The sequence below is a fragment of the Lentzea terrae genome (assembly GCF_003265345.1).
Taxonomy (GTDB): Bacteria; Actinomycetota; Actinomycetes; order Mycobacteriales; family Pseudonocardiaceae; genus Lentzea; species Lentzea terrae.
The window spans coordinates 60,679-118,349 of record NZ_QFWW01000024.1 but is presented as its reverse complement, the minus strand read 5'-3'; the positions used below and the strand labels follow the sequence as shown (position 1 = coordinate 118,349).

53 protein-coding genes (1 of these 53 running past the window's edge) are annotated in these 57,671 nt (G+C 67.7%); 28 read left to right on the top strand and 25 right to left on the bottom strand.

All coding sequences use genetic code 11. The annotated features are described in order from the left end of the window. From DI276_RS30175 to DI276_RS30165, 3 genes are all read left to right on the top strand, one after another. A protein-coding gene (locus tag DI276_RS30175) for an endo-beta-N-acetylglucosaminidase (RefSeq protein ID WP_157985033.1) crosses the window boundary here: on the top strand, positions 1–108 show its 3' end. It extends 1,821 nt beyond the left edge of the window; the window shows 108 of its 1,929 coding nt (coding positions 1,822–1,929); its start codon lies off the left edge, out of view; it ends in the stop codon at positions 106–108. Positions 109–325: 217 nt separating this feature from the next. After that, entirely contained in the window at positions 326–1,162 is an 837-nt protein-coding gene (locus tag DI276_RS30170; RefSeq protein WP_112269515.1) for a DUF1996 domain-containing protein, read from the top strand. Continuing rightward, a complete protein-coding gene (locus DI276_RS30165) occupies positions 1,159–1,605 on the top strand; it encodes a hypothetical protein (protein WP_112269513.1) in 447 nt (148 codons plus the stop codon). The genes DI276_RS30170 and DI276_RS30165 overlap by 4 nt, the downstream gene beginning before the upstream one ends. Here DI276_RS30165 and DI276_RS30160 read toward each other — a convergent pair whose 3' ends face one another. The 3 genes from DI276_RS30160 to DI276_RS30150 are packed head-to-tail and all read right to left on the bottom strand — an operon-like array spanning position 1,606 to position 3,502. Next, on the bottom strand, positions 1,606–2,265 hold the full coding sequence (locus DI276_RS30160; RefSeq protein WP_112269511.1) for a hypothetical protein: 660 nt from the start codon (positions 2,263–2,265) through the stop codon (positions 1,606–1,608). Beyond that, the gene (locus DI276_RS30155) at positions 2,262–3,137 is read right to left on the bottom strand and encodes an ATP-binding cassette domain-containing protein (RefSeq protein WP_112269509.1); all 876 of its coding nucleotides are present in this window, start codon (positions 3,135–3,137) and stop codon (positions 2,262–2,264) included. Before DI276_RS30155 ends, DI276_RS30160 begins: the two co-directional genes overlap by 4 nt. Beyond that, the gene (locus tag DI276_RS30150) at positions 3,137–3,502 is read right to left on the bottom strand and encodes a GntR family transcriptional regulator (protein ID WP_112269507.1); all 366 of its coding nucleotides are present in this window, start codon (positions 3,500–3,502) and stop codon (positions 3,137–3,139) included. Before DI276_RS30150 ends, DI276_RS30155 begins: the two co-directional genes overlap by 1 nt. A gap of 63 nt (positions 3,503–3,565) precedes the next feature. Here DI276_RS30150 and DI276_RS30145 point away from each other — a divergent pair, with 63 nt between their 5' ends. Both DI276_RS30145 and DI276_RS30140 read left to right on the top strand, forming a co-directional pair. Continuing rightward, the gene (locus DI276_RS30145) at positions 3,566–4,384 is read left to right on the top strand and encodes a DMT family protein (protein ID WP_157985032.1); all 819 of its coding nucleotides are present in this window, start codon (positions 3,566–3,568) and stop codon (positions 4,382–4,384) included. Continuing rightward, positions 4,381–5,061: an SDR family oxidoreductase gene (locus DI276_RS30140; RefSeq protein WP_112269503.1), complete on the top strand. Its 681-nt coding sequence runs from the start codon at positions 4,381–4,383 to the stop codon at positions 5,059–5,061. Before DI276_RS30145 ends, DI276_RS30140 begins: the two co-directional genes overlap by 4 nt. Here the strand turns inward: DI276_RS30140 and DI276_RS30135 are convergent. From DI276_RS30135 to DI276_RS30105, 7 genes are all read right to left on the bottom strand, one after another. Continuing rightward, positions 5,046–6,299, bottom strand: a complete 1,254-nt coding sequence (locus tag DI276_RS30135; RefSeq protein ID WP_112269501.1) for a lysine N(6)-hydroxylase/L-ornithine N(5)-oxygenase family protein — start codon at positions 6,297–6,299, stop codon at positions 5,046–5,048. The two genes, DI276_RS30140 and DI276_RS30135, sit on opposite strands and share 16 nt — an antisense overlap. Positions 6,300–6,535: 236 nt before the next feature. Beyond that, entirely contained in the window at positions 6,536–7,516 is a 981-nt protein-coding gene (locus DI276_RS30130) for an ABC transporter ATP-binding protein (RefSeq protein ID WP_112269499.1), read from the bottom strand. After that, positions 7,513–8,331, bottom strand: a complete 819-nt coding sequence (locus tag DI276_RS30125) for an ABC transporter permease (RefSeq protein WP_232837020.1) — start codon at positions 8,329–8,331, stop codon at positions 7,513–7,515. The genes DI276_RS30130 and DI276_RS30125 overlap by 4 nt, the downstream gene beginning before the upstream one ends. A 5-nt stretch (positions 8,332–8,336) precedes the next feature. Continuing rightward, entirely contained in the window at positions 8,337–9,317 is a 981-nt protein-coding gene (locus DI276_RS30120) for an ABC transporter permease (RefSeq protein ID WP_112269498.1), read from the bottom strand. Beyond that, on the bottom strand, positions 9,314–10,234 hold the full coding sequence (locus DI276_RS30115; RefSeq protein WP_112269496.1) for an ABC transporter ATP-binding protein: 921 nt from the start codon (positions 10,232–10,234) through the stop codon (positions 9,314–9,316). The genes DI276_RS30120 and DI276_RS30115 overlap by 4 nt, the downstream gene beginning before the upstream one ends. Next, entirely contained in the window at positions 10,234–11,874 is a 1,641-nt protein-coding gene (locus DI276_RS30110) for an ABC transporter substrate-binding protein (RefSeq protein ID WP_112269494.1), read from the bottom strand. Before DI276_RS30110 ends, DI276_RS30115 begins: the two co-directional genes overlap by 1 nt. 106 nt (positions 11,875–11,980) lie before the next feature. Further along, a complete protein-coding gene (locus DI276_RS30105; RefSeq protein WP_112269492.1) occupies positions 11,981–12,976 on the bottom strand; it encodes a LacI family DNA-binding transcriptional regulator in 996 nt (331 codons plus the stop codon). A 210-nt stretch (positions 12,977–13,186) separates the two neighbouring features. On the opposite strand from DI276_RS30105, the gene DI276_RS52480 reads away from it, so the two are divergent. Then, positions 13,187–13,726, top strand: coding sequence for an MOSC domain-containing protein (locus tag DI276_RS52480; protein ID WP_232837018.1), 540 nt, complete (start codon positions 13,187–13,189; stop codon positions 13,724–13,726). Here the strand turns inward: DI276_RS52480 and DI276_RS30095 are convergent. Beyond that, positions 13,723–14,457, bottom strand: a complete 735-nt coding sequence (locus DI276_RS30095) for an alpha/beta fold hydrolase (RefSeq protein ID WP_112269487.1) — start codon at positions 14,455–14,457, stop codon at positions 13,723–13,725. The genes DI276_RS52480 and DI276_RS30095 overlap by 4 nt on opposite strands. 226 nt (positions 14,458–14,683) lie before the next feature. Between DI276_RS30095 and DI276_RS30090 the strand changes: the two genes are divergently transcribed. From DI276_RS30090 to DI276_RS30080, 3 genes are all read left to right on the top strand, one after another. After that, entirely contained in the window at positions 14,684–15,616 is a 933-nt protein-coding gene (locus DI276_RS30090) for an anti-sigma factor RsbA family regulatory protein (RefSeq protein WP_232837017.1), read from the top strand. A gap of 61 nt (positions 15,617–15,677) precedes the next feature. Further along, positions 15,678–16,976 (top strand): wax ester/triacylglycerol synthase family O-acyltransferase, encoded by a 1,299-nt coding sequence (locus DI276_RS30085; RefSeq protein WP_112269485.1) that lies wholly within the window; start codon positions 15,678–15,680, stop codon positions 16,974–16,976. Between the two features lie 22 nt (positions 16,977–16,998). Continuing rightward, positions 16,999–17,664, top strand: coding sequence for an HAD family hydrolase (locus DI276_RS30080; RefSeq protein WP_112269483.1), 666 nt, complete (start codon positions 16,999–17,001; stop codon positions 17,662–17,664). Positions 17,665–17,734: 70 nt separating this feature from the next. Here DI276_RS30080 and DI276_RS30075 read toward each other — a convergent pair whose 3' ends face one another. From DI276_RS30075 to DI276_RS30060, 4 genes are all read right to left on the bottom strand, one after another. Further along, on the bottom strand, positions 17,735–19,006 hold the full coding sequence (locus DI276_RS30075) for a serine/threonine-protein kinase (protein ID WP_112269480.1): 1,272 nt from the start codon (positions 19,004–19,006) through the stop codon (positions 17,735–17,737). A 69-nt stretch (positions 19,007–19,075) separates the two neighbouring features. Beyond that, on the bottom strand, positions 19,076–20,308 hold the full coding sequence (locus DI276_RS30070; protein WP_157985031.1) for an ATP-grasp domain-containing protein: 1,233 nt from the start codon (positions 20,306–20,308) through the stop codon (positions 19,076–19,078). Between the two features lie 98 nt (positions 20,309–20,406). Next, positions 20,407–21,024 carry a ScbR family autoregulator-binding transcription factor gene (locus DI276_RS30065; protein WP_112269476.1) on the bottom strand — a complete coding sequence of 206 codons (618 nt, stop codon included), beginning with the start codon at positions 21,022–21,024 and terminating at the stop codon, positions 20,407–20,409. After that, a complete protein-coding gene (locus tag DI276_RS30060; RefSeq protein ID WP_112269474.1) occupies positions 21,021–21,431 on the bottom strand; it encodes a nuclear transport factor 2 family protein in 411 nt (136 codons plus the stop codon). Before DI276_RS30060 ends, DI276_RS30065 begins: the two co-directional genes overlap by 4 nt. 254 nt (positions 21,432–21,685) lie before the next feature. On the opposite strand from DI276_RS30060, the gene DI276_RS30055 reads away from it, so the two are divergent. From DI276_RS30055 to DI276_RS30040, 4 genes are all read left to right on the top strand, one after another. Next, positions 21,686–21,994, top strand: coding sequence for a helix-turn-helix transcriptional regulator (locus DI276_RS30055; protein ID WP_332874717.1), 309 nt, complete (start codon positions 21,686–21,688; stop codon positions 21,992–21,994). Positions 21,995–22,165: 171 nt separating this feature from the next. Beyond that, positions 22,166–22,693 (top strand): lamin tail domain-containing protein, encoded by a 528-nt coding sequence (locus DI276_RS53485; RefSeq protein WP_157985030.1) that lies wholly within the window; start codon positions 22,166–22,168, stop codon positions 22,691–22,693. A gap of 128 nt (positions 22,694–22,821) precedes the next feature. Then, a complete protein-coding gene (locus DI276_RS30045; protein WP_112269470.1) occupies positions 22,822–23,457 on the top strand; it encodes a lamin tail domain-containing protein in 636 nt (211 codons plus the stop codon). 181 nt (positions 23,458–23,638) lie between these two features. Then, positions 23,639–27,373, top strand: a complete 3,735-nt coding sequence (locus tag DI276_RS30040) for a S8 family serine peptidase (protein ID WP_232837016.1) — start codon at positions 23,639–23,641, stop codon at positions 27,371–27,373. On the opposite strand, the gene DI276_RS30035 is transcribed toward DI276_RS30040, so the two are convergent. Then, positions 27,367–28,332: a helix-turn-helix domain-containing protein gene (locus DI276_RS30035; RefSeq protein WP_232837015.1), complete on the bottom strand. Its 966-nt coding sequence runs from the start codon at positions 28,330–28,332 to the stop codon at positions 27,367–27,369. The genes DI276_RS30040 and DI276_RS30035 overlap by 7 nt on opposite strands. A 153-nt stretch (positions 28,333–28,485) precedes the next feature. Between DI276_RS30035 and DI276_RS30030 the strand changes: the two genes are divergently transcribed. Genes DI276_RS30030 through DI276_RS30005 form a run of 6 tightly spaced genes read left to right on the top strand, consistent with a single transcriptional unit; the run spans position 28,486 to position 36,663 of the window. Next, on the top strand, positions 28,486–29,910 hold the full coding sequence (locus DI276_RS30030; protein WP_198680991.1) for a glycosyl hydrolase family 28 protein: 1,425 nt from the start codon (positions 28,486–28,488) through the stop codon (positions 29,908–29,910). An 11-nt stretch (positions 29,911–29,921) separates the two neighbouring features. Beyond that, the gene (locus tag DI276_RS30025; RefSeq protein WP_112269462.1) at positions 29,922–31,310 is read left to right on the top strand and encodes a glycoside hydrolase family 28 protein; all 1,389 of its coding nucleotides are present in this window, start codon (positions 29,922–29,924) and stop codon (positions 31,308–31,310) included. After that, complete coding sequence (locus tag DI276_RS30020; protein ID WP_112269460.1) at positions 31,307–33,685, top strand: TIM-barrel domain-containing protein; 2,379 nt, start codon at positions 31,307–31,309, stop codon at positions 33,683–33,685. The genes DI276_RS30025 and DI276_RS30020 overlap by 4 nt, the downstream gene beginning before the upstream one ends. A gap of 40 nt (positions 33,686–33,725) precedes the next feature. Beyond that, positions 33,726–34,778 carry a TetR/AcrR family transcriptional regulator gene (locus DI276_RS30015; protein WP_112269975.1) on the top strand — a complete coding sequence of 351 codons (1,053 nt, stop codon included), beginning with the start codon at positions 33,726–33,728 and terminating at the stop codon, positions 34,776–34,778. Further along, a complete protein-coding gene (locus DI276_RS30010; protein WP_112269458.1) occupies positions 34,775–35,377 on the top strand; it encodes a transcriptional regulator in 603 nt (200 codons plus the stop codon). Before DI276_RS30015 ends, DI276_RS30010 begins: the two co-directional genes overlap by 4 nt. Further along, positions 35,374–36,663 carry a PEP/pyruvate-binding domain-containing protein gene (locus tag DI276_RS30005; RefSeq protein ID WP_112269456.1) on the top strand — a complete coding sequence of 430 codons (1,290 nt, stop codon included), beginning with the start codon at positions 35,374–35,376 and terminating at the stop codon, positions 36,661–36,663. The genes DI276_RS30010 and DI276_RS30005 overlap by 4 nt, the downstream gene beginning before the upstream one ends. Here the strand turns inward: DI276_RS30005 and DI276_RS30000 are convergent. Next, positions 36,660–37,205, bottom strand: coding sequence for a histidine phosphatase family protein (locus tag DI276_RS30000; protein WP_112269454.1), 546 nt, complete (start codon positions 37,203–37,205; stop codon positions 36,660–36,662). The two genes, DI276_RS30005 and DI276_RS30000, sit on opposite strands and share 4 nt — an antisense overlap. A 110-nt stretch (positions 37,206–37,315) precedes the next feature. Here DI276_RS30000 and DI276_RS29995 point away from each other — a divergent pair, with 110 nt between their 5' ends. After that, positions 37,316–38,128 (top strand): intradiol ring-cleavage dioxygenase, encoded by an 813-nt coding sequence (locus DI276_RS29995; protein ID WP_112269973.1) that lies wholly within the window; start codon positions 37,316–37,318, stop codon positions 38,126–38,128. On the opposite strand, the gene DI276_RS29990 is transcribed toward DI276_RS29995, so the two are convergent. Continuing rightward, positions 38,125–39,387 carry a PucR family transcriptional regulator ligand-binding domain-containing protein gene (locus DI276_RS29990; RefSeq protein WP_112269452.1) on the bottom strand — a complete coding sequence of 421 codons (1,263 nt, stop codon included), beginning with the start codon at positions 39,385–39,387 and terminating at the stop codon, positions 38,125–38,127. The two genes, DI276_RS29995 and DI276_RS29990, sit on opposite strands and share 4 nt — an antisense overlap. 81 nt (positions 39,388–39,468) lie before the next feature. Between DI276_RS29990 and gabT the strand changes: the two genes are divergently transcribed. From gabT to DI276_RS29965, 5 genes are all read left to right on the top strand, one after another. After that, complete coding sequence (gene gabT, locus DI276_RS29985) at positions 39,469–40,752, top strand: 4-aminobutyrate--2-oxoglutarate transaminase (protein ID WP_112269450.1); 1,284 nt, start codon at positions 39,469–39,471, stop codon at positions 40,750–40,752. After that, on the top strand, positions 40,647–42,059 hold the full coding sequence (locus tag DI276_RS29980) for an aldehyde dehydrogenase family protein (protein WP_408610590.1): 1,413 nt from the start codon (positions 40,647–40,649) through the stop codon (positions 42,057–42,059). Before gabT ends, DI276_RS29980 begins: the two co-directional genes overlap by 106 nt. Before the next feature lie 54 nt (positions 42,060–42,113). After that, a complete protein-coding gene (locus tag DI276_RS29975) occupies positions 42,114–43,076 on the top strand; it encodes a LacI family DNA-binding transcriptional regulator (RefSeq protein ID WP_112269446.1) in 963 nt (320 codons plus the stop codon). A 524-nt stretch (positions 43,077–43,600) separates the two neighbouring features. Beyond that, complete coding sequence (locus tag DI276_RS29970) at positions 43,601–44,116, top strand: CAP family protein (protein ID WP_157985029.1); 516 nt, start codon at positions 43,601–43,603, stop codon at positions 44,114–44,116. Positions 44,117–44,702: 586 nt separating this feature from the next. Next, on the top strand, positions 44,703–46,109 hold the full coding sequence (locus DI276_RS29965; RefSeq protein ID WP_198680990.1) for an amino acid permease: 1,407 nt from the start codon (positions 44,703–44,705) through the stop codon (positions 46,107–46,109). On the opposite strand, the gene DI276_RS29960 is transcribed toward DI276_RS29965, so the two are convergent. Genes DI276_RS29960 through DI276_RS29950 form a run of 3 tightly spaced genes read right to left on the bottom strand, consistent with a single transcriptional unit; the run spans position 46,063 to position 51,696 of the window. Beyond that, positions 46,063–48,066 carry an NPCBM/NEW2 domain-containing protein gene (locus tag DI276_RS29960; protein ID WP_232837014.1) on the bottom strand — a complete coding sequence of 668 codons (2,004 nt, stop codon included), beginning with the start codon at positions 48,064–48,066 and terminating at the stop codon, positions 46,063–46,065. The two genes, DI276_RS29965 and DI276_RS29960, sit on opposite strands and share 47 nt — an antisense overlap. Then, positions 48,063–48,845, bottom strand: a complete 783-nt coding sequence (locus tag DI276_RS29955) for a hypothetical protein (protein ID WP_112269440.1) — start codon at positions 48,843–48,845, stop codon at positions 48,063–48,065. Before DI276_RS29955 ends, DI276_RS29960 begins: the two co-directional genes overlap by 4 nt. A 46-nt stretch (positions 48,846–48,891) precedes the next feature. Beyond that, complete coding sequence (locus DI276_RS29950; protein ID WP_112269437.1) at positions 48,892–51,696, bottom strand: glycosyl hydrolase family 95 catalytic domain-containing protein; 2,805 nt, start codon at positions 51,694–51,696, stop codon at positions 48,892–48,894. A 148-nt stretch (positions 51,697–51,844) separates the two neighbouring features. Between DI276_RS29950 and map the strand changes: the two genes are divergently transcribed. Together map and DI276_RS29940 are read left to right on the top strand one after the other, a co-directional pair. After that, entirely contained in the window at positions 51,845–52,612 is a 768-nt protein-coding gene (gene map, locus DI276_RS29945) for a type I methionyl aminopeptidase (RefSeq protein WP_112269435.1), read from the top strand. 112 nt (positions 52,613–52,724) lie between these two features. Then, the gene (locus DI276_RS29940; RefSeq protein WP_232837013.1) at positions 52,725–53,873 is read left to right on the top strand and encodes a cytochrome P450; all 1,149 of its coding nucleotides are present in this window, start codon (positions 52,725–52,727) and stop codon (positions 53,871–53,873) included. Between the two features lie 159 nt (positions 53,874–54,032). Here DI276_RS29940 and DI276_RS29935 read toward each other — a convergent pair whose 3' ends face one another. The 3 genes from DI276_RS29935 to DI276_RS29925 form a co-directional block, all read right to left on the bottom strand. After that, positions 54,033–54,290 (bottom strand): helix-turn-helix domain-containing protein, encoded by a 258-nt coding sequence (locus tag DI276_RS29935; protein ID WP_112269430.1) that lies wholly within the window; start codon positions 54,288–54,290, stop codon positions 54,033–54,035. 269 nt (positions 54,291–54,559) lie between these two features. Beyond that, on the bottom strand, positions 54,560–55,186 hold the full coding sequence (locus tag DI276_RS29930) for a UdgX family uracil-DNA binding protein (protein WP_112269428.1): 627 nt from the start codon (positions 55,184–55,186) through the stop codon (positions 54,560–54,562). Further along, the gene (locus DI276_RS29925) at positions 55,164–55,343 is read right to left on the bottom strand and encodes a CsbD family protein (protein WP_030473283.1); all 180 of its coding nucleotides are present in this window, start codon (positions 55,341–55,343) and stop codon (positions 55,164–55,166) included. Before DI276_RS29925 ends, DI276_RS29930 begins: the two co-directional genes overlap by 23 nt. A 217-nt stretch (positions 55,344–55,560) precedes the next feature. Here DI276_RS29925 and DI276_RS29920 point away from each other — a divergent pair, with 217 nt between their 5' ends. After that, the gene (locus DI276_RS29920; protein WP_112269426.1) at positions 55,561–55,905 is read left to right on the top strand and encodes an ANTAR domain-containing protein; all 345 of its coding nucleotides are present in this window, start codon (positions 55,561–55,563) and stop codon (positions 55,903–55,905) included. On the opposite strand, the gene treZ is transcribed toward DI276_RS29920, so the two are convergent. Continuing rightward, complete coding sequence (gene treZ / locus DI276_RS29915; RefSeq protein ID WP_112269424.1) at positions 55,824–57,497, bottom strand: malto-oligosyltrehalose trehalohydrolase; 1,674 nt, start codon at positions 57,495–57,497, stop codon at positions 55,824–55,826. The genes DI276_RS29920 and treZ overlap by 82 nt on opposite strands. Between the last annotated feature and the right edge of the window lie 174 nt (positions 57,498–57,671).

Below are 57,671 nucleotides of genomic sequence, written 5' to 3'. Positions count from 1 at the left end.
GCGATCCCGTTGACCGCCGGCGAGACCGCGAGCATCGAGGTCGAGGCCGTCAGCGAGGCGTTCGACGTCTCACCGCCCGCACGCCTCTCGCTCACCGGAACACCCTGACGTAGTCCGGCACCACGGCAGCTGCTTCCCCGGCCCTGGCTGGCCGGGGAGTGGCCGCCCTGCGGCGTCAAGAAAAACCGGGACTTCTGAACATTTCTTGCGGATTGACGACCCATCAGGGCCTGGGCCATCCTTGATTCTGCGTGAGAGCGCTCTCCCACCCTGCAAACGGCCCGCCCTGCTCGCCGCGGGCCTCACAGCGGAGAGGAAAGCTTCAATGAGGAAGCCCGCCTTACCCATCGCCTCCGTCATCGTCCTGATGGCCGCCGCGCTCAGCGTTCCCGGTGCGGCCCAAGGAGAACCCGTCCGGGTCGCCGAGTTCGTCGCGGACTGCGGACTGAGCCACCGCCTCGCGGACGACCCGATCGTCCTGCCGAACCTGGCCGGTGCCTCGCACTTCCACGACTTCTTCGGCAACCACTCGACCAACGCCCGTTCGACCCAGCAGTCGCTGGAGGGCCAGACCGGCAACTGCAACCCGGCCGCGGACATCTCCTCGTACTGGGTGCCGACCATGTACCGGAACAACACCGCGATCGCCCCGACCGGCATCACCTTCTACTACCTCGGCGAAGGGGTGAACAACCCGGCGGCGATCCAGCCGACGCCGTACGGCCTGAAGATCGTGGCGGGCAACGCGAAGGCCACCGGCGACGCCGACAGCATCGCGCGCTGGTCGTGCCTGCACGCGGGCCACGTGAACCCGTCGAAGAACTTCGTGGAGTGCCCGGCCGGCACGATGCTGGAGACGTACCTGGACTTCCCGCAGTGCTGGGACGGCCGCAACCTCGACTCGGCCGACCACAAGTCGCACATGACCTACCCCGTCGCGGGTGGCTGCCCGTCGAGCCACCCGGTTTCGGTGCCGAAACTGCGGATGGTCCTGCGGTATCCGGTCAACGGCAGCACGGCAGGGCTTCGGCTCTCGTCCGGCACCGGGCAGACCATGCACGGCGACTTCTTCAACGTGTGGCCGCGCGCCGAGATGGAACGCCGCGTCCGCAACTGCCTCAACGTGGTGCTGAAGTGCGACCACGCCGGCAACCACGGATGACGGCGCTCCTGCTGGCAGGCCTGCTGCTTCCGGCCTGCCAGCAGGAACCTCCTCCCCCGCCCCAGAACAGTTACGGCGCAACGGAGCGAGCGTTCGTCGAGCTCGCGATCGCCACCGACGAGCAGGCGCTCAAACTCGTCGAGCTGGACGACAACCCGGCACTGATCGAAAACCGCAAGACGGAGCTCGCGGAGCTGAGGAAGCTGCTCGACGCGCCGTACGTGAACCACCACGCCGGCCACGACATGCCCGGCATGCCAACGGATGCGGAGATCCAGCTCGCGTCGACCAGCCCGGACGCGCTGAAGCAGTTCGTGCACGCGCATCTCACCGAGTCGCTGGACGTCCTGCGCTCGGCCGGCGCGGCGATCACCCACCCGCCCACCGCAGAGGTGGTCGACCTGATGGAACGTCACCGCGCCGCGGAACTGGCCGCGGGCTGATCAGGTCGACCGCACGCGAACCGGAAGGTCTCGCGCGATGGCCCACGTCGCGACCATCGCGACGGCCCACGCGCCCAGTGACACGAGGTGCCAGCCGTCGCCGAGCAGGGTCGGCGCGTTCCTGATGAACGGCAGGTCCCCGGTGCCGGGCATCGTGATGCCCGGCACGACCGCCAGCGCCAGCCCGAAGGGCAGCACGAGTGCCGCGCCGTACCCCCAGCGGCCGAACGCCGCGGCGAGGAGCATGCCGACCCCGCACCACACCAGGAACATCAGGAAGTACGCGAGCACCGACCCGTACGGATGCGACCGCCAGTCCATCAGGTCGTAGACGCCGCCTTCGACGAGGAACCCGAGCCACGCCAACAGCGCCATCGCGAGCGCGAAAACCACGCTGAACCCGGTCGCCGCGCCCAGGAACTCGCGGCGGGTGCGGCCGTGCGCGATCGCGATCGGCAACACGTTGTGGATCGCGTACACGCCCACCCAAAGCACGAACCAGCGCGCGATCTGCACGGTGACGAGCATCCACCCGCTGAACACGATGTCGGCGAACACCGAGAGGGTGAACTCGGCCGCGAGAACCGCCAGGAACACGCAGGCGGCGACGATCGCGCCGTACAACACCAACGTGGTGGTCAGGTGCCGGAAGATCTTCACCGCTTGCCTCCGACCGGCTCGGTGAGGTGGACGAACAGGTCCTGCAACGCGATCGGGCCGAGCTCCAGCCCGAGCTGCCGTGCGCGGACGAGCCCGGAGTCGTCGAGCTGACCGAAGACCATCGCGGACTTCGTGCGCCCCAACGACTTCTCGCTCAACACGGTCAGTCCCGCGGTGAACTCGTCGACGTCCGCGGCGTTCCCGGTGATCTCGGTGCCGCGCGACCGCAGCACGTCCGCCTCCTCCTGCAGCACCAGCCGCCCGCTGTCGATGATCACGAGCTCCTCCAGCAACGAGGCCAGCTCCTCGATCAGGTGCGTCGAGATGATGATCGTGCGCGGGTGCGCCATGAAGTCGCTGAGCAGCGCGTCGTAGAACGCGTACCTGGTCGGCGTGTCCATGCCGAGGTGCGACTCGTCGAGCATGGTCAGCGGCGACCGGCTGGCGAGCCCGATCACCACGCCCAGCGCCGACCGCTGCCCCAGCGACAGCTCGCCGACCTTCTTCTTCAGCGGAATCTTGAACAGCTCGGTGAGCTCGAGCGCGTACGGGTTGTCCCACGTGTCCCGCCACGCCGCGCCGTACTCGAGCACGTGCGCGACCTTGTCGCCCTTGTCCGCGGCATCAGCGGCGTGGCGCACCAGGCACACCTGACGCATCGCGGCGGCGTTCTCGAAGACCGGCTCACCGTCGAGCTGAACGGAACCGATCGGCCTGCGATACCCGGCGAGCGCCGACATCAGGCTGGTCTTGCCCGAACCGTTGCGCCCGAGCAGCCCGTAGATCTTGTTGCCCGACAACGAGAAGCTCATGTCGTCGACCGCCGTGACGGACCCGTAGCGCACCGTCAGGCCCTGCACGTCAACGCGCATCACACGTCCCCGTTCTGATGCTGCTCGATGCGGCGGATGACGTCGGCGAGCGGAATGCCGATGGCGCGTGCCTCCACGACCATCGGGTCCACGACCTCACCGAAGAAGGTCTCCCGCCCCTGTGCCCGCAGCATGTCGCGAGCCTCCGTGCTCACGAACATCCCGATCCCCCTCTTCTTGTAGAGCACCTTCTCGTCCACCAACTGCTGAAAGGCCTTCGCCGCGGTCGCCGGGTTGATCCGGTAGTAGGCCGCGTACTGGTTGGTCGACATGACCTGCTCGTCCGCCTTCAACGTCCCGCTGAGCACATCCGCCTTGATCCGGTCGGCGATCTGGCGGTAGATCGGGCTCCGGTCGTCGAACATCACTACTTCCTTGGTTCGTTACTCATGTAATGAACCATAGCAGTGTCGGCGTACGATTGGCACGTGGTCGGCCTCGCGATCCTGTGCGCGGTGCTCGCCGCCGGGTGCAGCGCGCTCGGCGCGCTGCTGCAACACGCCGGCATCCGCGAGCTCCCCGGCCTGAAACTGACCTCGGCCCACCGCCTGGTCACGTCCCGCCGCTGGGTCTACGGCTTCCTGATCCTGTTCGCGTGCGCGGTTCTGCAGGTCATCGCCCTGACCCTGGCCCCGGTCTCGGTGGTCGCCCCGCTGAACGCACTGGCCATCCCGATCATCGCCGTCGCCAGAGCCCACAAGCTCACCGGGCTTCTCGCAGTCGCCGTCCTGGTGGCCACCGCCGGCATCGTCGTCTTCGTGACCATCACCGCGGGCGAGGCCATAGCCGCCGACATCTCCCCGAAAGTCGCGCTACAAGCAGGCCAACTGGTCACCGCGGGCGTCCTCGTCTGCACCGTCGTGGCCACGTTCCAAACCGGCACGATCCGCTCGCTGGCCCTGGCCATCGGCGCCGGCATCCTGTACGGCCTGGTAGCCGTCCTGGTACGCGACGTGACCACAGCCCTGCCGCGCATCGAGTGGATCTCCCTGGCCGGCCTGGCCCTGGCCTTCCTGGTGGGAGCGTGGTTCATCCAGCTCGGCTACGCGGCAGGCCCACCAGACCTGGTGGTGGCCGGCCAAACCGTGGTCAACCCGATCGTCGCCGCCTGGATCGGCATCAAACTCGTGGGCGAAGGCACCGGCATGAGCGCCCTCACCCAAGCAGGCCTGATCATCAGCGCCATCGCCGCCGTGACCGGCACCGTCGTGCTGGCCCACTACCACCGTGTCAGGGTGGAAGCATGACCTTCGTGGTAACCGGCGGCGCCGGCAGCTTGGGCCGACACGTGGTAACAGCCCTACCAGGAGCCAAGCCCGTCTCCCGCGCCACCGGCACAGACCTGTTGCGCGGCACCGGCTTGGGCGCCCTACGAGCAGACGTGGTGGTGCACTGCGCAACGTCGTTCCGCCACGAAGTCACGATGGCTCGCACCGTACTGGCCGCCAAACCAGCGCACCTCGTCTACATCTCGATCGTCGGCTGCGACCGAGTCCCACTCCCCTACTACAAGCAAAAACTCGCAGCCGAACGCCTGATCGCCAACTCCGGCACTCCCTACACGATCCTGCGCGCCACCCAGTTCCACTCGTTGCTGCGCAAGATGTTCGACAACCTCTCCAAGCTGCCGCTGATGCTCGTCCCGGCCTTCGCCTTCCAACCGATCGACGAGGCCGAGGTAGCCCTGGAACTGGCGACGCTAGCCCAAGCCGCACCTTCAGAACTCGCACCGGAGATGGGCGGCCCAGAAATCCGCGAGGCCACCGACCTGGCCCGAATCTACTTGGCCGCCACCGGAAAACGGCGCACACTGCTGCCGTTGAAGGCGCCAGGCGCGACCTACCGCGCATACCGAGCAGGCGGCAACCTCACCCCGAACCACCCGGTCGGCAAGCGAACCTTCGAGGACTACCTCACCGCATAGCTCTCGTGCGTCGCGCGACTCTCCACCCGAGGCCGCCGCAACACCGACTCCAAGATCTCCCCAGCCCGCACCGCCGTGTTCGACAACAACGACGACGTGATCCCGTGCGTGTGCTCAGTACCGCCCTGCAAATAGATCCCGCCCCGCACCGACGCGTCCGTGACGACCCGATAATCCCGCGTGACCTTCAACCGCCCCAACGCATCCCGCTCACAACGCCCAGCCAGCTCGCCAAGCACCCCGACCGGATCAGCGGGCCGATACCCGGTCGCATAAACGATCACGTCCGCGTCAACCGGCAGCTGCCCACCATCAGCCATCGACTCGATCACGCACTTCCCGTCCACGTTCACATCCACGAGCCGAGACGTGTTGTGCAGCAACAACCTCTGCCGCCCAACCACCTTCTCCCGGTACACCCTCCGATACAACTCTTCGATCAGATCCCCGTCCACCACGCCATAATTCGTGTTGGCGTGGTATCCCATCAGCCGCTGCTTGACCTCTTCCGGCGCCTCGTAATACTCGTCCACCGCCGCCGGGTCAAAGATCCGATTCACGAACGAGCTGTCATCAGCCGGGCTGTACCCGTACCGCGCGAACACCCCGTGCACCTCAGCCCGCGGGAACCGCTCGTGGAAGAACGCGACCACCTCAGCCGCACTCTGCCCAGCCCCCACCACAACCACCTGGCGCGGATCCTCCAAGCCCCCCACCCGGTTGAGCAGGTCCTTGTTGTGCCAAATCCGCTCCCCAGCCACCACCCCGTCAGGCAAGTTCGCCTCGAGCCCAGTAGCCAGCACCACGTTGCGCGCCTTCACGGCCTCGTCGCCAACAACAACCTCAAACCCGTCACCGTCCGCACGCACCGCCGACACCTCGGCCTGATACCGCACGTGGTGCGCCACCCGCTCCGCCGCCCACTCGAAGTAATCGTGGAACTCCTTGCGCAGCGGAAACAGGTTCTTGTGGTTGACAAAGTCAACCAACCGCCCACGATCCCTCAGATAACACAGGAAGCTGAACTCGCTAGCGGGGTTGCGCAGCGTGACCAAATCCTTGAGGAACGACACCTGCATGGTCGCGTCCTCGAGCAACATCCCCCGATGCCACCCGAACCGAGCCTGCCGCTCGAAGAACCGTGCCCGAACAGGCACCGCCTGCTCCTCAACCGCGATGGCAAGAGCGAGGTTCGACGGCCCGAAGCCGATTCCGGCCAGGTCCAACACCGGTTCCATCGCGGTCCTCTCGTGGCACTCCCAGCGTCAAACCACCCTAACTTAGCTAAGGCATACCTTAGCTAGTGCATTTGGACGTGATCTACGCCGCTGGCCCACGCTTGAGTCCAGCCCAAGCGCAACCGGCGATGGCGCAGCCGAGGCGTTTGAACGCTTGAAACGCGGTGCGGGCGGGTCCCCGTCACGAGGCGCGCCTGATCGTTTGCCACGCCGGAGACCCGCCCAGACCGCACCACCTACAAAACCGGCGCGTCCGCCGGAACGGCGGCACCCACATCCTCCAACCAGCAAGCCACCCGCCGCCCAGAAACATCCGAAAGCACCGGCATCCGCTCCCCACAAACATCCATCGCAGATGGACACCGCGGATGGAACGGACACCCAGCAGGCATGGACCGCAGGTCAGGCGGCGCCCCAGGAATCCCGCGCAACTCCCGCCGAGCCCCCCGCAACGCCGGAAACGACGACAACAACCCCTGGCTGTACGGATGCCGAGCATCCCGATAGATCGACGAAGCCGGCGCCTCCTCCACAACCCGCCCGCCGTACATGATCGCGATCCGATCAGAAAACTCGACCAGCAGCGAAATGTCATGCGTGATGAAGACGACCGAGAACCCCAAAGTCTCCCGCAGCCGCATCATCTGCCCGAGGATCTGCCGCTGCACCACCACATCCAACGCAGTAGTCGGCTCATCCATGATGACGATCTCAGGCTCCAACGCCAGCGCCATAGCGATCATCACCCGCTGCCGCATCCCCCCAGACAACTGATGCGGGTAGAACGACAGCCGATCAACCGGAATCCCCACCAACGACAACAGCTCCCGGCCACGATCCGCCCGCGAAGCCCGCGACATCGCAGGCCGATGCGCCCGCAACACATCGTCGATCTGCGAACCAACCGAGATCACCGGGTTCAGAGCGTTCATCGCCCCCTGGAACACGATCGCGATCTCGTTCCACCGCAACGCCTGCAACTCACGCGAGCTCAACCCCAACAGGTCCCGCCCCTTGAACAGCACGGACCCGGACGACACAAGCCCAGGCTGCTGCAGCAGCCGGGTAGCGGCATAGGCCAAAGTGGACTTACCGCTACCGCTCTCCCCTGCCAACCCGAGCACCGAGCCAGCCTCCAGCGACAAAGACACGTCGTGCACGGCCCGCAGTGAGCCGTAATCCACCGACAGCGAGCGGATCTCCAGCACCGGGCTCATGCGCGCACCTTCCGCAGCCGAGGATTCGCGTACTCGTCGATCCCGAAGTTGATCAAAGCAAGCGCAGTGCCCAGCAAAGCAATGCAAAGGCCGGCGGGAACGAACCACCACCACGCGCCCTGGCCGAGTGCCTGGTTGCTCTGCGCCCAGAACAGGATCGTGCCCCAGTTCCAGGTCGACAGCGACACGACGCCGACGAACGACAGCGTGATCTGCAGCATCACCGCGAAGATCACCGTGCCGACGAAACCAGAGGCGATCACGGCCGTCAGGTTGGGCAGCACCTCGAACACGATGATCCGCCAGGTGCGCTCGCCGGAGGCCCGCGCGGCCTCCACGAAGTCGCGGCGCCGCAACGACATCGTCTGCGCGCGCAGCACACGGGCGCCCCACGCCCACGCGGTCAGCGAGATCACCGCGGCGATCAGCACGGTGTCCGCCGACGGCAGCATCGACGCCACGATGATGATCAGCGGCAATGCCGGGATCACCAGGAAGACGTTGGACAGCATGGACAACGCCTCGTCGGCCGCGCCGCCGAGGAACCCGGCGGTCACCCCGACCAGGATCGACAGGAACGTCGCCAGCACACCGCAGACGAGCCCGACGACCATCACCCCGCGAGTGCCCACGAGCACCTGCGAGAAGATGTCCTGCCCGGTCATGGTCGTGCCGAACCAGTGCGCGCCAGAGGGTGGCGACAACAGGTCGTCGCCCATCGCCGACGGGTCGTACGGCGCGATCCACTCGCCGACCACCGCGATCAACGTGAAGAAGCCCAGGATCCCCAGGCCCAACCGAGTCTTGAAGTTCACCGGGATCAGCCCTCCCGCCGCGTGCGCGGGTCGAGCAGCAGGTAGCCGACGTCCGCGAGCAGGTTCGCCACCAGCACGGCCAGCGTGATCACCAGGAACACTCCCTGCATCAGCGGGTAGTCCTTGGCACCGATGCCCTGGAAGAGCACGTAGCCCAGGCCCGGATACGAGAACACCATCTCCACCAGCAGCGCGCCGCCGACGATGAAGCCCAGCGACAGCGCGAAACCGGAGATCGACGGCAGCACGGCGTTGCGCGCGGCGTAGGCGAACATGATCCGCTTCTGCGACAGGCCCTTGGCCCGCGCGACCAGCACGTAGTCCTCGGCCGTGACGGTCACCATCATGTTGCGCATGCCGAGGATCCAGCTGGCGACCGAGCTCACGACGATCGTGATTCCAGGCAGCACGGCGTGTTCCAGGACGCTGGAGATGAACTCCCACGAGAACTCCGGCACCAGTCCGGCCGCGTACCCGCCGGACGCGGGCAGCAGCGGGAACGTCACGGAGAACACCGAGATCGCGATCAGCCCGAGCCAGAAGTACGGGATCGACGACAGGAACGTCGTCACCGGGATCAGCGTGTCCAGCCACGAACCGCGCTTCCACCCCGCGTAGACGCCGAGCAGCGTGCCCAGCAGGAACGCGATGACCGTGGTGACGCCGACCAGGCCGAGCGTCCACGGCAGCGACTGCGAGAGCACGTCGGCGACCGGCGTCGGGAAGAACGTGAACGACAGCCCGAGGTCACCGCGCAGCAGTGTGCCCCAGTAGTCGACGTACTGCTCCCACAACGACTTCTTCTCGTCCAGCCCGAACAGGATGTACAACGAGGCCATCGCGTCGCTGTTCAGCCGCCCGCCGAGCTTGGTGATCATCGCTTGCACCGGGTCGCCCGGCAGCAGGCGCGGCAGCAGGAAGTTCGCCGTGATCGCCGCCCACAGCGTGATCAGGTAGAACAACCCGCGGCGCAGCAGGAACGTCATGCCGCCGCCTCCACGTAGAGCCAGCACGCCGCCCAGTGACCGGCACCGACGTCCGACCGCGGCGGCGCGTCGGTCCAGCAGCGGGACTGGACCTTCGGGCAGCGCGCCGCGAACTGACAGCCCGCGGACACCGCCGCGACCTCCTCGACCGGTGCGTCCAGCGCGACCACCGAACGTTCCGGATCGGGCGCGGACTCGATCAGCAGCTGCGTGTACGGGTGCGCCGGCTGCTGCGTCACCGACTCGCTGTCGCCGCCCTCGACGATCTGTCCGCCGTACATCACGAACGTCTCGTCGGCGAAGTACCGCGCCGACGCGATGTCGTGCGTGATGTAGAGGACGGCGAGCTTCAGCCGTTCCTTCAGGTCCAGCAACAGGTTCAGCACGCCGAGCCGGATGGAGACGTCCAACATGGACACCGGCTCGTCGGCGAGCAGCACCTCGGGATGGGCCGCAAGCGCTCGCGCTATCGCCACGCGCTGCCGTTGACCGCCAGAGAGCTCGTACGGGTAACGCGAGAGGAAGTCGGCGGGCAGCTGCACCCGCTCCATGAGCTCCTCTGGCGTCTCCGGCCGTTTGTGGATCTTCAATGGCCGGGTCAGGTGGTAGCGGATCGTGTGGACGGGGTTGAGCGATGCGAACGGGTCCTGGAACACCATCTGGACCTTGCGCCGGTACTCCCGGACCCGTCGCACCTTCCTGCCGTCCAGCAGGATCTCCCCCTCGGTGGGCTCCACCAGCCGCGCCAGCAGCTTCGCCACCGTCGACTTGCCCGATCCCGACTCGCCGACGAGGGCGGTCACGCGCCCGCGGCGCAGGACGAGGGAGACGTCCTGCACCGCGCGCACGCGCTTGTAGGTCTTGACCAGACCCTTCGCTTCCAGTGCCGTTTCAAAAGCAGGCGCAACTTCTTCCATCACGCAGCCGGCTTCAGCTTCATGACGATCTGCAGCGCGTTGGGCAGCGTGGCCTGCGGCGGACCGTACGGGTCCTCCTCGGACGGCCAGCCGACCCAGCTCTTCGTGCTGTACTCGGCACCGATCGGACCGGCAGAGGTCGGGATCATCGGCACCTGCTCGACCATGATCTTCTGCAACACCGCGAGACTGCGAGCGCGCGTCGCGTCGTCAGCAGCGTTCGCGTACTCCGCCAGCGCCGCAGTGGCGTCCGGGTTGTTGTAGCGGCCGAAGTTCACCGCAGCGGTCTGCCCGATCGGCTTGATCTCCGCGCCGTCCATGATGTTCTGGTACATCTCGTACGGCGTGGCACCGGTGTTGGTCCAGCGCAACGAGCCCTGGAACGCACCGTTCGCGAAGTCGGTCGTCCACGCGTCCGCGGTCTGCGTGCGCACGGTCGCCTCGATGCCGATCTTCTTCAGGTCGCTCTTGATGATGTCCAGCACCGTCAGGTAGTCCGACCAGCCGGACGGGTTGGTCAGCTCGATCGTCACCGGCTTGCCACCGGGCGCCTTGAGCACGCCACCGTCCAAAGTGAACCCAGCGGCGGTCAGCTTCTGCTTCGCCTTGTCGACGTTGACCTCGAACCGCGCGGACTTGTACTCCGGCGCGAGGAACGACTCACCGGCGGGCAACGGCATGCCGGTCGGCGACTCGAGCTTCGGGAACAGCCGCGCCTCACCGCGGACGAAGATCGCCTCGCGGTCGATCACATCGCTCATCGCGGCCCGCAGCGCGGGGTTGTCGAACGGCGCGATGGTGTTGTTCAGCCACAGGCCGTGGATGCCGAGACCGGCCGGGAACCACAGCTTGTGGTTCTTCGGGTCCTTGTCCACGTAGAGCTTCTGGTAGTCCGGGATGAAGACGTACGACCACTGGCTCGCGCCCGACGCCAGCGCCGTGGTCTGCGCCGTGTTGTCGTTGTACGAGGTGTACTGGATCTCCGGCACCTTCGGCAGTTCCTGCCAGTACTCGGCGCGCCGGGCGACCGTGACGGTCTGCGAGGTGAACGACTTCACCTGGTACGGGCCGGTGCCGACCGGGTTCGGGTTCGTGTAGGTCGTCGGGTCGGCGACCCCGCTCCAGACGTGCTGCGGCACCACCATCGCGCTGATGACCTTGTTGCGGTTCACGAACTGGGGTGACCCGAAGGTCACCTCGACCTTGCCGTCCGGCGTCGCCGTCGCGGTCTCGACCTTGAGCGAGTCGCGGTTGTTGAGCGCCGGCCACTTCTTCAGGATCTCGTACGAGAAGGCGACGTCAGCGGCCGTGAGCGGCTTGCCGTCGGACCACTTCACGTTCTCCCGGATCGTGAAGGTGACCTTCTTGTAGTTGTCCGCCCAGTCCCACTTCGTCGCGAGCCACGGCACGGGTTCCTGGGCCGGCCGCGTGTTGTTCACGAACGCGAGCGGCTCGTAGATCACGTAGCGGTAGCCGAGCGAACCCGCCGCCGACGTGGGCAGGAACGGGTTGTGGTTCTCGGTCAGCGGCCCGTTGGGCATGCCCACGGTCAGCACCCCGGAAGCCTTGGTGGCGCCACCAGAGGAACATCCGGTCGCCGCGAGCGCCAGTGCCAGCGCGACGATGACTGTTCTGCGCATGGGGGAATCTCCCGATACGACGGCGCGTGAGAGCGCTCTCCCACGCGTACGGCGAACTCGCCAGGCCGCGTGCTGAGGCCTGGCGTGTCCGTTCAGTTGTGGTGGGTCAGGGCGCGGATTCGCGCACGATCAACGAGGTCGGCAGCACCAGCGGGTGGTCGGGCATCGGCTGTCCCTCGAGCGTGGAGAGCAGCATCCGCGCGGCGGCGGCGCCCATCTCCTGCAGCGGCTGGCGGATCGTCGTCAGCCTGGGTTCGGTGTGTCCCGCGACCGGGACGTCGTCGAAGCCGACCACGGACACGTCCTCCGGGACGGACCGGCCTGCCTCGCGCAGCGCCCGCAGCACGCCGACCGCCGAGAGGTCGTTGTGCGCGAACACCGCGTCGAACGGGACCCCGCTCGCGATCAGCTTGTCGACGGCGACCTCACCACCTTCCGTGGTGAAGTCGCCGTCGACGATGAGGTCCGGGTGCAGCGTCAGGCCCGCTTCCGCCAAAGCGAGCCGGAACCCGTCCAGCCTCGCCTGCGTGCACCCGAAGTGCGGTGGCCCGGTGACGACGGCGAACCTGCGGCGACCGGCCGCGACGAGATGCCGTGCGACATCCGCGCCTCCCTGCCGGTTCGTCGTCGTCACCGAAGGGAACTCCGGGTGCGAGCCGCGGTCGTCGATCATGACGACCGGCAGGCCTGCCCGGTAGAGCGTGGAGATGTAGTGCAGGGTATCCGGCGGCTCGATCACGAGCAGGCCGTCGAAGGCGTTGGCGGACACGTGGTTCGCGAACTGGTTCAGCGACTCCGGCCCGCGGTTGATCGTGTAGAGCAGCAGCCCGTACCCGTCGGCCTCGAGCGTGTCGACGATGCCCTGCAGGACCTCGCCCATCCACGGCCACGTGAGCGACGGCGCGAGCATGCCGACCGTGCGGGTCCGCCCTCGCGCCAGGCCGACGGCACGTGCGCTGGGCACGTACCCGATCTCGTCGATGACCTTGCGCACGCGCTGCGCGGTGGTGGCGTCCACGTCGGGCTTGCCGTTCAGCACACGTGACACGGTCGCTTTGGACACCTGGGCGCGTTGGGCGACCTCTGCGATCGTGACACGCATGCCGAACTTCCTTCCGCCGCCTCTGAAACCGGTTCCGTAACCGGTTCCGACGAGGTGTGACGGAGTCAACAGCCTGACGCGAGCTTTAGTCAAGACTCTTGCCCGAAGTTCGTGGGAGCGTTTCCACGGCGGCTGGCGTTACCGCAGGTCGCGCCGTTCGGGGGAACCGAACTGATACGACCCGATCGCTGATCATGCACAATCGTCGGCATGGGGGTTGTGACAGCGGTCAGCCGCAGCGACGAGTACACGTTCACCAAGCCCGTGCGGGAGAGCATCACGCTGCTCGCCGGCCTCGGCGTGGAGGGCGACGTCCACCAGGGCGTCACGGTGAAGCACCGGTCCAGGGTGGCCCAGGACCCGACCCAGCCGAACCTGCGCCAGGTGCACCTGATGCACGCCGAGCTCTTCGACGAGTTGCGCGACAAGGGGTTCACGGTCGAGCCGGGTCAGATCGGCGAGAACGTGACCACGCGCGGCATCGACCTGCTCGGGCTGCCCACGGGGACGTTGCTGCACCTCGGTCCCGAGGCCGTGGTCGAGGTGACCGGGCTGCGCAACCCGTGCGTGCAGATCGACAACTTCTCCACGGGTCTGCTCAAGGAAGTCGTGGGCAAGGGTCCGGACGGTGAGCTGGTCCGGCGCGCGGGGATCATGTCGATCGTGCTCGTGGGCGGCGAGGTGCGTCCCGGTGACGAGATCCGGGTCGAGCTGCCGGCCGAGCCGCACAAGCCGCTCGAGAAGGTCTAGTCGTCGAAGTGCCCGTCGAGGATCACCGAGATCGTCCTCGGTGCCTCGACGACGGCGAGATGCGCGGCGTCCCCGACGACGTAGAGGTCCGAGTCCGGCAGCTCGTCCGCGATGTGCCGCGACAACTCGGGCGGCGCCGCGTGGTCCTGCGCAGCCGCGATCACCACGGTGGGCACGTCGATCTTCGCCAGATCCGCACGCAGGTCCATCTCCCGGATCGCCTCGGCACAGGCGATGTACGACGGCACGTCCACCTTCAGCAGCTCCGAACGGAAGTGCGCCACCACGGCAGGTGAGAACGACGGCGTGAACCACCGCGAGACGATCGCGTCCGCCGCCGGCTCCATCCCGAACGACCGCAGCAGCGAGATCCGCTCGTCCCACATGGACTTGTCGGGGTACCACGCCGTGGTGCACACGAGCGCGAGCCGCGAGATCCGATCGGTGTGCGCCGCCAGCCACATGCCGAGCATGCCGCCGAGCGACACACCGCAGTAGTACACATGGCGCAGTTCCAAGTGGTCCAACAGCTCCACAACATCACCGGCCAGCGTCTCGATGGAGCACGGGCCGCCGACAGGAGCCGACTTGCCGTGGCCGCGGTGGTCGAAGCGCAACAGCCGGAACGGCAACGAGAACTCGCGCCACAGCTCGGTCGTCGTGCCGAGCGCGTTGCCGAGCACCACGACCGGCGCGTCGTCCGGCCCGGTCAGCTCGTAGTGCCCGATCACGGCCTCACCTCCTCACACGGCCCCGACATCCCGGGAGTCTGCCTGGGGTTTTCCCCGTTCGCACCCCGAATCCACCCCAGATCGCGCCGTACGGGTTCGGCCGTCCGCGTGACGGGACGTTGCGCTGGTCCAGCGATCCGCGTTCACCTGCTGAACGCTTCGCGCTCTGCAACAAACCACCGGCCTGGCCCCGCCGTAACACCGTTACGAGTAGCAGAATGAGGGCTTGCCCGAAGCCACCGACCCCGCCGGGACGCTGATGAACTCCCCTGCTCCGTTCGCCCACGAGGCGCTGTTCTACCGGGACGAGGACGACTTCCTCACCGGCACGACGAAGTTCGTCGCGGACGGCGTGAGCGCGGGCGAGCCCGTGCTGGTGGCGGTGCCGGAGGCGAGCATCGCCCTGTTGCGCGGACGGCTGGGCGGCCAGGCCGACCAGGTGCACTTCATCGACATGACCGAGGCCGGCCGCAACCCCGGCCGGATCATCCCCGGCGTGCTGATGGCGTTCAGCGCGAGTGCGCCGCAGCTGCGCGTCCGCATGGTGGGCGAGCCGGTGTGGCCGGGTCGCAGCGAGCTCGAGTACCCGGCGTGCGTGCAGCACGAGGCGTTGATCAACACCGCGTTCGAGGGGCGCAAGGGCACGCTGCTGTGCCTGTACGACGCGGAGTCGCTGCCCGACCACGTGCTGAAGGACGCGCAACGCACCCATCCGGTCGTGATCGACGGCACCAAGCGGGTCGCGAGCGAGTGGTACACCGACCCTGCCGGGCTGGTCGACGTCTACAACGTGCCGTTGCCCCCGCCGCCCTCGTCCGCCGAGGAGCACAACTTCTCCGTCGGCACCCTCGCGCACATGCGCAAGATCGTGACGGCGTATGCGAACTGGTTGCGGCGCGAACAAATTGAGGACCTCGTGCTCGCGGTGAACGAGCTCGCGACGAACAGCATCCTGCACGCGTCCGGCCGCGGGGTGCTGCGGATGTGGCGCGAGGGCGACACGGCCGTGTGCGAGGTGAGCGACTCGGGCTCGGGTTTCCCGCCCTCGTTCACCGGTCTGTCCGGCTTCGGGATCGTGATGGTGAACCTCTTGTGTGACCTGGTTCGCACCCACACGAGTCACACCGGTACCACCGTTCGAGTGTACTTGGGGCGGTAGAGAGTCATGGCCATCTCATAGAAATGCGCCTGACACGTGGACCTGTTTTCCTTGCACACCTATGACAGACCACCTCTCCCCCCTCGACATCGCCTTCCTCGCCATGGAGGGCAATGCGAACCCGTTGCACCTCGGCGCGGTCGCGACCTTCGCACCGTCCACTCCGGTGCATCCGGCCCGCATCGCCGCGGTGTTGTGCGAACGCGCTTTCGAGATCCCTCGCCTGCGCCAGCGCGCCCGCACGTCGTTGCTGGGCGGCGCGCGCTGGGTGGAGGATCCCGGCTTCGCGCCTGAGGACCACGTCTTCACGCACCACGTGCGCGGCCGGGAACGGTTCGCCACCTTGGTCTCCCACCTCATGGCGCAGCCGCTGGACCTCGCGCGGCCGCCGTGGGAGCTGCACGTCGTGACAGGTCTCGCGGGTGGGCGGTTCGCCGTCGTCGCCAAGCTGCACCACTCCTTGTGCGACGGCATGAAGGCCGTTGGCCTGGGAATTCAGCTGTTCGACCCGTCGCGGCTGTCCATTCCGGACGCTCCTGAACCGGTTTCGCGGTCGATCATCCCGTCCATTCCGTCGTTGCGCGGGATCAAGGACACGCTCGACATCGCCTCGTCGGTGCTGATGAACACCCGCCCGCCGACGCTGAACTCGCCGGTGCTCACCGCCTCCACCCGGCCACGCCGCGTGGTGATGTCGCGCCTGGATCTCGCGGACGTGCACCGAATCCGCCGCGCCCACGGCGGCACGGTCAACGACGTGTTGCTCGCACTGGTCACAGGTGCGTTGCGGCACTGGCTTTCCGCGCACGACAGCGCCGCCCCCGACTCGGTCGTCCGTGCGCTGATCCCGGTTAACCAGCGCTCACGCTCCGGCGACGGCGCCGCGGGCAACCAGATCTCCGGGTTCCTGCTGTCGCTGCCCGTCGGCATCGCGGACCCGCTGGAGCGCCTGCAGAACGTGCGGGAGCAGATGGAGTCGGCCAAGGCCGCCGGCCCCGATCGCGGCGCCGGCGCGTTGCCACTGCTGGCGGACAAGGTGCCGCCACTGGTGCACCGCCTGGCCGCCCCGGTCGCCGCCCGCTGCGCGCCGCTGCTGTTCGACACGCTGGTCACGTCGGTGCCGCTGCCGTCCGTGCCGCTCTCGCTGGACGGTGCGTCGCTGTGCGAGATGTACCCGGTCGCGCCGGTCGCCCCCGGACACGCAGTGGGCGTCGCGCTGTCCGTGTACCGGTCTTCCGTGCACGTCTGCCTGAACACCAACCAGTCGTGGATGTCCGACGCGCAGTGGCTCGACGGTGTGCTGCGCCGCGAGGTGGCGTCCCTCCAGGACGCCCGCCAGCTGGTCGGTTTGCCGAGGTAGGACGTCGGGCAAACCTGACGGCATGAGCAACACCGTGGTCCTCGACGTGGACGGCACGCTGGTCGACACCAACTACCACCACACGGTGGCGTGGCTGCGCGCCTTCCGCAGCGTCGACGTCACCGTGCCCGCGTGGCGGGTGCACCGCTCGATCGGCATGGGCGGCGACCGGCTCGTGGCCGCGGTGGCAGGCGACCAGGTGGAGCGAGCGCACGGCGACGCGGTGCGCGACGCGTGGGAACGGTGCTTCGACGAGATGATCGACGAGATCCAGCCGTTCGAGGGCGCGCACCGGCTGGTCAGGGCCGCCACCGACCTGGGGCTGGCCGTCGTGCTCGCCAGCTCGGGCAAGCGCAAGCACGTCGAGCACTACCTGAAGCTGCTCGACCCCGGTGACATCGCGTGGACGTCGTCCGACGACGTCGAGGACTCGAAGCCGGCGCCAGACCTGATCCAGGTGGCGCTGCGCGAGGTGCACGGCTCGCGCGCGGTCGTCATCGGCGACTCGGTGTGGGACTGCGAGGCCGCCGCACGGGTGGGGCTGCCGTCGATCGGGCTGCTCACCGGCGGGTTCGGCGAGGACGAACTGGTCGACCGCGGGGCCTCGGCGGTCTACGCGGACCTGGACACGTTGCGGGCGGAGCTGTCCGACCTGCCGTTCGCCGAGGTGACGGACCCGAACGCCTGAGGACTGTCAGGGCAGCTCACTAGAATCGAAATTGGGGGTACCCGGCGGCGCTCGTGTGTGTGGTGCGCGCTCACGGCTTCGCGCCGTCGGACTTCTTCGTCGGCCTGCCGGGGTCCCGATCCTTGCTCGGCCGCGTCGGTTCCACGGTCTTCGTCGGCTCCTGCGTCGGCACCACACTCGAGTCCGCAGCGTCCGAAGTCTCAACACTGCTCGTCACCGACGACCCAGGCACCGAAGTCCCCGGCAGCGGTGCCCCAGGCGCAGCAGGCGTCTGCGTCACCGTCACCGTGGACGGCCCCACCGTGATCACCTGAGTCGAAGGCCCTGGCAAGGGACGCTCGTCGGCAGCAGGCGCCTCTCCTCCGCCACCACCCAGGTTCGCCACCGCGACCGCTACCGCCGCTACCGCCGCCGCAGCCGCCCCGGTGATCGCCAAACGCTTGCCCCGCCGCGGCCGAGGCACCTCGGCAGGAGCCGAAGGAGCATCGGCGACCGCGGCGCCCGGCAACAACGCCGGCAACCCGCGGCTCGCCTCATGAGCGGCCGACAGCGACCGTGCGCACTGAGCAGCAGTAGGCCGGCGAGACGGGTCCATGTCGGTCATCGCCGACAACAACGACACCCAAGCCAACGGCAGGTCGATCGGAATCCGCGGCGACCGCGCCAACCGGGCAAGTGCGGCCTCGGCGTCACCACCGGGGTACTCGGACCGCCCGGTCAGGCATTCCAGCAGCACCAGCCCGAGCGAGTACACGTCGGCGGCGGGCCCGACGGTCGCGCCTTTCACCTGCTCCGGCGACAGGTACCCGGCGGTGCCGACCAGCATCCCGGACGTCGTCACCCGCGTCACCTCGGCGATCAGCGCGAGGCCGAAGTCCGCGAGGTAGGCCTGCTTCTCCGCGTCGTCGAGCAGGATGTTGGACGGCTTGATGTCGCGGTGCACCACGCCCAGCCCGTGCACGTGGTCGAGCACGGCCGCGATCTGGCCGCCGATCCGCGCGACGAACCGGGGTGGCAACGGCTCGCGCATGCGCTGGCGCAGCGTGCCGCCGGTGATCTCACGCATCACGAAGTACGGGCGGTGCGACACGGTCCCGGACGCGTACACGGGGATGAGGCCCGGGCACTCCACCGACGACAGCATGGTCGCCTCGCGTTGCAGCCTCAGCTCGTCGTCCGGCAGACCGGGCCCGCTGAAGATCTTGATGGCGACCGAGGACGTCGACGAGCGGTCGTACGCGCGGTACACCTCGGCCATGCCACCAGCGCCGAGCAACGAGCCGACGACATACCGGTCATCGATCACCGTCCCGGTCAGGTCGCCGTCCCAAGGTTCGCTCATGGGCCTCCGCTCGTCGCGCAGCAACCTAACGGGTCGCGTGGAATTCCGGCTACCCGGCCGACCTGAAGATCAAACTACGATCAGCTCGGCCTCGATCTCGCGCACCAATGCCTCGTCACGTTCCAGCAATGAGATATCGGTCGACGCCAGCACGACGTAACCAAGAGAGGTCCAGAGGTCTTCCGTGCGCGGTACCTGCGAACCTTCGCGATACGGCAGCACGGCGCGCTGGAAGGTGGGCAGCAGCTCCGGAAGCGAGTCGAACCGCACCGCGTTGCCGAGCTCACCGGCCGCGGGTGAGGACAGGTAGACCGACTTCACGTGCTGGTGCTGCGTGTAGCGCGACACGTCAGCGGAGTCATCCACTCGGTGGCGGACCATTCGGGTGATCTGACTCTCGCGCGCGCCGATCATGGTGAGCTCCTGCTGCTCGGCACCGGCCAGCCGCGCGCCGATCTCGATCAACCGCGGGCCGTCCGAAGTGATCATCACCTCGACGTGCGCCGGCCCGTTGCGCACACCGGTCGCGTCCAGCACCTGGCACACGTAGTCGAACAGCACGTCGACCACCGGCTCGTCGTCGGCCACGAGCGTGTTGGACAGGTAGATGCCGAGCCGGTCGCCGCGGCACTCCTTGGCGTAGCGCCAGACCGCGGCCAGGCCGTGGTGGCCGTCGATCGAGTAGGTGTCGACCTCGTACTCGGTGCCGAGCGCGAGCTCCTGCACGAGCACGCGGTCGTTGCGGATGTTCAGCTTGTTGACGCTGCCGAGGATCCGGCCGAACTTGGCCCGCCAGTCGTCGCCGGGCTGCGCGACGAACACGTCGTCGGTGCCGCCGCTCTCCTGCGGCTTCAGCACGATCGGCGCGCCCTCCAACCCCTCCCGGCGCAGCCACGCGGCCACCTCGTCGGCGTTGTCGGAGCTGATCTGGCGCAGGTGCGGGACGTCGGCCGACCGCAGCGCCACGGCCATCTGCCACTTGTCTCGTCGCGCGGACGACAGCGACAGCACGTTCGAGCGGCCGGGCGCGATCAGCTCGGACAGCGCCTCCGCGGTCTCGACACCGGTCTCGGTGCCCGGCACGACGGCGATCGGCTCGTGGACGGCCAGCTTCGCGGCGAGGTCGTCGAGATCGCTCAGGACGTGGACCTCCCGGTAGTTCTCCGGGATCCACGACTTGGCGAGGCCGGCGGGTGGTTCCGGCGTCGTCAGCACCGCGATCGCGTCAACGCCACGATCGGCGAACGCGGGCGCGATGCCCTTGCCGGCCGAATACGGATCCACCACGACGATGCTCGCCACCGCTGCTCCTCCAAGATCGTAAAGAAACTTGCCGAACGAGGAGCACAACAGCAGTGGCGTGACCAGGCATTCCTGTCTCGATTGGGTCGAGACGACCGTCACTCGAAGCGCAACTTCTCGTACACGTCAGATGTCACCAGACAGCCGGACGACGCCCTCCACGTGCGGGCGAGCCGGGCACGCAGGTCCGTGCCGCCGCTCAACGCCTGGGTCACGAACTGCAGCCCGAGGAACTCCGCGACCATCTGCTCGGCGGCGTGCCGCACGTTCACCTCCGGCCGCAGCTCACCGCGTTCCTGCGCCAGCGACAGCACCTCCCGCACGACGGCGATCCAGCCGACGACCTGCGCGGCGGCCGCGACGTCGAAGAACACCGCCTCCCGCAAAAGCTTCGAGCTCACCCGGACGGTGAGGTCGGTGTCGAGCCTGCGGACGAACTCGAACGACATGTCGACCAGCGCCTGCATCGGCGCCGCCTCGACGTCGAGCTGCTCGTCGCGCAACCGGTGCCACAGCAGGGACTGTTCCTCGATGATCGCGACGCCGAGCGCTTCCTTGGAGCGGAAGTGGCAGTAGAGCGCGCCCTTGGACACGTCGGCCCGCGCGCACACGGCGGTGAGGCTGGAGCCCGCGAACCCGTCGCGGTCGAACACCTCCGCCGCGGCACGCATGAGCTTCGCCCGCGTCCGCGTCGATCTCTCTCTTTTGACGCTCATGCCTCGGCCTGCGCGGCACCGGTCGCCAATGCGACGGCCAGCGTGTCCGGCATCTGCCAGTACTGCTCGATCTCCCCCAGGTGCACCGAGAGCACCGCGGCGAACCGCACTTCCGCGTACTCACCAGTAGCGACGACCCGCCAGCGCGCCGAGCCGACCACGGCCGCGTCACCTCCGTCGACGATCACCTGGCGCACCGAGAGCTGCTCCAGGTCGAACGTGGCGAACAGGGTCAGGAACTGGGACTCGACCTCGCGCTGTGTTCGCGGGCCCGGTGCCCATCGGACGCCGTTCAGGTCGGGCGCCTCCCATTCCACGGTCGGTGCGCACAACCGCGCGATGCCCGGTGCGTCCTGCGCCGCGAGCCGCGCAAGGAACACCTGCACCACTTCGACCGTCGAGAGCATTTTCTCCACCTTCTCATCCCGGTCATTGCCGCCGCAACGATCCCGGTCGTGCTTACACTAGCGAGGGGCGAACATTGAGAGTGCGCCCACCCCATTGGCCCAGTTGCGTTTCACCCAAACATCCGATCGGACGATTCCAGTGGTACGCGAACTTTCAACGACCGCCGGTATCACCGCATTGCACGGACCGAACTTCGAGGTTCTGCGGCAGGGTGGATGTCGCACCCGCCATCTCACCGAAACGGAGCAGAACAGTGCTCAAGGCAGTCCGTCAAGCCCACGAGCACCAGGACACCCCGCCGATTACCGCCTTGATTCCTCAGGCACGGCGAGAGCAGGGCCTCACCCAGCGCGAACTCGCGGACCTGTTGTGCGAGATCTCACAAAATGACAGCGTCACCCGTGAAGAAGTGTCGAGATGGGAACGCGGTAAACGCATTCCCGGCCCCTACTGGCGTGCCTGGATCAGCGCGGCGCTCGATGTGCCGCACGCCGAGGTCGACCGGGCAGCAGTGCTCGAACGGGAATCTCGCAGGACACGCAACGAGGACCACTCCCACTAGCGGAGCGCGGGCAGACGGCAGGGGTCTGCCCGCCCGCAAGAAAGAGAGAGGGCCGTGCCACTGTGACACTCCCCTAGGGGCACGCCGTGGCACGGCCCTCCCACAAGTCCCAGGTGGTAAGGACCTTTGGCCCCCTGTGCCCTCGCGCACAGGGGGCCAGACTGCGTTGATGTGGCAATCTTTGTGAACACCGTTGGAACGTTGCTGTTACTTGCCGGTAGCACGTTCGGCAGTTCACCGGGGGTTTCCCCTGTGAAAGTGAACGAGATCTCACTCGGGCCGAGCGGATTCGTAGAACTGCGCAACACCGGCTCTACCACGACAGACGTCGGAGGATGGCAGCTCCAGACGTGCGCGGGCCGCACCCCGCGAATCCTCGCCACCATCCCACCCAACAGCGTGCTGCCTCCGGGTGAATACTTCGTGATAGTCGGCAGCGCGTTCAGCGGCACGGTGCCGAACGGTCTCGTGGTGGGCGCCGTGGAGGGCACCGGGGTAATCGCCCGAAACCGGTACGGGGCGCACGCGGACAGCGTCGGACTGAGCTCCCCCTCGCCGTGCAGCGAAGACGGCGCTGCGCGGCCGTGTGCAGATTCCGCGCTGGGCCGCGACGGAGACTCGCGGGACACGGATCGTAACTCGATCGACTTCACCTGCCAAATTCCGTCTCCTGGCGAAAATAATCTGAAACCTATCTGAAATGGCCCCTTTCGAGCCCGAACGAATGCGAGCAAAGTCAGTCCCGGCGGCAAGACAGGCTGTTCTCCCCAGCCAGAAGTGCCGTCTGCGAGAAATACCCCGAATTCACTTCTCGAAGGGACAAGACAATGCGTCGACTGCTGAGTGGAGCCGCTGCACTCGCAATCGCGAGCACCATCGCGTTCGCGGGTCTGGCGACGGCCGCCGAGGAGCCCGAGGCTCCCGAGGTCATGCAGCTCCCGGTAGTCCTGATCAACGAGGTTTCGACGATGGGCCCCAACGGCCAGCTCGACGAGGCCATCGAGATCATCAACACCACGTCGCAGCAGATCGACCTGGTCAACTGGGTCATCAAGATCTACAACCAGCGCAACGAGGTCATCCAGACGATCCCGCTGACGGACGCGCTCGGTGAGTCGATCGTGCTGCAGCCGGCGAACAACGTGGGCAGCAGCCTCGTGCTGACCGGTGCGGAGTTCTCCGGCACCGTCTCCACCCCGAACGTTCTTCCGGTGCGATTCCAGGGCGAGGACGGCATCCCGACCCACGGTGGTGTCGCGATCTTCGGCAGCGCCGCCCCGACGGCGTTCAAGATCGACGGCGTCGCGTTCTCGGCCGCCGTCACCGCACCCAAGGAAGGCGTCCACGCGCAGCCCGAGAACATGCGTACCGCGCAGCTCAACGGCTCGAACACGCGCAACCTGCTGAACCAGGACACCAACAACAACCAGCGTGACTTCTCGCTGCAGGAACGCTCGTTCTGATCAACTCGCTCTGACCGTCAAGCGGGTGCACTCACGTGCCCAGGCCGCCACTCCCCCGGCGGCCTGGGCACCTCCGCGTGTGGCGTGAAGTCGCCAACGGCGACTAACCGCCGCTTATCCCTGTTTCCCAACGAATTCCGGCCCCTCATCCTGCTGTGACCTGATCACCGTGGAGGGCGCCGTGATTCGACAAGTTCTGGCACTTGCCATCGCCGCCGCGACGCTGGCCGCACCACCCGCGTCCGCCGCGCCACCATCGCCGCCGACGCAGACCTCCGAGGCCTCGCACCGAATCACGCTCATCACCGGTGATGTCGTGCACTACACCGAACGTTCGGACGGGCGGAAGTTCGCCCAGATCCACGCTGCGCCGAGGAACGGCGAGGAACCGATCTTCCACATCATGACGACGGCCAAAGGTCTGCACGTCTACCCGTCGGACGCGATGGGTGCCATCACGTCGGGCACCGTCGAACGCATGCTCTTCAACGTCACCGAGCTCGTGCGCACCGGTCAGTCCGACGACCGCACCACCGCGGTTCCGGTCCTGATGAGCGGCGCCTTCTCGGCGAACGCGCACACCCGGATCGGCAGCCTCAACGCGTCCGGCATCCGGGTCGAGAAGGCGAAAGCGCGGGAGTTCTGGAGTTCGCTCGACATGAGCGCGAAGTCCGGCGTGCGGGTGCAGTACGACCGCCCGGTCAGGATCGCGCTCGACCAGACCACCAAGCAGATCGGCGCGCCGGAAGCCTGGGCCGCGGGCCTGGACGGCCGGGACGTCACGGTCGGCGTCGTGGACACCGGCATCGACGCGAACCACCCGGACGTCGCCGGGAAGATCACCGCGGCGGAGAACTTCTCCGACGAGCCGGACGTCACCGACCGCCACGGCCACGGCACCCACGTCGCCGCGACCGTCGCGGGCACCGGCCAGGCTTCCGGCGGGAAGTACAAAGGCGTTGCCCCGGCGGCGAAACTGGTGATCGCCAAGGTGTTCAACGGCGCGGGCGAGGCCGAGACGTCCCAGGTGCTGGCCGGCATCGAGTGGGCGGCCAGGTCCGGCGCGAAGATCGTCAACCTCAGCCTGGGCGGCGAGGTCACCGACGGCACGGACGAGCTGAGCGCGCTGGTCGACCGGCTCTCCGCCGAGACGGGTGCGCTGTTCGTGGTGGCGGCGGGCAACAACGGCCCGGCAGGCCGTTCGGTCACCTCTCCCGGTGCCGCCACCTCGGCGCTCACCGTCGGCGCGGTCGACCGCCAGAACAAGCTCGCGCCGTTCAGCAGCACCGGTCCGCGCATCGGGGACGCGCACGTGAAGCCCGAGATCAACGCGCCCGGTGTCGGTGTCGTGGCCGCCAAGGCCGCCGGTACGAACATGGGCGCTCCGGTCGGCGACCACCACACCGCCGCTTCGGGCACGTCGATGGCCACGCCGCACGTCGCCGGCGCGGCCGCGCTGCTCGCCCAGCAGCACCCGGACTGGAATGCGCAGACGTTGAAGAACGCACTCGTGACCAGCGCCGCCGACGTCGGCATGCAGTGGTACGAACAGGGAGCCGGCCGTCTCGACGTGGCCAAGGCGATCAAGCAGAAGTCCACCGCCACGGCGTCGGCGAGCTTCGGCCGCTACGAACGCGGCCCGCGCGGAGCGCTGACCAGGGAACTCCAGTACGTCAACGACTCCGGCACCCCGCTGCACCTCGACCTCACCACGTCGATCAAGGGCTGGGACGGCAAGTCCACGACCGGGTTCAAGCTCAGCACCACCAGGCTGAGCATCGCGGCCCACGGCACCGCGACGGCACAGCTCACGCTCGATCCGGAGGTCGGCCCGGCCGGCGTGTACGGCGGTGTCGTCACGGCCACCGGTGGCGGGGTCAGCCTGCGCACACCGGTCAGCGTTTACGAGGCACCGCAGACGTTCCCGGTCTCGGTGCACGTCCGGGACGCCGCCGGGCGCCCACCGGCACCCGCGCTGGGGCAGCTGATCGACGACTCGAACGGCGGCGACGACGTCAACGACCCGTTCGACGAGACGACCAGCTTCTACTTCGACGTCGTGAATGGCGAAGGTGTCGCGAACGTGCCGAGCGGCCGGTACTCCGCGGTGACCTGGGCGACCGAGAACACCGCGGGGTTGCGGCGGTGGTCAGCGCTCGCCGCGCCGGAGGTGACCGTCACGGGCGCCGCCAACGTGTCGCTCGACGCGCAGCAGACCGTGCCGATCGAAGTCGTGGCTCCTGGGCCGGTCGAGCAACGCGACCGCACCGTGACGCTGCGCCGCGTGGTGCCGGCGGAAGGCGAGAAGCTGCCGCTGATCACGGAGATCGCCGCCGCGCTCGGCACGGCGCCGTGGGAGGTGCGCGCGACTCCTGCCGCAGCCGCGAAGAAGGGCGCGATCTCGTTGCAGGACAACGTGACGCTGCAGTCCGCCACGGTCACCGCGACGGCGGGCGGCCGGACGCTCGGCACCGACGGCGACGTGGCCGTGCTGTCCGCGAAGTGGGCCGGTACCCGCGACCTGACCATCGGTGGCGACACCGCGCTGGTGAAGATCAAGCCCGACACCCCGGCCAACATGGTGAGGGCGGCGAACACCGCTGCCACCGCTGCGGCACAAGCCGGCAAGAAGGCGATGTTGTCCTATGTGGACGCGCCGGGTGCGCTTCCGCTCACCGGGCTGTCGAGCACCGCACTGCCGTCACTGAGCTTGAGCAACGCCGACGGCGAGTTCGTCGCGAAGCAGACCGCGGTGAAACTGGCCGTCAGGCCGAGTCCGGAAGCGGTGTACAACCTGAGCTTCCTCGACGCCAACGGAATCCCGTCCGATCACCGCCGCACCGTCGACCCCGCGAAGCTGGTCAAGCGGCCGACCTCCTATCACGCCGACAAATCCGGTCTGACCGTGCAGAAGACGTGGTACCCGTTCCCGACCGGCCTGTGGCAGACGCAGGTCCTGCGCGGCACCACGTTCACGCCACCGGCCGCGTGGACGGAGTACATCGGGCCCGGCGACGACCGGATCGTGTGGAAGCGGCACGTGACGCTGAGCGGTCTCGACGCCAAGGGCCAGCGTGCCGCCATGACCATGTTCCAGGAGAACGTGATCCGCGAGGGCGCTGCTCCCGCCACCGAGCGGTGGTTCGCCGGTCCGATGCACAGCACCGCGATCGAACTGCAGTCCGACCACCCGGCCCGCTACCCGGCCGCGAACGGTTCGTGGCGGCAGCTCTGCTCGAACTGCCGCGCCGGCGACACGTTCGTCCCGGCGTTGCAGTGGACCGACGACAACCCCGGCCACTACACAAATCCTTATCAGAACAGCAAGTTCTTCACGACGACCAAGGTCCGGCTGTTCCGCGGGGACACCGAGATCCCCGCGAACTCCGAGCCGCTGGCGTTCTACCCCACGTTCCGGATGGCTCCGGAGAAGGCGGCCTATCGCCTCGAGGCGGTCGAGACGCACACCCCGGGAGCCGTCACGGGCGCGGTCAACCCGGTGCTGTTCACCCTCGCCCCGCGCACCGAGACCACGTGGACCTTCCAGTCCCACCGCTCGCAGAACCCGCCGCCGCTCGGGTACTCCTGCCACGCGGGCGAGGTCACGTGTCAGTTCCAGCCGCTCATCCGGCTCCGGCACGACCTCCCGCTCGACCTCACGAACTCCGCGCCGGCGGGCAAACCGTTCGTCTACCACGTGCACGCGTCCAACAGCGCACCCATCACCCTGGTGAAGGTCCAGTGGTCGGTGGACGACGGCAGGACGTGGCGGCAGGCGGCGACCCAGCCCAGCGGTGACCGGTGGCAGGTCACCATCGACAGTCCGACCGGTGACGTGTGGCTGCGCACCGAAGCCCGCGACGGTGCGGGCAACACGGTCACGCAGACCATGCAGAAAGCCTTCCGCACTCACTGAGGGGGAGGTAGCAAAGAGCTGGCACCTCGCGCCGCGGCGCGCAGACCCGCCTGAAACCGGGTCTGCGCGCCCAGCTCGTCCATCAACCGGTGCAGCCGCCGCTGAAACGTCCGATAGCTCAAGCCGAGCTGTTTCGCGATGCTGCGATCCGGCAGTCCCGTGGCCAGCAACGCCAGCAGCCGCGCGTCCTCGATCGACATCTCGTTGCTGGCGGGTTCTCCCGGCAACGCCAACGGCACCGCGTCCTCCCACAGCCGCGCGAACAACGCCCCGAGCGAGTCCAGCAGCGCCGACCGGTGCACGATGACTGCGCTCTCCAACGCCGTCTCCGTGCTGTGCAACGGGATCAACCCCAGGTGCGAGTCGGCCAGGATCATCTTCGTGGGCGCGACCGCGACCACCCGTGCCTCCTCCCCCAGCGACAGGCCCATTTCCAGGTCAGCGCGCAAGTCGTGCAGCTCCAACGCCTGCCGCTCGTAGATCCCGCGAAACCGCACGCCGCGCTGAAGCAGTTCCTCCTCGACGGGATGCAAAGAAGAAGGCGGTTTGGCATACGGAGGCTTGTCCACGAACCGCACCTCCTGCCGGGCGGTCCGCATGACCTGGTCGACGCGCCGGGAGATCGCTTCTGCCCCGTGCACCACCTCGACGAGGTCCGCAGGAGCGCGCAAACCTGCCGCGCGTTCGTACCGCACCTGCAGCTCGCCGGCCAGCAACCGGTCCCGCCGCAGGTCGTCTTCGCGCTGCAGGAAGTACGTCGCCAGTGCCACGTCGGGCGCGACGGCCGTGTGCAGTCCGTTGACGTGGTGGACGAAACCGAGATCGGTCAAGGACCTCAACGCTGCTCGGACGACCCGCTCAGCCAGTTCGGTGGCACCACAAAGCTCGGTCACACCCAGTTGATACGAGTCCACGAGCGTCTCGTAAACCGCGAGTTCCGCCGGTCGCAATCCGAGCACGCAAGCCAGTATGCCGACTTCGGGCAGCCGTTGACGCGGGGCCGGAAACGGGTGTAGACATCGATTGAAAAGGTTTACAACTGCGTTTCATCGTTGTGAACTCGCCGCCGCCGCTCGCTGTTGTACCAACGCATGCGCGCGAAAGGACGGCCGATGGAGACCAACCGCCGCGACTTCCTCAAAGTCGCCGGTGCCACCGCGGGTGTCACGATGTTGTCGGGCTCGTTCCTGAACGCGCCAGTGGCGGCGGCGGAAGAGCACGCCGCGATCCCGATGGCCGAGTCGCCGTGGGACCAGGTGCCCGCAATCCTCGCCAAGATCGTGCCGCCCACGTTCCCCACCGCCAAGTTCGACATCACGGCCTACGGCGCGAAGGGTGACGGCAAGACCAAGAACACCGACGCGTTCAAGAAGGCCATCGAAGCCTGCAACAAGGCGGGCGGCGGCCAGGTGGTCGTGCCCAGGGGCAGCTTCCTCACCGGCGCGATCACCCTGCTGAGCAACGTCAACCTCGTCGTGTCCGAGGGCGCCACGATCAAGTTCTCCACCGATCCCAAGGACTTCCCGCTCGTCTACACGCGGTGGCAGGGCATCGAGTGCATGAACTTCTCGTCGTTCATCTACGCCCGCAAGGCGGAGAACATCGCGATCACCGGGCCCGGCCTGATCGACGGCCAGGGCCCGTCCGGACCGTGGTTCGACTACGACAAGAAGCGCCAGCCGGACTGGGAGGCGCTGCAGAAGCAGGCCGTGGACAACCGGCCGGTGACCGAGCGGAAGTTCGGCATGGGCCACTTCCTCAAGCCGAACATGGTGACGCTCTACGAGTGCAGGAACGTCCTCGTCGAGGGCGTGCAGCTGCGCAACTCGGCGATGTGGAACGTGCATCCCGTGCTGTGCACCAACGTGACGATCCGCAACATTTTCGTCTACAGCCGCGGCGGCATGGTCGACGGCTGCGACCCCGAAGCCTCGCAGTACGTGCACATCACCGGCTGCCGGTTCGACTGCGGTGACGACGGCATCGCCATCAAGGCCGGTCGTGACATCGACGGCCGCAGGGTGGGCGTGGCGAGCGAGAACATCGTCATCGAGAACTGCTCGTTCGAAGGCCGCTGGGGCGCGCTGACCGTCGGCAGCGAGATGTCCGGCGGCGTGCGCAACGTGTTCTTCCAGGACTGCACGGTGAAGAAGGGCTCGTCGTACAAGCCCTTCCACGTGCTGTACATCAAGACGAACAAGCGGCGCGGCGGCACCGTCGAGAACATCCACGCCCGGCGCATCAAGGCGACCGACGTCGACCGCGAGGCGATCATGGTGACGCTGAACTACAGCCTCACCGGCCCCGGCTTCGGCCCGATCGTGAACCCCAAGGTGCAGAACATCACCGCCGACGGCTTCACCGTCAACGGCGTCAAGAAGACGGCGGTCACCCTGGACGGCCTGGCGGAGTCGCACATCAAGAACCTGGCGATCTCCAACAGCACGTTCACCAACGTCACGACCGCGAAGCCCAGCATCAAGAACGCGGACGGCACCACCTTCACCAACGTCACCATCAACGGCAAGAAGGTCTGAGGAGAAGCCCTGTGTCCTTGTCACGTCGTGATTTCGCGCGTGTGTCCGGCCTGACGGCCGCTGGTCTCCTGCTCCCTGCAGGCGTTGCGGCTGCCGAACCCGCTCTGGGCCGGGACCCGTGGCGGGAAGTTCCGCGCATCCTGGCGCGCATCTGCCCACCGCGCTTCCGCAGGAAGGACTACGACGTCACCGCGTACGGCGCGAAGGGTGACGGCCTCACGAAGAACACCGAGGCGTTCCACCGCGCGATCACGGCGTGCCACCGAGCCGGTGGGGGACGTGTTGTCGTTCCCGCGGGCACGTTCCTCACCGGCGGCATCAGACTCCTGTCCAATGTGGAGCTCCACGTGCGCGAGGCCGCCACGATCAAGTTCTCCACGGACCCCAACGACTACCTGCCGCTCGTGCTCACCCGCTGGGAGGGCACGCTCTGCTACAACTACCAGCCGTTCATCTACGCGTTCGAGCAGAAGAACATCGCCATCACCGGTCGCGGCACGATCGACGGCGACGCGACCAACGGCCCGTGGCCGGAGTGGCGCGCCGGCTCCACCGCGCTGCTGCGGCAGTGGGGCGAGGAGGGCAAGCCGGTCGAGGAACGGATCATGGGCGTCGGCAAGAACATGCGGCCCAACATGATCCAGTTCTTCCGCTGCAGGAACCTGCTCGTGGAAGACGTGCTCATCAAGAACCCCGCGATGTGGTCGCTGCACTTCGTGTTCTCGCAGAACATCACCGTGCGCCGGATCGAGATCTACTCGACGAACTCGCAGGGCGACGGTGTCGACCTCGACTCGTCCTCCTACGCGCACGTGCACGACTCGAAGTTCAACACCAACGACGACTGCGTCGTGGTGAAGTGCGGACGGGATGCCGACGGACGGCGGGTCGGCATCCCGTCCACCCACATCGTGGTGGAGCGCTGCAAGTTCTCCGGCCGCTGGGGCGGGATCACGGTCGGCAGCGAGATGTCCGGCGGCGTGTCCAAGGTCTTCTGCCGCGACTGCGAGATCAACGCGCCGGACTACCCCGGCCGGTACCCGATCAAGCACGCGCTCTACATCAAGACCAACCAGGACCGCGGCGGCGTGATCGACGGCGTGCACCTGCGCAACATCTTCGGCCAGAACGTCGAGCGCGAGATCCTGTTCGTGTCGATGTTCTACCAGAACGGCGGCACGAAGGGCTTCTTCCCGCAGATCAACAACCTGACGATCGACCGGATGCGGATCAACGGCGGCCGGGTCGCGGCGACGTTCCGCGGGTTCCCGCAGTCCCACATCCGCAACGTGCTGATCTCGAACTCTACGTTCACCGGGATCGCCGAGCCGAACCTGATCGAGAACACCGACAACCTGGTGTTCCGCAACACGACGATCAACGGGGTGGTGCCGGCGTGAGGTTCCTGCTGGCGCTTCTGCTGGTCGCTGCCGGGCTTTCCGCTGGTTCGCCGATCGCGACGGCCCACAGGGGGTTGTCGTGGCAGGCCGTCGACTCACCGTTCGCGCTGGACTTCCAGGACGGCAGGCGGACCCTGACCGGCCAGCGCGAGACGTTCTACCGGCTCGCGGACGGCACGCAGCACTCGTTGACGAAGGTCGTCGCGCAGAGACGGGTTCCTGGTGGGATCCGGTACGTCGTGGCGACCACGGAGGCGTCCAGGACCGCCTCCGTGGTCGTGACCCGCACCGACCGCGGCCTGCGGGTGGGCTGGACTTTGGAGCCTTCCGCAGGCGTGGCTCAGGTGTCGACGAACCTCACCGGGTCGTTGGAGGAGCACTTCCTCGGCGGTGGCGCGCACACGATGTTCGTTGACCTGCAACGCCGTGTGCTGCTGAACAAGGCTGTGTTCGTCGGCGCCTCGAACTTCGGCAAGTGCAACAAGAACGGCGCGCCGTCGACGTTCTTCATCTCCAGCAAGGGTTACGGCGTCTACGCGGACACCCGCGCCATCGGCAGGACGGCGTTCCCCGGTGCGCTCGCCGACGACCACTGCGCGGACAAGCCGGCGCCTTGTCCGGTCGCTTTCGGTGTGCCGGACCGGATCCAGCTGTGCTTCAAGACCTCGCGGCTCGACTACGAGGTCTACGCGGGCTCGCCGGCGCAGGTCAACTCGGCGTACTTCAAGCGCGTCGGCACGCCGACCCTGCCGCCCGCGCGGCAGTTCGCGCTGACGAAGTGGCGGGACAAGTACAACCACTCCGACGAGGTCGTCGAGGACGTCAAGCAGTTCCAGGCGCGCGGTGTCCCGTTGGACACGCTCTGGGTCGACAACCCGTGGGAGCAGGGGCCGGTGGGCGCCCGGCCGACCTACGCGTGCATCGGCGCGTTGAAGTTCGACAAGACGATGTACCCCGATGCGCAGGGCACGATCGACTGGATGCGCTCTCGTGGCGTGAACATGGGCGTGTGGGTAGCGCCGTTCCTGAACAAGATGTCCGACGGAAAGGAATGCCCGCACGACTACCCCGCCGGTTCCTTTGCGCAGTCTGACCGGACGAACGTGTGGGACATCGACCTCACGAACCCGGTGGCACGGGGGCATTACGAGGCTCGGCTGGAAGCCGTGTTCCGGATGGGCGTCAACTTCGTGAAGGGCGACCGGGGCGAGGAGCACAACTTCGAGGAGACTCAGTTCGCCGGTGGGCCCGGCACGCTGCTCCACAACCAGTACCCGTTGCTGTACGCGGAATCCGTCGTGAAGATGCTGCGCAAGGTGCACGGCGAGAACTACACGACGTTGTTCCGCGCGGGTGGCGACGGGATGCCCACGCTGCTGCGCGGCTTCTGGCAGGCCGACGCCGACATGAGCTTCGACGGGCTGCGGCTCACGAACCGGCGCGGCATCAACTCGTGGATCTCCGGCCACCCGGTGCACGGCTCGGACATCGGCGGCTACCGCAACCTCGGCGGCGGCCCGTCGGAGTCGCTGTTCGTGCGGTGGGCGCAGCAGTCCGCCGTGACGCCGGTGTTCCAGGTCGGCAGCTCGGGCCGCAACTCGACGCCGTGGGTGTACGACGCGGCGACGTTCGAACGGTTCCGGCGCGCCGCCGTGCTGCACTACGAGCTGTTCCCGTACCTGTACGCGCAGGCTGTTCGTGCTTCGCAGGACGGCACGCCGATCACGCAGCCGATGGCGTTCCAGTATCCGGCTTCGGCGGAGGCGTGGCAGGCGGACCAGCAGTTCATGGTGGGGCCGGATCTGCTCGCGGCTCCGGTGGTGGCGGACCGGGCCGAGGCCGACGGTGCGGCGGGCAAGCCGACGCCGGTCGACGTGTGGCTGCCTCCCGGCGAGTGGATCGACCTCTACTCCGGTGCTCGGGTGCCCGGTGGCAGGACTGTCACGCGCGAGGCGTCGCTGGACGAGTTCCCGCTGTACCTGCGGGCGTCCGCGGCCATGCCGTTCAACTTCCGCACGCCCGACGTCTGGTCTCGGGCTTGGGGCGTGAACGACCTGGGCCGCACGGACCGCGCGGGCTGGCTCGTCTCCCCCACTGCGGATGGCAGGTTCGGCAACCTCCGGGTGAAGTCGTACGGCAAACACCTGCTCGTGACGCTGCGGGGCGCGCCGGCCGAGTCGCAGCTGATGGTGCCTTCCGGAGTGAAACGCGTGGTCATCGACGGCAAGCCGCTGCCGGCGTCGACCGTCGAGGAACTGCGCGGCAAGACGACGGGCTGGGCGTCCCTCTCCTCAACGCCCGGCACGTTCGGCGGCACGGTGCTGAAGCTCAATCCCCGACACGGCTCCAGCACCGTGCTGCTCAGCCTGACCTAGATGTTCTGAACATCTGGATTTTGTGAGTATCCTGATGTTCATGGTTCGGCTGACACGAGCACAACAGCAGGAACGCACGCGCGTAGCCGTGCTGACAGCCGCGAAGGCGGAGTTCACGGAGCACGGCTACGCGCTGGCGAAGGTCGACCGCATCGCAGACCGGGCCGAACTGACCCGTGGCGCGGTGTACTCGAACTTCCCCGGCAAACGCGCCCTGTACCTGGCGGTGCTGATCGAGGTGGTCGAGGCCGCCGCTGGTGAGCTGGCGGCACCGCCCGCAACGGTGGACGACGCGCTGGAGAACTTCGCCAGGGTCTGGCTCGAGCGGCTGCCGCTGGGCGGCACGGCGTGGGGTGGGCGCCTCCAGCTGCGCTCGTTGGACGGAGTGCTCGACGACGAGCACTCACGCGAGGTGCTGGCACAGGTCGCCCGGCTGGAGGCGTTGCTGCTGGCCATCGCACTGGAGTCGGTCGAGCCGGCGCGCCAGGTGCGGCTGGCCTCGGTTGCGCTCACGCTGCTGGACGGCGCGAGTCACCGGGCCGAGGTCGCGCCGGGGTTCGGTGATCCCTTCGACCTGACGCACGCGTGCCGGCACCTCGCCGGCATCAAGTTCGGGGACACCTGGGCGCCGCCGCACCTGCCCTTCGTCACCCCGGCAACGCCGTGCGCGGACACCTGGGACCCGCCCGCCGGGCTCGTCGACCAGCTCAGCGGCCAGGAGATCGACCTCGCTTCCGACGGCCTGATCACGGTGCTGGGCGCCCGTCGGCTGGGGGCCGCGGAGGAAGCCGTCCGTTCCGGCGAGCAGGTGACGATCGTGGTGGTCACCGGCGACCCCGCCGAGACCGGCCGCCTCGTCCGGCTCAGGGTCACCGACCTCGTCGGCTGCCTGCGACGGGTGTTCGCGCCCGAGGTCTGGCAGCGCGTCCGGTTGGTTCTCGACGACGCCTCGGTGGCGTCGGCGCTCGGGGTCACGGATCCCGGTGACGAGACCGAGGCCGCGGTGCGCGTGCAGGACGGCGTGATCGTCGCCCGCTCCGGTGGCCGCGGTGCCGGCCACGCGGTGTCGGCTGCCCGGAAGGCCACGCCGTGAGCGCGCCGGATCTGCTGGTGCTGCACGCTTTGCGCTGCGTCGGCACCGCCGGGCTCACCCGGCTGGCGGCGACCACGGGCTTCGAGGAGCCGGACGTCGAGTCCGAGCTGATCGACCTCGCCGTCGCCGGACTCGTCACGCGCAACGCCGACTTCGGCGTGTGGAGCCTGACCGAGGCGGGCAAGGCGGAGGACGTCAAGAGGATCACCGACGAGCTGGAGTCGGCCGCCGCACGTCCCGCCGTGACCGCGGCGTTCGACGGTTTTCTCGTGCTCAACCCGGAACTGCTCGACCTCTGCACGGCGTGGCAGCTCCGGTCCGTCGACGGTGTCATGATCGCCAACGACCACCGCGACCCGTCCTACGACGCCCGCGTCCTCAACCGGTTCGCCGACTTCCACCGACGTGCCGCCGTCGTCTGCGCCGAGCTTTCCGTTGCGCTGCGCCGGTTCGGCCGTTACCGGGTGCGCCTTGCTGAAGCCCTCGACCGCACCAAGTCGGGCGAGCTGGCGGAACTGGCCGACAGCACCTCGTCGTACCACGCCATCTGGGCAGAGCTGCACGAAGATCTGCTCGCCACGCTGGGAATTCCCCGGTGAAGTGGATTCGGCAGCTCTCCGCCGATGTCGACGAGTCGGCGGACCTGTTGGGCGGCAAGGCACACGGCCTCGTCGCCCTGCACCGGCTCGGACTGCCGGTACCCGCCGCATTTGTCGTCACCACCGAGACCTGCCGGGCGTACCTCCGCGACGGACGCCTTCCGGACGGGCTCGACGAGGAGCTCGCTGCGGCCGTTGCCGGCTTCGACGTCGTGTCCGTTCGTTCTGGGGCGCCGGTGTCGATGCCCGGCATGATGAACACGATCCTCAACCTGGAGCTCACGTCCGTTGCCGCTGCTCTCTCGGCGGTGGAGACCGTGTTCTCCTCGTGGAACACGCCACGTGCTCAGACGTACCGAGAACTGCACGACATCCCGCACGACCTCGGTACCGCCGCCATCGTGCAGAGGATGGTGTTCGGCGACCGCGACGAGCACAGCGGCACCGGGGTCGCGTTCAGCCGCGATCCCAACACCGGCGCGCACGTCCCGTTCGGCGATGTCCTCTTTGGACACCAGGGCGACGACGTCGTGTCCGGAAGGTCGCAAACTTTGCCGTTGAGCGCCTTGGCCGAGCGGGAACCGGCGGTGTGGTCGGGTCTGCTGGACGCCCTGAGCCGGGTCGAGGCGCACTACCGCGACGCGTGCTACGTCGAGTTCACCTACGAGTCCGGCGAACTGTGGCTGCTGCAGGTCAGGCCGGGCAAGTTCGGTGGTGCCGCCGCGATCCGAGTCGCCACCGACCTCGCCGACGAAGGCGTGATCGACCGCCGCGAAGCGTTGCTGAGGGTCTCGCCGCACCACCTCCAGCACGTCCGCACGCCCCGAATCGCACCGGACGAGAACGTGCTGGCCAGAGGGTTGGGTGCCTGTCCAGGGGTGGCGACCGGCCGGGTGGCGACCACCTCGGAGGCAGCGGTGCGCATGAACGGCCCGGTCATCCTGGTACGCCCCGAAACCTCGCCGCACGACATGCGCGGCCTGGCCGCTGCCACCGGCATCCTCACCGCGCGCGGCGGGCCGGCCAGCCACGCCGCCGTTGTCGCCAGGGCGATGGGAAAACCCGCCGTCGTGGGAGTCGGTGAACTCGTGCTCAGCGAAGGCACTCTCGTCACGATCGACGGGACCAGCGGCGAGGTCGTCCTCGGCGAGCCTCGCATCGTGACGACCACGGCGGACGCGCACCTCCAGCGGTTGCTGAGCTGGGCCGACGACGTGTCGGGCGATCACTCGGAACGCGACGAGGCCCAACGACTCACTGCCGCCCACGCCGTCCTGCGGCGCTAGCGCAAGTGCCCCATGTCGTTGTACGACACCAACGTGGGCGCCAGGCCGGCGCGGTACTCGATCACCGTGAGCGCGGTGTTGCCGCAGTTCAGTCCCAGCCACCGCGCCGGTGGAGCGTCGAGGGCGTGCCGCACCAGCCAGGCAACCGAATACGCATGCGTGACAAGCACTTCGTGGGTCTCGGCGTCGGCGGGCCGCGCAAACCGGCCGATCAACGCGTCGGCGACCCGTGCACCCGCAGCGGCCTCCGCAGCGTCGTACCCGTCGAAGAAACCCGCCCACCCCGGCGGAATCTCGTCCGGCACGTGCGGCACGTGGTCGATCAGCTCGGCCGCTTCCCGCACAACCACTCCAGGCAGACAACCGCCGATGATCTGCGCGGACCGCACCGCCCTGGCCAGCGGCGAGTGCCACACGGCATCGATCGGCAGACCGGCCAGGCGCTGACCCAGCAGTTCGGACTGCCGTCGCCCCACCTCGGTGAGCTCGCCGAACGGATCCGCAGCACCATGCCGCGCCACGTACAAGTGCCGAGTTGCCATGCCATCAAGATACTCAGGACATCCAGATGTTCTCAACATCCCAGTGGTGCGTAGCGTTCTGACAGGCGCTCCACAGGCGACTCACAGAAAACGGCCGCAATCTGATGCACATGACGGACAACCACGACCGCGGCCTCCAGTTCGACCTCGCCACCCTCGTCGGGCGCAGGCGAGCGTTGTCGCTGCTCGGCGGCGCAGGCCTCACTCTCGTGGCCTGTGCTCCGTCGACCACCACGACCTCGAACTCGACGACCACGACCACCTCCACCACCAGCGGCTCTTCGGCGGCCGCCGGCAGCCCGATGGAAGCCATTCCCGAAGAGACCGCCGGCCCGTTCCCCGGCGACGGCTCCAACGGCCCGAACGCGCTGGCCCAGAGCGGCGTCGTGCGTTCGGACATCCGCTCCAGCTTCGGTTCGTCCACGCGGACCGCCGAGGGTGTTCCGCTGACGATCGAGCTCACGGTTCAGCACGAGGACGGCAAGCCGTACGCCGGTGCCGCCATCTACCTGTGGCACTGCGACATCAACGGCGACTACTCGATGTACTCGGACCGCGTGAAGAACGAGAACTTCCTGCGCGGCGTCCAGGAGGCGGACTCCAACGGCAAGCTGAAGTTCGTCAGCGTCTTCCCCGGCGCCTACTCGGGACGGTGGCCGCACATCCACTTCGAGGTCTACCCAACCCTCGCGGCGGCGACGAGCGCGGGCAACAAGGTCACGACCTCGCAGCTCGCACTGCCGGAGGCGACCTGCAAGGAGGTCTACGGCACGACCGGGTACACGACGAGCGTCCAGAACATGGCGCGGACCTCCCTCAGGCAGGACATGGTGTTCCGGGACGGTGTCGACCAGCAGATGGCCACGATGTCGGGGAACACCCAGTCCGGTTACACCGCCTCGCTCACCTTCGCGGTGGACTAGGCGAGCGCCAGCCACAGCTCAGCGCGCAGGCCGGGCGAGTCCAGCGAGCGCCCGAGTGCCTGCTCTGCCTTGCGGACCCGGTTTCGGAGCGTGTGCCGGTGCACGCCCAGTTCCGTCGCGGCCGGGTCCCAGGCACCGTGGTGAGCGAGCCAGACCTTCAGAGTTGCACGGGTCTCCTCGTCGAGCGGCCGGAGCAGCGCGTCGGCGAACCCGTCCGGGAGTTCCAGTCTTCCGGCGAGGTCCTCGAACCTCCGGATGCCGGCCTTGCACGCCTGCCGGGCTTCGCGCAGTCCTCTCGCGACCTCGGTGGCGTCCACTTCGGACGATGCGAAGCCGTCGAACTCGCGCGCCAGCACGACGATCTGCCCGTCGTGCTCCGCCCAGAACACCTCCTGCTCCGGCGGTTCGTCGACGAGGAACACGCGGAAGCGTTCGGGCAGGCCGTCGACCGGCAGTCCGGCGAGCAGCAGCCGGAACTGGCCGGTGCGCAGTTCCCGGTGGGCGGCGTCGACGGCGTCGTTCTGGGCGAGCGCGAGGGTCAGCAGGGAGGCCGCGGCGTTGACGATGTTCAGGTCGGAGGAGTCGAGCGGGCCGGGTGTGCCGACCGCCAGCACTCCCCTGGCCCGGCTGCCGAGCGCCTGGAGGAACACGTGCCAGCCGCCGGTTTCGAACGCGGCGCTGGCCAGGCCGCCCGCAGTTCTCAGCCTCGCTGCTTCGGCGGTCAGGCCGGGAACCGTGCGCGGGTTGTGCGCGTGAACAGGTTGCCCTGTCGCATCCAGCAACACCACCCAGCCGTTGATCCACTGGCCGAGCCGCCGCACCACCCCGGCCACTCCTGACCGCACCGCAGCTCTGGTGAGCGCCCGCTGGGCCTCGCTGGTCCGGGTGAGCGCGGCGTACTCGTCCGCTGCGAGAGCCTTGGACACCGCCTTGCTGATCGCGATGAACGGCACCTCGCGCGGCACCTCGACGAGCCCGAGACCAGCCGCGGCCGCCGCCTCCACCAACGCCGGCGGCACGACGTCGTGCCCCAGCCCGGTGCCGAATCCCAGCCCGACCACGCCCGCATCCACCAGGCGTTCCACGTAGTCATCGCTCAGCGGCCTCAGGCCGGTGGTCAGCAACAACTCACCGCCCTCCAGGAACGGCGTCGGATCCGCCAGCTCCGTCCCGTGCACCCACCCGACCGGCCTCGACACGTCCCCGGCGAGCACCGGCAGCCGGAGCGACACGGCGAGTTCCCGCAGCGTGATGGGCATGTGCCAATTTGTACAGCCCGAGGCGTACAGATCGCCATTTCAGACACTGCGCACTGCGTTGACCAGGACCATGCTGAGCACATGACCCGACTGCGCACCGCGATCCCAGGTCCCAAGTCGTTGGAGCTCCAGGCGCGGCGCAAGCACGCCGTCGCTTCTGGAGTCGGCAGCACGCTGCCCGTCTACATCGAGTCGGCCGACGACGGCCTGCTGGTCGACGTCGACGGCAACCAGCTGATCGACCTCGGCTCCGGGATCGCCGTCACGAACGTCGGCAACCCCGCGCCCGCGGTGGCCGAGGCCGTGCACGCGCAGATCGACCGGTTCAGCCACACCTGCTTCATGATCACGCCGTACGAGGGCTACCTCGAGGTCTGCGAGGAGCTCAACGCGCTGACCCCCGGCGACCACGAGAAGCGGTCGGTGCTGTTCAACTCCGGCGCCGAGGCCGTGGAGAACGCGGTCAAGATCGCCAGGCACGTCACCGGCAGGCAGGCCGTCGTGGTGTTCGACCACGGCTACCACGGCCGCACGAACCTCACGATGGCGTTGACCGCCAAGAACATGCCGTACAAGCACCGGTTCGGGCCGTTCGCGCCCGAGGTGTACCGGGTGCCCGCGTCCTACCCGTTGCACGACGGCCTGACCGGCGCCGACGCGGCCGCGAAGGCGATCGCCGCCATCGAGAAGCAGGTCGGCGCGGACAACACCGCCGCCGTGGTGATCGAGCCGATCCAGGGCGAGGGCGGCTTCATCGCACCCGCCGCCGGCTTCCTGCCCGCCGTCGCCGCGTGGTGCCGCCAGAACGACGTGCTGTTCGTGACCGACGAGATCCAGACCGGCTTCTGCCGCACCGGCGAGTGGTTCGCCTCCGACCACGAGGGCGTGGTGCCGGACCTGATCACGACGGCCAAGGGCATCGCGGGCGGTCTGCCGCTCGCCGCCGTCACCGGACGCGCGGAGATCATGGACGCCGTGCACGTCGGCGGACTCGGCGGCACCTACGGCGGTAACCCCGTCGCGTGTGCCGCGGCGCTCGGTGCCATCCGCACGATGCGCGAGCGCGACCTCAACGCTGCCGCGCGCCGGATCGAGGAAACCGTGGTCACCCGGCTGAAGGCCGTCGCCGAGAAGACCGACATCATCGCGGACATCCGCGGCCGTGGCGCGATGCTCGCCATCGAGTTCACCGAACGCACGCCCGAAGTCGCCGCCCGCGTGGCCAAGGCGTGCCACGACCAGGGTGTCGTCGTGCTGACGTGCGGCACTTACGGCAACGTGATCCGTCTGCTGCCCCCGCTGGTCATCCCGGACGACCTGCTCGCCGAAGGCCTCGACGTGCTCGAAGGAGCCCTGCTCGCATGATTCCGTTCAACACCGCCGAAGAAGTCGAGAGCGCTGTCGCCAAGGCGTTCGCCGTTGCCCCGGAACTCGCCGCCCTGCCCGCGCACCGCCGTGCCGCCGCGCTGGACCACGTGTCGCGGCGGCTGGCCGAGCGCGCCGAGGAGTTCGCGCAGGCCATCAACGACGACTCCGGCAAGCCGCTGAAGTGGGCGCGCGTCGAGGTGACCCGCGCGATCTCCACGTTCCGCTGGGCCGCAGAGGAAGCCCGCCGGTTCTCCGGCGAACTGCAGCGCCTCGACACCGACCCGTCCGCCGAGGGCCGCCTCGCGCTGGTGCGCCGGGTGCCGCGTGGCCCGGTGCTGGGCATCGCGCCGTTCAACTTCCCGCTGAACCTGGTGGCGCACAAGATCGCCCCTGCCCTCGCGGTCGGCGCGCCGATCGTGCTCAAGCCCGCGCCCGCCACCCCGAAGGTCGCCTTCCTGCTCGGCGAGCTGCTGGCCGAGACCGACCTACCCGACGGCGCGTGGTCGGTGCTTCATCTGTCCAATGAGGACACGGCTGCGCTGGTCGAGGATCCGCGGCTGCCGGTGGTCTCGTTCACCGGTTCCGGCCCGGTCGGCTGGGGCATCAAGGAACGCGTGCCGCGCAAGCACGTGACCCTCGAGCTCGGCGGCAACGCGGCCGCGATCGTCGCCCCCGACTGGCAGGACGTGGAGTTCGCCGCGCAGCGCATCGCCACGTTCGCGATGTACCAGGCGGGCCAGTCGTGCATCTCCGTGCAACGCGTCTACGTGCACGCGGATGTGTACGACGCCATCTCGGAAGCCGTTGTGCAGCACGTGAACAAGCTCGACGTGGCCGGCGACGTCGGCCCGTTGATCAGCGACGCCGCAGCCGAACGCGTTGAGGCGTGGGTGAACGAGGCCTCCGCGACCGTCCTCACCGGCGGCACCCGCGACGGCCGCACATACGCGCCGACCGTGCTGACCGACGTGCCGGAGGACGCGAAAGTGAGCGCCGAGGAGGTGTTCGGCCCGGTCGTCACGCTGACCCGCGTGGACAGCGTCGAGGAGGCGTTCGACCGCGTCAACGCCTCCCGCTACGGCCTGCAAGCCGGCCTCTTCACGACCGACGTGCGGCTGGCTTTCCGTGCCGCGCAACGACTCCAGGTCGGCGGCGTGATCATCGGCGACGTGCCGAGCTACCGCGCGGACCAGATGCCGTACGGCGGCGTGAAGGAGTCCGGCATCGGCCGCGAGGGCCTCCGCGCGGCCATGGAAGACCTCACCGAACCCCGCGTCCTGGTGCTGACCGGCCTGGAGCTCTGACCACAGTCCTCCGATGAATGGGTCGATCGTGACCTTGACTGCGATGATTCTCCGGTGGCCGTCACCATCAGGGATGTCGCTCGCCAAGCTCAGGTCTCCGTCTCGACGGTCTCGCGCGCGCTGAGCGCGCCGGGCCTCGTCAAGGAAACCACCCGCCAACGGGTCCTGGACGTAGTAGCGGGCCTCGGCTACCAGCCGAACCGCGCGGCGCGCAGCCTGATCACGGGCCGCACCGGCAACCTCGGCATCGTGGTGCCCGACCTCGAAAACCCGTTCTACCCGGCCGTGCTGCGCGGCGTGCAGACACGGGCAGGCGAGGCGGGCACCTCGGTCTTCTTCTGCGACAGCAGGGAAGACCCGCAAACCGAAGCCGAACTGGTCCGCACGATGGCAGCCCAAGTCGACGGCGTGGTCCTCTGCTCCCCGCTGCAGTCCGACGAGGTGATCGCAGAACTGGCCGACCTGACCCCGTTGGTGCTGATCAACCGCACCGTGCCAGGCGTCTCGTCGGTGCTGATGGACAGCGGTTCCGGCATGGACCAGGTGATCACCCACCTAGAATCATTGGGCCACAAGGAGTACGTCTACCTGGGCGGTCCGACCGCCTCCTGGTCGCACAACCGCAGGCTGCGCGGCCTGCAGAACCGAGCACAGTTGCTGGGCCCGTTCGAACCGAACTTCACCGGCGGCCTGGCCGCGGCCGAACAGGCCCTCAAGACCACCGCAACAGCGTTCATCGCCTACAACGACCTGATGGCCCTGGGCGTGCTGAGCTACCTGGCCGCACACGACATCAAGGTGCCGCACCAGATCAGCGTGACGGGCTTCGACAACATCCTGTACGCCGCGATGTGCTCCCCAGCCCTGACCACGGTAGCCATGCCGACCGAGGAAGCCGGCAAGGTGGCCGTGGACCTGCTGGCCGCCCGCCTGGACGGCGCCCCGGCCGAACGCCGCGAGCTCCTCACCAAGCTCGTAGTCCGCGCAAGCACGCACAAACATCCGACGTCAGCTTGATTCCCGGCCGAGTTGGAGATCCTGCCCGCCGCGCACCCAGGTAGGACGGACCTCAACAACGTCGCCAAGCACTCCGCGAGCACTCAACCAATGATTGAACAATCAACTCGCACGTACCACCCAGTAGCTTCTCCGGCCGCGAGGGAGCCTCTTCGTCCGACTCCCTCACCTACGGCCGACGCAGCTCTCTAGTCGTACCCGCGAATGTGGCCGTCCTCGTCCGCAAGAATCTCGTGGCGCTCCATGTCCGGCTCCTTCCGTCGTGGTTGACATCACAAAGCTAGTACCCCAACGACGTCCTGTGGAGTGAATTTGCACAGCAACCGGGGTATCACTCACTAACCCAAGGGGGTCGTAGGGGTGACCCCGACCACAGACCCACCGTGTGGCATGCCTCACGCACTTAGCCCACCCCACGGCTACACACCGCCTATCAAGACGGCAGATCTAACCCAAAGGGTTGTCCCCAATGCCCCAACTGGGGGACAAAACAAGCCATGCGAACGATCCTCACCGTAATCGCCGTGGCCACCCTCCTGCTCACCCCGGCGACCCCGGCACTGGGCGTCGACCCAGTTACCAAGACCGTCGAACTTCTCAACGCCTACCGCGCAAAGCACGGCGTGGCCCCTCTCTCCCTCGATTCGGAAGTGACCCGAACAGCCCAGGAATGGGCAGACCACCTCCACGAGGCAGACGGTTTCGAACACCGCCCCGACAACCCCTACGGCGAGAACCTCTACTGGACCGGCAGCCGCACCCGCGCAATCGACACAGTCGCGACGAATGCTCTTAACAACTGGTACAGCGAATCCCGAGGCTACGACTACGCCACGGAGATGACCGCTTCCAACATCGACTACAGCGTCCTGCACTTCACCGCGATGGTCTGGAAGTCCTCAGACCGCGTGGGCGTGGGCCTGAAGCAAGGCAGCAACGGCACCTACGTGGTGCTCAACTTCGCCGCGCGAGGCAACACCCTGAACCAGTTCGTGGCGAACGTCCTGCCGCCAGTCACCGCAACCCAGCAGTCTCGGTAACCGCCCTCAAAGCAGCCACAACAGCCGAAAACGGCGGCAACCCAGGCCTCCCCACCGGCGCCTCCCCCAACCACCCCACACCCCCACGATCAATCCGCGAAGGCGGCAACGGCACCAACGTCCCCAACCGATGAGTCAACGCCCCCCGAGCCCGCAACCGAATCAGGTTCACCTGCGAAGCCTCATCAGCCGACCCAGTGAGGATGAGCCACCGAGCAGACCCCCCAGACCCCGAAGACGCCCCGGGCAACACCACCACCGGCCCACCAAGCATCCGAACCGACAGGTAGTGCTGCACCTCCCCACCGATCCCAGCCCCGAGCTCCACGGCAGAAACAGAGTGATCAGTGGTCAACAGCAACCGGTTCTCCGACCGCAACACCAACCACCCCCACTCCGAGTAACGCTCAAGAGCACTGGAAAACGTGTCGAGTTGCGGCAATACTCCCTGAGGTGATCCCTTAGGCGAGTTCATCGATCTCACCTTCACTAGGCCAGATGTAACTCCGATCACACGATTTGACTCTCCGCCGCCATGAACTCACTATCGGGCCGCCATCGGCACACTCGAACGGGGCTGGAGAGCGTGACTGACCCGCAAGAACTCCCGCAGCAAGACCGCCGGCAAGAAGGTCAGGAAGAACCCCGGCAGGAACGCCACCACCCGCAGAGCCACCTGCAGCAACGCCACGTAACCATGATCGCCCTGGGCGGCGTCATCGGAGCCGGCCTCTTCGTCGGAACAGGCGCCGGCATCGCCATAGCCGGCCCAGCCGTACTCATCTCATTTGGCCTGGCCGGATTCCTGGCCCTCCTCATCATGCGCATGCTGGGAGAAATGGCCGCGGAACACCCCAGCGGCGGCGCCTTCTCCGTGCACGCGGAAAAGGCCATCGGCCCGTGGGCAGGCTTCACAGTCGGCTGGGTCTACTGGGCAACGGTGGGCGTAGTACTGGCCGTAGAAGCCACCGGCGCAGCCAAGATCGCCACAGGATGGATCCCAGCAGTCCCCCAATGGACCTGGGTTCTGATCTTCATGACGACCCTGACGGCGGTGAACCTCACCAACGTCCGCAACTTCGGCGAGTTCGAGTTCTGGTTCGCCGGCCTGAAAATCGCCGCCATCGTCCTCTTCCTCGCACTGGGCGCGGCAGCGATCGCGGGCCTGGTCCCCGGCGTCGAGGCCCCAGGCCTCAGCAACCTCGAAAACTTCCTCCCCAACGGCTGGCCAGGAGTCATCGCAGGCTTCATGGCGGTGGTGTTCGCGTTCGGCGGCTTGGAGGTGGTCACGATCGCCGCAGCAGACGCCGAAGACCCGAAGCACGCAGTCAAAAAGGCAGTGCGAACCTCTATCACCCGCCTGCTCGTCTTCTACCTGGGCTCCATGGCGGTGGTCGTCACCCTGCTGCCCTACAACCACTCCGAGGTGGGCGCCAGCCCGTACGTGGCGGTCCTGAACCGCCTGGGCATCCCGGCAGCGGGCCAGATCATGAACGTGGTCATCTTCGTGGCACTGCTGAGCGCCATCAACGCCACCCTCTACGGCGCCGCCCGCATGCTCTGCTCGCTGGCCGAACGCGGCGAAGCGCCAAAAACACTTCTCAACAAGAAGAACGGCGTCCCCCGCAACGCCGTACTCGCGTCCGTGGCGTTCGGGTTCTTCTCCGTGCTCCTGAACTACCTGTGGCCGGACACGGTGTTCGTGTTGCTGCTCAACGCCGTGGGCTCCGCACTCCTGGTCGTGTGGGGTTTCATCGCGGTCTCCCAGCTCCGCCTCCGCAAGACCATCGACAACCCGACAGTCCCGATGTGGGGCTACCCGTACCTGTCCTGGCTCGCGCTGGCCGGCATCGTCACGATCATCGTGCTGATGCTGAACGACGAGCAGGCCCGCGGCCAGATCCTGTCCACGGGCGTGCTCGTCGCAGGAGTCGCGGCTATCGCACTCAGCAGGTCAGCTTTGCGCCGGCGAAGTCTCCGCGATCGAACCTGACGCCGTCACCGCTGTCGTTGACGACGAGCCGCAGGAACTTGGCACCGGCCAGAGGCCCGGAGATCGACACCGCGTCGTCCTTCCAGGTGCGCAAACCGCTGGACGCCACCCGAACCCCGTCGGCCCACACCTCGAATACCGCCGTGCCCTGTTGGTTCACGTCACGTTCGTCGTCGATGCCGACGTCGGACGAGAACGACGTGCAACGGCCACCGACGTACAAAATCAACTCAGCATTGGCGTGCGCACCAAGGCCTTTCTCGTAGGTCTTGCCGTTGATGGTCAGCGTCTTGCCGTCACCACCGACGTAGCCGCCGTTGGACCGGTCGCGCTCGACGGGCCCGTAGCCGCTGCGTTCGGTGGTGAACGTGACGTCACTGGCCCACAAGGAAGCTCCGGACGGTGGCGCGACCGGCACCAGCACCGATGAGTTCACCGGCCGTGAAAGCTTCCCGTGCCCGACCCATGTGACGCCCAAAGATCCGTTCAGCAAATGCGCACCAGGAACCACCCCGACGGGCGGTGTCACCTTCCACTTGCCCTGCACCGACTGCGAAGTCAGCAGCACCGGAGCACGTTCGGACGAAAGCTTCTCAACCTTCCAACCGGCAGGCGCCGCGAACGAAGTGGAGGCGTTCAAAAGGGGAATCGGTGCCTGGTTGGTCGCGGTCACGGTCGCCACGAACGGCTCACCGGCAGGCGTGATCGTCGAAGGAATGCCGGGGATCTGCGCGGCGATGTCCAGCGACGTGTCGATCGCGGGCTCGTGCTTGTACCAGTCCTGCGACGCCTTCACCCGGAAGATCGCGGTGCCGTGCGGTGGCAGGGAGGCCGAGATCTTGCCGGCGGACTGGAAGTTCTTGTGCTGGTCCAGGTCCCGCACGGTGTAGCCGACGCTCCGGGGCAACCCCAAGTCACGTGCGGACGTGGAGATCGTCGCGTTCACCTCGGACTCGTTGAACAGCGCCACCGCCTTGTCGCCGTTGGCCAGCGGCTTCACGAACACCCAGTGCCCGTCCTTCTGGTAGATCACCTTGCCCTGGACGCCGAGCTTGTCCTGGTTGATCGCGATGATCTCCTTGTTGCGCAGGATGTCGAAGTGCTCCGGCGAGATCTTGCGCAGGTCCGCGCCGATCAGCAGCGGCGCGGCCATGATCGACCACAGCGCGAAGTGGCTCTTGTACTCGGTCGTGGTCTGCTTGCCGTTGCCGACCTCGAGCATGTCGGGGTCGTTCCAGTGGCCGGGACCGGCATAAGCATCAAGCGGCGCGTTGAGCTTGATGATCTCGACGGTCTTGGACCAGGTGTCGTTGATGTCACCGGTGGTGCGCCAGAGGTGTCCGACACCCTTGCCCCACTCCCACGGCTTGTTCTGGCCCCACTCGCAGATCGAGTAGACGATCGGGCGGCCGGTCTTCTTCAGCGCGTCCCGCATCTTCGTGTAGCGCTCCAGGGCAGGACGGCCCTGGTTGTTGCAGTTGTCGTACTTGAGGTAGTCGACGCCCCAGTCCGCGAACGTCTGCGCGTCGATCTCCTCGTGGTCCAGCGCTCCCGGCATCGTGCGCGCGCACGTCTGCGTACCCGCGCTGGTGTAGATGCCGAACTTGAGGCCGCGCGCGTGGATGTAGTCGGCGAGCGCCTTCATGCCGCTCGGGAACCGGGTCGGGTGGTTGCGCAACCGCCCGGTCTCCGGATCGCGGTTGAGATCGGCCCAGCAGTCGTCGACGTTGACGTACTGGTAACCCGCCTCCTTCAACCCGCGCGACACGAAGATGTCCGCCATGTCGCGGATCATCTGCTCGTTGATGTCGCAGCCGGTGGTGTTCCAGTTGTTGAAGCCCATCGGTGGTGTCAGCGCCAACGTCGGATCGGCTTCGACCACGGGATCGGCTTGGGCGGCAACCGGCACAGCCGCGGAAGCCGCGACGAGTGCCACGGCCGTCAGCAGAGATCTCACTCCCACTTGTAACCCCTGTAGTTGCGGATGAGCTGATAGGTGTTCTGCAGGCCGGAGCTCTCGATGCTCCGGTAGATGCCCCACTTGGGGCGCAGGTAGTTCTTGTCCCGCCACAGGTCGACGGCCGTCGTGCGGCCCTGGCCGACGACGGTGGACCCGTCCCTGAACAGCCACGCGAGGTGGCCGCCCGAGTTCGACGCCTTGCACTCGAACTCGACGTCGATCCACTTGTTCTGCAACGGGGTCCAGTCACCGACGATGTGCTCGGTGTTGGCGTCGTTGTCCCGCAACGTCAGGATCGTGAGCGTCGGCTTGTCCTTCTGCCGCGGCGTCAGGGTCCACAGTGGACCTCCCACGTCCTGCACCTTCATCTGCATGATGTGGGTGAACCGGGTGGTCGCGGTCAGCGAGGACGGCCAGAACGCCTGGTAGGTGATCTTCCAGATCTGGTCCTTGCCGATCTTGTGCGTGGTGCCGCCGGACCGCATGCCCTTGGACTCGTTGCGCTGCCGGTCGGAACCGTCGCGGTCGCGCGTGTGCATGTCGAAGCGCCAGTGGTCGCCCTCGACGTAGATGTGCTTCACGCCGCTGTGCGAGCCGGCACGGTCGTCTTCCAGGCCCTCGAACGCCCTGAGGCCGTCGCCACCGGGCGTCGGGTTCCACTTCAGCGCCCACGCGGCCTCGATCACCGGATCCGCGTACGCGGGCCGGGTCATTCCCAGCGCGAGTGCCCCCGCGGCGCCGAGCTTGACGGCGCCGCGCCGGGAGAGTTCTGCCATCGTCTTGCCTCCTTCGGATCACTCCTCGGGCGGCGGCGGGTGACGGTCAGGCTTTGGGCTTCTCCAACGTGATCGCGAAGACGTGCAGGCGCGGGCCCGCGGTCCTGGGCAGCGTGACGGACGCGAGGTCCTTGGCGGGGTCGAGCACCAAGGTCTGGTGGAAGATCGACACCTGCTTCTGCACGGGACCGGACGGCGTGTGCATCAACGTGGTGGCAACGGGTTCCGACTCGCCGAACTGCGGCCGCTGCTGCCACGCCGTCACCCGGAACTTCGCGGGCACCGAACCGTCGGCATAACCGACCGCGCCGTCCGCGTCGACGTTGCCGGTGTCCGCGGCCGCGAGCAGGTGCAGCTTCACGTACTTCCCGGCGGGCAGCAGCAACGTCTGCCCGGCCGCGATGACGTTGTTCTTGCTCGCCTCGTCGCCGTTGTGGAACTCGAACAGGATGCCGTCGTCGGTCACCGACCCGGTCTGCGGCAGCTGGGCGGCCGGGTAGGTGTTGCCGAGGCCGTCGAAGTTGCCGTCCCGGCTGGTGAACTCGTTGGACAGGCCGTCGTTGTCGAGCGCCGCGCTGAGGTCCACCGGAACCGCGCTGCCACCGGGCGGCAACGCGGGCAGGCCCCAGCGCCTGCCGGGTTCGGTGATCCGGACCGGCGCGATGGTGAAGTCCCGCTCACCGCGAGCGTGGATCAACGCGTCCTGGCCGCGCCGCAGCTCGAGTTCGACCACGCCGTCGCGCACGCTCCACCTGCTGCAGCCGCGCACCTCGATCCGGCCCTCGATGCCGGTGCGGATGCGGCACGGCTGGCCGGCTTCGCTGTGCACGCGCACGAAGCGCGTCTTGCCGCCCCGCCGGACCGCGCTGACCAGGAACGCGCCCTCGGTGCGGGTGTCGTGGATCGTGACGTCCTGCCACACCGGCGGCACCGCGGGGAAGATCCGGATCAGCCCACCCCAGCTCTGGATCAGCATGTCCTGCAACGACTTCGCGGCGCTGAGCGGAGTCTCGATCACCGGGCCTGCCTCGAAGTACATCGTGTTGGGCTGGGCGAACCTGGCGACGAACTCGCGCAGGTACTTCAACGCGTCGTCGCCGCGAGTCATCTGAGCCGCGATCGACGCGGCACCGGTGAAGGTGAAGCCCCGCAACGACCCCTCGAAGCTCAGCCAGTGCTTCAGCGAGCGTTCGATGAGGTCACGGCGTTCCGGCTGCTCCCAGTTGACCTCGTGCAGCGGGTAGACCGCGAGCATGTGCGAGTAGTGCCGGTGCGACTTCGCGAACGGCACGCCTGCGCCGATCATGAACCCGCCCGCGTCGGCCGGGTACTCGACGAGCTGGTCGAGCACCTCCTGCCACTTGGCGTTGAGCGGATCGTCGATCTTGAGGATCTTGGCGCTCTCGATGAGGGTGCGGCACGACCAGCGCAGCAGCGCCAGGTCGTAGTTGCAGTCCGGTGCGACGCCGTACTCGGGCGAGTAGGTGGGCAGCAGGTGCAGCCTGCCGTCGTTGCCCTTGCGCAGGAAGTGCAGATAGTAGTTGGTGGATCTGCGCAGCACCGGGAAGACGGTGTCCCGGAGGATCCGTTCGTCCATCGTGTGCCGGTAGCTGAGCCACGCGTTGTGCAGCAACCACGGCAGGTTCCCGATCTCCGGGTCCGGCGACGGGTGCAGCGGCGAGCCGACGAACCCGGCGTCCTGGAACGTCGGGTCGGTGCTGCGCCGCAACCCCATCGAGTCGACGCGGAACTCCGGCCGCAGCGCGTCGACCAGGATCTGCTGGTTCTCCGCGATCGTGCGCGGGATCGGGTCCAGTTCGAGGTGGTTGGACGCGAGCACGGGCCAGTACTCGAGCTGTGCGTTGAGGTTGAACCACACCGACGGCCACGGCGTCGGCTCCAGCCACGGGCCGGTGGTGGGCATGATCGGTGCTTCTTTGCGCGCACCTGATGCGAGCTTGTACAGCTGGATCCAGTAGAAGCTCTGCATCAACGCGTCCGGCACGGACACGAAGCTCTTGCGGTAGAAGCGATGCCACCAGCGTTGGTGCTGGTGCCGCAGCATTTCCGGGATCGGTGCCTTGGTGATCGTCTCCTTGACCGTCGCCTCGGCGGTGCGGCCGGGGAACGAGTGGTCGACCGACAGCAGCAACTCCGTGCGGCCATGGGATCTCTTGACTCGGTACGCCGTCGCCGTCTGCCCGCCCGCGACCATCTCCTGCGCGACGAGCGTGAGCCCGTTCTCGGTGCGGGTGACCGGCTTGGGGTTGGGCGGCAGCGTCGCGGGCGGTGGTTCGCGGATGACCCGCGGGCTCACCGCGTCCAGCGGCAGGAACTCCAGTTTGCTGTCCCGTTCGCCACTGGACGGCCGAACTTCGAGGTGCAGCAACGACTTCTCGGCGTGCACGAACGCCCTGACCGCCAGCTCACCCTTGTCGGTGATGATCTTGCCGCGCAGCTCGGCGTTCCAGAGGTCCAGCCTGAGGTCGACGCCGGTGATCTTGCCGACCGGCGTCAGCAGCACGCGCCCGACCGGCAACCGCGCCACTCCCCACTCGTTCCCGAACTGGGGCCGGTGGTCCTGCACCTGCGCGTGGTCGACGGTGAACCGGACGGCGTTCGCACCCGGCTCGCGGTAGACCGCGGTGGCCAGGAAGCCGTTGCCCAGGAACGGACCCTCGTACCAGGCGCGCGGGATCCGCTGCCACACCAGGTCCTGCTCGCCGAGGAACCGCTTCCAGTCGATCGCGCACCGGAAGCTGTCCACCTCCGCGCTCGCCCCGACCGGCAACGCCGTGAGCGCCGCCCCAGCCACAACTCCACCGAGCAGTCCGCGCCGCGACAGATCCACAGAACACCTTTCAGGTCCGCGGCGGCTGCGAACAAAGATCGGAGGTGTACTACTGAACGCAGCCTATGACGGCCCTCACACCCGGTCAAGACCAGTCAAGCCTCGGATGAAACCGTTTGCCGGTTGCCGTGACCGGTAAAGTTATACCGTGATCGAACTGAAGTCTGCCGCCGAGCTGACGGTCATGCGCGAGGCAGGCCACGTCGTCGCCCGGGCCCTGGCCGCCTGCCACGCTGCCGCCGCCCCCGGCGTGACCCTGCGCGAACTGGACGAGGTCGCGCGCGAGGTGATCTTCAGCGCGGGCGCGAAGTCACCGTTCCTCGACTACCACCCGAAGTGGGCGCCCTCGCCGTTCCCCGGCGTCATCTGCGCGTCCGTGAACGACGCCGTCGTGCACGGCATTCCCGGCCCGCTCCCGTTGCGGGACGGCGACCTGCTCAGCATCGACTGCGGCGCCCAGCTCGGCGGCATGACCGGCGACGCAGCCATCAGCTTCGTGGTCGGCGAAGCAGCGCCCGCCGACGTCGCGCTGATCGACTGCACCACCCGCGCCCTGCAGGCAGGCATCGACGCCGCCCGCCCCGGCGGTCGACTCGGTGACATCTCGCACGCGATCGGCAAGGTCGGCCGCGCCGGCGGCTACGGGCTGCTGGCCCGCCACGGCGGCCACGGAATCGGCCGCGAGATGCACGAGGAACCGTTCGTGCCCAACGAAGGCAAGGCGAGCAAGGGCCTGAAACTGGTGCCGGGCATGGTTCTCGCGCTCGAACCCATGCTGCACGCCGGTGGCCGCGACGGATACCTGACCGACGACGACGGTTGGACGTTGCGCACCAACGACGGCTCGCGCGCCGCCCACGTCGAGCACACGGTGGCGATCACGGTGGACGGTCCGGTCGTACTCACGTTGGTCTGAAAGCGAAGCAAGACGCAACGGTAGTGATCACGCTCTCCTGACGCGCATGATGAGGCTCCGCCGCGAGCTCTGGAGGATGCCCATGATCGCGCGCCCCTACCCATTCGGTCCCGTGAACGGACTGGAGATCGATCCGACCTACGGCCAACTGCGCGACACCGAACCGCTCGCCCGCGTGAAGCTCCCGCACGGCGAAGAAGGTTGGCTGCTCACCAGATATGACGACGTGCGGCTGGCGCTGAGCGATCCGAGGTTCAGCCTCGCGCAGGCCGCCGTCCGGGACACACCGAGGATGGGCCCGACCCGGATCGGCGCGATCCTCACCGACCTGGACCCGCCCGACCACACCAGGTTGCGCCGGCTGCTCGCGCACGCGTTCACCGTCCGCCGCGTGGAACAGTTGCGCGCCAACGCAGAGCGGCTCGCCGCAGAGTTGCTCGACGACATGGAGAAAGCCGGCCCGCCGGTCGATCTCGTGACGGCGTACGCGGTTCCGTTGCCCGGGCTGATGGTCTGCGACCTGCTCGGGGTGCCCTACGACGACCGCGACCACTTCCAGCACCTCGTCGCCGCGTTCATGTCCATCACCGCACTGACGGACGAAGAGAAGATGTCGAGACTGGGTGAGCTGGCGGGCTACCTCGCCGGTCTGGCCGAGCAACGACGTGCGCACCAGGAGGACGACCTCATCAGCGCGCTCGTGGTCGCGCAGGAGGAGGGCGACCGCCTCACCGCGGACGAACTGGTGCAGCTCACCGTGCTGCTGCTCGGCGCGGGCTACGACTCCACCGCCGCCCACATCGCCAACTCGGTCCACACCTTGCTGCAGTTCCCCGATCAGGCCGACCTGCTGCGCTCCCGGCCGGAACTGATGCCGAACGCCGTCGAGGAACTGCTGCGGTGGATCCCTGCGCAGGAGATCTCGGACATCCTGCCGCGGTACGCCTTGGAGGACGTCGAACTGAGCGGCGGCACCGTCCTCGCCGGCGAACCCGTGCTGCTCGCCAAGCACGCGGCCAACCGGGATCCGCGCCAGTACCCCGACCCGGACCGGTTCGACGTGACGCGCAACGCCAAGGGGCACCTCACGTTCGGGTACGGGCCACACCACTGCATCGGCGCGCAGCTGGCCAGGATGGACCTCCAGGTCGCGCTGACGGCGATCCTCGAACGGTTCCCAGGGCTGCGACTGGCCGGCGACGTGCGGTGGCGGACGGGCCTCGCCATGCGCGGCCCGCTGGCCCTGCACGTCTCCTGGTGATTAGTGGCGCGGCTCAGAACGTTGGCGGTGAATTCACGGTCAGCAGGGCGCCTCGCGGCACCGCCCCCGCGCCCCCATACGTCCAGTATGAGGACGCGGGGGCACCACGATGCACCCGTCTGACCGCGAATTCGCTCGGCAACGTTCCGAGCCGCGCCACTAAGCCGAGCGGCTTTGCGGTGCCAGCAGCTCGTTGATGGCGTCGAGCGAGATGTTCAGCGCACCCGCGAGCGCGGCGATCGTGAAGAACGACGGCGTGGGAGCGCGTCCCGTCTCGATCTTGCGCACGGTCTCGGCCGACAACCCGGCGCGGGCCGCGATCTCGACCATGCTCTCCTCGCCGCGGGCGTCCCGCAGCAACTGTCCGAGCCGCCGGCCGCGCTCCCGCTCAGTCGAGGTCAGGGGAATGCGCACCATGTCTGCGGATTCTACGCGAATCGCGCAAGTCGGCACGGCACTGAAAAAGTCCGTTGCGACGCTGCCGGATCCCGACATAGGTTCGTCGTACACAAGAGAGGAGGTGGTCCAAAGTTGTATAGCTACAGGACTCGTGAGGTGGCTGTCCGCTAGGACCAGCCCTCGGTGACGCCTAGTCGTAAACCAAGGCAGCCACCCGGCCCCCGGACTTCGAGCGCTGGTCCCGCTCGGCCCGCTAGCGCGGGAGTCGTCCGGGGGTTGTCCCGTTTCTAGAGGGACTTCTTCAGAGCCTTGAGATCCGCCACGAAGGCGTCGAACGCCTCGGTGAAGTTCTCGGCTCGCACCACGGCGGACGGGTGCACGGTCACCCCGACCCGCAGCCCGTCCAGCTCCTGAACCTGACCCCGGTGCTCGGTGAGCTTGAACGATGAACCGAGCAGCGCCTTGGCCGCCACGGCCCCCAGGCACACGACCAGCTCCGGCTGCACGACCCGGATCTCCTCGCGCAACCACGGGAAGCACGCCACCACCTCGGACCGGCGCGGCGTCTGGTGGATCCGGCGCTTGCCGCGCTCGGTGAACTTGAAGTGCTTCACCGCGTTGGTCAGATAGGCGGCGGACCGGTCGATCCGGGCGGCGGCCAACGCCTTGTCCAGCAACCGTCCGGCCGGGCCGACGAACACGTGCCCCTCGACGTCCTCGCGGTCGCCCGGCTGCTCCCCCACCATCATCAGCCGCGCCGGCACCGGTCCCTCGCCGAACACGGTCTGCGACGCGTCCTTGTACAGCTCGCAGCCACGGCACTCGCAGGACGCAGAACGCAGCGCCGCCCAGTTCTTCCCCTCGGGGACGAACTGGGCGGCGCCAACTGCGTTACTTGTCCGAGCGGAAGGCATCCTTGACCTTCTCGCCGGCCTGCTTGATGTCGGCCTTCGCGCGCTCGGCGCGGCCCTCGGCCTGCCACTGCTCGTTGTCCGTGGCGTCACCGACAGCTTCCTTCGCGCGGCCCTTCATCTCTTCAGCCTTGTTGCTGAACTTGTCGTCGGCACCCATGGATCAGGCTCCTTCAGTACGTGGTCAGCTACGTCGATTGGTTACCCGGCGAGCACCATCCGAAACAGTTGATAAGGTGATCACTCGCGGTTGAGAACCCAGCCGCAAGCCGATGAGACGGCTTGCTCTGGGTGTGTCCCGCCTGTTCGAGCGCTCCTGAGCACCGTCGTCGCATCGGCATGCCGCTGTGACCATGACGACGTGAAAGGAGCCGGCGGTGTCGTCCGCGAGAATCACCGCCCTCGAGGCCGAGGTGGCGGGGCTGCGCAAAGCTCTGGTGTCCCGGACCGTCATCGGGCAGGCCACAGGCCTGATCGCCGCACGCAAACCCTGCACACCCCAGCAGGCGTTCCAGCTGCTGGTGCACATCTCCCAGCACCACAACATCAAGCTGCACGTCGCCGCCGACCGGCTGGTGGCTGCGTTCGTGCACCTGCACCTCGGCCGGCCGGTCAAGCCGGCCGACCAGGTGTTGTGGGATCACGTCGACGCGACGACCGCGAACGACTCGGAGGAAACCGACGACGGGTTCGCCGAGGAGGTCAGCAACACCTCGCCGTGAGGCAGCGGGACGGGTGTCGTGCCGAGGTTCACCACCACGCGGGTCGTCCCGCGGTGCAACACGAAGCACAGCCCGTCCTGCTCCACCACGAACCTGTCCAACCGCGGATCGGCGAGCTCTGGGCGGGAGCGCCGCAACGCGATCAGGGCTTTGTACGTCTCCAGCACCTTCGCGTGCTCACCGTCTCGTGCCTCGTCCCACTCGAGGCGCGAGTTCTGCACGGTCTGCGGTGACATCGGATCCGGCACGTCCGACTCGCCCCAGCCGTGCCGCGCGAACTCCCGCCGCCGGCCCGTCCGCACGGCCTCGGCCAGCTGCGGATCCGGGAACGACGCGAAGAACTGCCACGGCGTGCTCGCCGCCCACTCCTCCCCCATGAAGATCATGGGCGTGTAGGGCGAGCAGAGCACGATCGCCGCCGCGCACAACAACTTCCCGGTCGACACGGTCGCCGGCAGCCGGTCACCGGTCGCCCGGTTGCCGATCTGGTCGTGGTTCTGCGTGTACGCGAGGAACCGGTGGCCGGGGATCAGCGCGGTGTCGACCGGTTTGCCGTGGTGCTTCTCGCGGAACGACGACCAGGTCCCGGCGTGGAAGAACACCTTCTCCAAGGTGTTCTTGAGCGCCCCTGGTGCCGCGAAGTCCTCGTAGTAACCGAAAGTCTCGCCCGTCAACGCAACGTGCAGGCAGTGGTGCAGATCGTCGGACCACTGCGCCTGCAGGCCGTAACCGCCACCTTCGCGCGCGGTCACCAGCTTCGCGTCGTTGAGGTCGGACTCGGCGATCAGGCTCAATGGACGGTTGAGCTGAGCGGAGAGCGCATCCACCTCGACGGCCAGTTCTTCGAGGACATGCACCGCCCGCCGATCCGCCAACGCGTGCACGGCGTCGAGCCGCAGCCCGTCGACGTGGAAGTCACCGAGCCACTGCAGGGCGTTGTCGATGACGTACCGGCGGACCTCGTCGGAGTTCGGCCCGTCCAGGTTCAGGCCGGGACCCCAGTCGTTGCGACCGGCGAAGTACGGCCCGAACTTGTCCAGGTAGGCGCCGGACGGTCCGAGGTGGTTGTAGACGACGTCGAGCAGCACGGCCAGGTTCCTGGCGTGGCAGGCGTCCACGAACCGCTTGAACCCGTCCGGGCCGCCGTAGGGCTCGTGCACGGCACCCCACAGGACGCCGTCGTAGCCCCAGCCCTCGACGCCGTCGAAGCTGTTGACCGGCATGACCTCGACGAACGTGATGCCGAGGTCGACCAGGTGGTCGAGCTTTTCAACCGCCGCGTCGAACGTGCCCTCCGGTGTGAAGGTGCCGATGTGCAGCTCGTAGATCACGCCGCCCGGCAGCGCGCGGCCGGTCCACGCGCTGTCCGTCCACTCGAAGTCGTGCCGGTAGACGCGCGACGCCTCGTGCACGCCGTTGGGCTGCCACAGCGACCGCGGATCCGGGTACGACTTGCCCTCGATGACGAACGCGTAGTCCGTCCCCTCGGCTTCGGAATGCCACCAGTCGCCGTCGCGCTTCATCTCGTGGTCGAAACCGTCGACGCGGACATGGACCTGCTCGGGCGTGGGTGCCCAGACCGAGAACGTCACCCGGCCAAGGCTAGTGCCACGACCGGCAACCTGCGCCTCGTCTTCCGGCGCCCAGCAGGGTGCCTCGCGGCACCGGCCCACGCCCACAGCCAACCAGGATGAGGACGTGGGGCCGGCACCACGATGCACCCGTCTGAACGTCGAAAGACGGGGCGCAGGCCGCCGGTCGCGGCA

Excerpts from the sequence above, each read along its gene's own strand:
- DI276_RS30130 (WP_112269499.1), bottom strand. The coding sequence starts at position 7,516 with ATGAGCCCGGTGCTGGAGATCCGCTCGCTGTCGGTGGATTACGGCTCA.
- DI276_RS30000 (WP_112269454.1), bottom strand. The coding sequence starts at position 37,205 with ATGGCAACTCGGCACTTGTACGTGGCGCGGCATGGTGCTGCGGATCCG.
- DI276_RS30140 (WP_112269503.1), top strand. The coding sequence starts at position 4,381 with ATGACCTTCGTGGTAACCGGCGGCGCCGGCAGCTTGGGCCGACACGTG.
- DI276_RS30045 (WP_112269470.1), top strand. The coding sequence starts at position 22,822 with ATGCGTCGACTGCTGAGTGGAGCCGCTGCACTCGCAATCGCGAGCACC.
- DI276_RS52480 (WP_232837018.1), top strand. The coding sequence starts at position 13,187 with ATGGGGGTTGTGACAGCGGTCAGCCGCAGCGACGAGTACACGTTCACC.
- DI276_RS30115 (WP_112269496.1), bottom strand. The coding sequence starts at position 10,234 with ATGGAAGAAGTTGCGCCTGCTTTTGAAACGGCACTGGAAGCGAAGGGT.
- DI276_RS30085 (WP_112269485.1), top strand. The coding sequence starts at position 15,678 with ATGACAGACCACCTCTCCCCCCTCGACATCGCCTTCCTCGCCATGGAG.
- DI276_RS29935 (WP_112269430.1), bottom strand. The coding sequence starts at position 54,290 with ATGGTGCGCATTCCCCTGACCTCGACTGAGCGGGAGCGCGGCCGGCGG.
- DI276_RS30075 (WP_112269480.1), bottom strand. The coding sequence starts at position 19,006 with ATGAGCGAACCTTGGGACGGCGACCTGACCGGGACGGTGATCGATGAC.
- DI276_RS29930 (WP_112269428.1), bottom strand. The coding sequence starts at position 55,186 with ATGCCTTCCGCTCGGACAAGTAACGCAGTTGGCGCCGCCCAGTTCGTC.
- DI276_RS30170 (WP_112269515.1), top strand. The coding sequence starts at position 326 with ATGAGGAAGCCCGCCTTACCCATCGCCTCCGTCATCGTCCTGATGGCC.
- DI276_RS30080 (WP_112269483.1), top strand. The coding sequence starts at position 16,999 with ATGAGCAACACCGTGGTCCTCGACGTGGACGGCACGCTGGTCGACACC.
- DI276_RS30065 (WP_112269476.1), bottom strand. The coding sequence starts at position 21,024 with ATGAGCGTCAAAAGAGAGAGATCGACGCGGACGCGGGCGAAGCTCATG.
- DI276_RS30135 (WP_112269501.1), bottom strand. The coding sequence starts at position 6,299 with ATGGAACCGGTGTTGGACCTGGCCGGAATCGGCTTCGGGCCGTCGAAC.
- DI276_RS30165 (WP_112269513.1), top strand. The coding sequence starts at position 1,159 with ATGACGGCGCTCCTGCTGGCAGGCCTGCTGCTTCCGGCCTGCCAGCAG.
- DI276_RS30120 (WP_112269498.1), bottom strand. The coding sequence starts at position 9,317 with ATGACGTTCCTGCTGCGCCGCGGGTTGTTCTACCTGATCACGCTGTGG.
- gabT (WP_112269450.1), top strand. The coding sequence starts at position 39,469 with ATGACCCGACTGCGCACCGCGATCCCAGGTCCCAAGTCGTTGGAGCTC.
- DI276_RS29990 (WP_112269452.1), bottom strand. The coding sequence starts at position 39,387 with ATGCCCATCACGCTGCGGGAACTCGCCGTGTCGCTCCGGCTGCCGGTG.
- DI276_RS30110 (WP_112269494.1), bottom strand. The coding sequence starts at position 11,874 with ATGCGCAGAACAGTCATCGTCGCGCTGGCACTGGCGCTCGCGGCGACC.
- DI276_RS30030 (WP_198680991.1), top strand. The coding sequence starts at position 28,486 with ATGGAGACCAACCGCCGCGACTTCCTCAAAGTCGCCGGTGCCACCGCG.
- DI276_RS29955 (WP_112269440.1), bottom strand. The coding sequence starts at position 48,845 with ATGGCAGAACTCTCCCGGCGCGGCGCCGTCAAGCTCGGCGCCGCGGGG.
- DI276_RS29925 (WP_030473283.1), bottom strand. The coding sequence starts at position 55,343 with ATGGGTGCCGACGACAAGTTCAGCAACAAGGCTGAAGAGATGAAGGGC.
- DI276_RS30105 (WP_112269492.1), bottom strand. The coding sequence starts at position 12,976 with ATGCGTGTCACGATCGCAGAGGTCGCCCAACGCGCCCAGGTGTCCAAA.
- DI276_RS30060 (WP_112269474.1), bottom strand. The coding sequence starts at position 21,431 with ATGCTCTCGACGGTCGAAGTGGTGCAGGTGTTCCTTGCGCGGCTCGCG.
- DI276_RS30150 (WP_112269507.1), bottom strand. The coding sequence starts at position 3,502 with ATGTTCGACGACCGGAGCCCGATCTACCGCCAGATCGCCGACCGGATC.
- DI276_RS30015 (WP_112269975.1), top strand. The coding sequence starts at position 33,726 with ATGGTTCGGCTGACACGAGCACAACAGCAGGAACGCACGCGCGTAGCC.
- DI276_RS30155 (WP_112269509.1), bottom strand. The coding sequence starts at position 3,137 with ATGCGCGTTGACGTGCAGGGCCTGACGGTGCGCTACGGGTCCGTCACG.
- DI276_RS29995 (WP_112269973.1), top strand. The coding sequence starts at position 37,316 with ATGACGGACAACCACGACCGCGGCCTCCAGTTCGACCTCGCCACCCTC.